53 protein-coding genes (1 of these 53 only partly in view) are annotated in these 57351 nt (G+C 70.4%); 31 read left to right on the plus strand and 22 right to left on the minus strand.

Annotated elements, in window-relative coordinates:
- A partial coding sequence (locus D9599_RS21785) for a LysR family transcriptional regulator (protein ID WP_309228680.1) occupies nt 1–1163 on the minus strand: 1163 nt, incomplete at its 3' end.
- 173 nt (nt 1164–1336) lie between these two features.
- Here D9599_RS21785 and D9599_RS21790 point away from each other — a divergent pair.
- The 15 genes from D9599_RS21790 (at nt 1337) to D9599_RS21860 (ending at nt 15296) form a co-directional block, all read left to right on the plus strand.
- A complete protein-coding gene (locus D9599_RS21790; RefSeq protein WP_198383408.1) occupies nt 1337–2008 on the plus strand; it encodes an isochorismatase family protein in 672 nt (223 codons plus the stop codon).
- 172 nt (nt 2009–2180) lie between these two features.
- Entirely contained in the window at nt 2181–3404 is a 1224-nt protein-coding gene (locus tag D9599_RS21795; RefSeq protein ID WP_198383409.1) for a gallate dioxygenase, read from the plus strand.
- A gap of 45 nt (nt 3405–3449) precedes the next feature.
- Nucleotides 3450–4658, plus strand: a complete 1209-nt coding sequence (locus D9599_RS21800; RefSeq protein WP_198383410.1) for an ABC transporter substrate-binding protein — start codon at nt 3450–3452, stop codon at nt 4656–4658.
- A gap of 15 nt (nt 4659–4673) precedes the next feature.
- Nucleotides 4674–5537, plus strand: a complete 864-nt coding sequence (locus D9599_RS21805; RefSeq protein WP_198383411.1) for a branched-chain amino acid ABC transporter permease — start codon at nt 4674–4676, stop codon at nt 5535–5537.
- Nucleotides 5534–6481 (plus strand): branched-chain amino acid ABC transporter permease, encoded by a 948-nt coding sequence (locus D9599_RS21810; protein ID WP_198383412.1) that lies wholly within the window; start codon nt 5534–5536, stop codon nt 6479–6481. Before D9599_RS21805 ends, D9599_RS21810 begins: the two co-directional genes overlap by 4 nt.
- Nucleotides 6478–7239, plus strand: coding sequence for an ABC transporter ATP-binding protein (locus D9599_RS21815; RefSeq protein ID WP_198383413.1), 762 nt, complete (start codon nt 6478–6480; stop codon nt 7237–7239). Before D9599_RS21810 ends, D9599_RS21815 begins: the two co-directional genes overlap by 4 nt.
- Complete coding sequence (locus D9599_RS21820) at nt 7226–7921, plus strand: ABC transporter ATP-binding protein (RefSeq protein ID WP_198383414.1); 696 nt, start codon at nt 7226–7228, stop codon at nt 7919–7921. Before D9599_RS21815 ends, D9599_RS21820 begins: the two co-directional genes overlap by 14 nt.
- A gap of 11 nt (nt 7922–7932) precedes the next feature.
- Nucleotides 7933–8769, plus strand: coding sequence for a creatininase family protein (locus D9599_RS21825; RefSeq protein ID WP_198383415.1), 837 nt, complete (start codon nt 7933–7935; stop codon nt 8767–8769).
- A 184-nt stretch (nt 8770–8953) separates the two neighbouring features.
- Nucleotides 8954–9829 (plus strand): GAF domain-containing protein, encoded by an 876-nt coding sequence (locus D9599_RS21830; protein ID WP_198383416.1) that lies wholly within the window; start codon nt 8954–8956, stop codon nt 9827–9829.
- The gene (locus D9599_RS21835) at nt 9826–10881 is read left to right on the plus strand and encodes a sensor histidine kinase (protein WP_198383417.1); all 1056 of its coding nucleotides are present in this window, start codon (nt 9826–9828) and stop codon (nt 10879–10881) included. The genes D9599_RS21830 and D9599_RS21835 overlap by 4 nt, the downstream gene beginning before the upstream one ends.
- Complete coding sequence (locus D9599_RS21840; RefSeq protein ID WP_198383418.1) at nt 10871–11230, plus strand: response regulator; 360 nt, start codon at nt 10871–10873, stop codon at nt 11228–11230. The genes D9599_RS21835 and D9599_RS21840 overlap by 11 nt, the downstream gene beginning before the upstream one ends.
- Before the next feature lie 424 nt (nt 11231–11654).
- The gene (locus D9599_RS21845) at nt 11655–12626 is read left to right on the plus strand and encodes a TIGR03885 family FMN-dependent LLM class oxidoreductase (protein WP_198383419.1); all 972 of its coding nucleotides are present in this window, start codon (nt 11655–11657) and stop codon (nt 12624–12626) included.
- Nucleotides 12627–12839: 213 nt separating this feature from the next.
- Nucleotides 12840–13514, plus strand: coding sequence for a PHB depolymerase family esterase (locus D9599_RS32005; RefSeq protein WP_198383420.1), 675 nt, complete (start codon nt 12840–12842; stop codon nt 13512–13514).
- 213 nt (nt 13515–13727) lie between these two features.
- Nucleotides 13728–14291, plus strand: a complete 564-nt coding sequence (locus D9599_RS21855) for an NUDIX domain-containing protein (protein ID WP_232480773.1) — start codon at nt 13728–13730, stop codon at nt 14289–14291.
- 213 nt (nt 14292–14504) lie between these two features.
- Nucleotides 14505–15296 carry a TIGR00730 family Rossman fold protein gene (locus D9599_RS21860; protein WP_198383421.1) on the plus strand — a complete coding sequence of 264 codons (792 nt, stop codon included), beginning with the start codon at nt 14505–14507 and terminating at the stop codon, nt 15294–15296.
- Between the two features lie 28 nt (nt 15297–15324).
- Here the strand turns inward: D9599_RS21860 and D9599_RS21865 are convergent, their stop codons facing one another.
- The 12 genes from D9599_RS21865 to D9599_RS21920 all read right to left on the minus strand — a co-directional run bounded on the left by D9599_RS21865 (nt 15325) and on the right by D9599_RS21920 (nt 28589).
- Nucleotides 15325–16191 (minus strand): type 1 glutamine amidotransferase, encoded by an 867-nt coding sequence (locus D9599_RS21865; protein WP_198383422.1) that lies wholly within the window; start codon nt 16189–16191, stop codon nt 15325–15327.
- A gap of 210 nt (nt 16192–16401) precedes the next feature.
- Nucleotides 16402–17478, minus strand: a complete 1077-nt coding sequence (locus D9599_RS21870) for an ABC transporter ATP-binding protein (protein ID WP_309228681.1) — start codon at nt 17476–17478, stop codon at nt 16402–16404.
- Nucleotides 17475–18263, minus strand: coding sequence for an ABC transporter permease (locus D9599_RS21875; RefSeq protein ID WP_198383423.1), 789 nt, complete (start codon nt 18261–18263; stop codon nt 17475–17477). Before D9599_RS21875 ends, D9599_RS21870 begins: the two co-directional genes overlap by 4 nt.
- 4 nt (nt 18264–18267) lie before the next feature.
- The gene (locus tag D9599_RS21880; RefSeq protein ID WP_198383424.1) at nt 18268–19107 is read right to left on the minus strand and encodes an ABC transporter permease; all 840 of its coding nucleotides are present in this window, start codon (nt 19105–19107) and stop codon (nt 18268–18270) included.
- Nucleotides 19104–20156 (minus strand): ABC transporter substrate-binding protein, encoded by a 1053-nt coding sequence (locus D9599_RS21885; RefSeq protein ID WP_198383425.1) that lies wholly within the window; start codon nt 20154–20156, stop codon nt 19104–19106. Before D9599_RS21885 ends, D9599_RS21880 begins: the two co-directional genes overlap by 4 nt.
- 10 nt (nt 20157–20166) lie before the next feature.
- On the minus strand, nt 20167–21141 hold the full coding sequence (locus D9599_RS21890) for a dipeptidase (protein ID WP_198383426.1): 975 nt from the start codon (nt 21139–21141) through the stop codon (nt 20167–20169).
- On the minus strand, nt 21131–21889 hold the full coding sequence (locus tag D9599_RS21895) for a hypothetical protein (RefSeq protein ID WP_198383427.1): 759 nt from the start codon (nt 21887–21889) through the stop codon (nt 21131–21133). Before D9599_RS21895 ends, D9599_RS21890 begins: the two co-directional genes overlap by 11 nt.
- Nucleotides 21886–23589, minus strand: coding sequence for a hypothetical protein (locus tag D9599_RS21900; RefSeq protein WP_198383428.1), 1704 nt, complete (start codon nt 23587–23589; stop codon nt 21886–21888). The genes D9599_RS21895 and D9599_RS21900 overlap by 4 nt, the downstream gene beginning before the upstream one ends.
- Nucleotides 23586–24338, minus strand: coding sequence for an IclR family transcriptional regulator (locus D9599_RS21905; RefSeq protein WP_198383429.1), 753 nt, complete (start codon nt 24336–24338; stop codon nt 23586–23588). Before D9599_RS21905 ends, D9599_RS21900 begins: the two co-directional genes overlap by 4 nt.
- Before the next feature lie 396 nt (nt 24339–24734).
- Nucleotides 24735–25943 (minus strand): FAD-dependent monooxygenase, encoded by a 1209-nt coding sequence (locus D9599_RS21910; RefSeq protein WP_198383430.1) that lies wholly within the window; start codon nt 25941–25943, stop codon nt 24735–24737.
- 148 nt (nt 25944–26091) lie between these two features.
- Entirely contained in the window at nt 26092–26907 is an 816-nt protein-coding gene (locus tag D9599_RS21915) for a crotonase/enoyl-CoA hydratase family protein (protein ID WP_198383431.1), read from the minus strand.
- The gene (locus D9599_RS21920; protein WP_198383432.1) at nt 26904–28589 is read right to left on the minus strand and encodes a long-chain-fatty-acid--CoA ligase; all 1686 of its coding nucleotides are present in this window, start codon (nt 28587–28589) and stop codon (nt 26904–26906) included. The genes D9599_RS21915 and D9599_RS21920 overlap by 4 nt, the downstream gene beginning before the upstream one ends.
- 208 nt (nt 28590–28797) lie before the next feature.
- Between D9599_RS21920 and D9599_RS21925 the strand changes: the two genes are divergently transcribed.
- The 9 genes from D9599_RS21925 (at nt 28798) to D9599_RS21965 (ending at nt 37585) form a co-directional block, all read left to right on the plus strand.
- The gene (locus D9599_RS21925; protein ID WP_198383433.1) at nt 28798–29823 is read left to right on the plus strand and encodes a tripartite tricarboxylate transporter substrate binding protein; all 1026 of its coding nucleotides are present in this window, start codon (nt 28798–28800) and stop codon (nt 29821–29823) included.
- Nucleotides 29824–29849: 26 nt separating this feature from the next.
- The gene (locus D9599_RS21930) at nt 29850–30824 is read left to right on the plus strand and encodes a tripartite tricarboxylate transporter substrate binding protein (protein WP_198383434.1); all 975 of its coding nucleotides are present in this window, start codon (nt 29850–29852) and stop codon (nt 30822–30824) included.
- A gap of 71 nt (nt 30825–30895) precedes the next feature.
- Entirely contained in the window at nt 30896–32056 is a 1161-nt protein-coding gene (locus D9599_RS21935; protein ID WP_198383435.1) for a thiolase domain-containing protein, read from the plus strand.
- 4 nt (nt 32057–32060) lie between these two features.
- The gene (locus tag D9599_RS21940) at nt 32061–32459 is read left to right on the plus strand and encodes a Zn-ribbon domain-containing OB-fold protein (protein WP_198383436.1); all 399 of its coding nucleotides are present in this window, start codon (nt 32061–32063) and stop codon (nt 32457–32459) included.
- Entirely contained in the window at nt 32456–33742 is a 1287-nt protein-coding gene (locus tag D9599_RS21945; protein WP_198383437.1) for a 3-hydroxyacyl-CoA dehydrogenase, read from the plus strand. Before D9599_RS21940 ends, D9599_RS21945 begins: the two co-directional genes overlap by 4 nt.
- Nucleotides 33743–33908: 166 nt before the next feature.
- Nucleotides 33909–34655: an IclR family transcriptional regulator gene (locus D9599_RS21950; protein ID WP_198383438.1), complete on the plus strand. Its 747-nt coding sequence runs from the start codon at nt 33909–33911 to the stop codon at nt 34653–34655.
- A 95-nt stretch (nt 34656–34750) separates the two neighbouring features.
- A complete protein-coding gene (locus tag D9599_RS21955; protein ID WP_198383439.1) occupies nt 34751–35734 on the plus strand; it encodes a tripartite tricarboxylate transporter substrate binding protein in 984 nt (327 codons plus the stop codon).
- Between the two features lie 136 nt (nt 35735–35870).
- Nucleotides 35871–36551 (plus strand): flavin reductase family protein, encoded by a 681-nt coding sequence (locus D9599_RS21960; protein ID WP_198383440.1) that lies wholly within the window; start codon nt 35871–35873, stop codon nt 36549–36551.
- A 62-nt stretch (nt 36552–36613) separates the two neighbouring features.
- Entirely contained in the window at nt 36614–37585 is a 972-nt protein-coding gene (locus D9599_RS21965) for a tripartite tricarboxylate transporter substrate binding protein (protein WP_198383441.1), read from the plus strand.
- A gap of 25 nt (nt 37586–37610) precedes the next feature.
- Here D9599_RS21965 and D9599_RS21970 read toward each other — a convergent pair whose 3' ends face one another.
- The 9 genes from D9599_RS21970 to D9599_RS22010 form a co-directional block, all read right to left on the minus strand.
- Entirely contained in the window at nt 37611–38591 is a 981-nt protein-coding gene (locus D9599_RS21970) for a tripartite tricarboxylate transporter substrate binding protein (protein WP_198383442.1), read from the minus strand.
- Nucleotides 38588–39541 (minus strand): ketopantoate reductase family protein, encoded by a 954-nt coding sequence (locus D9599_RS21975; protein WP_198383443.1) that lies wholly within the window; start codon nt 39539–39541, stop codon nt 38588–38590. Before D9599_RS21975 ends, D9599_RS21970 begins: the two co-directional genes overlap by 4 nt.
- Before the next feature lie 9 nt (nt 39542–39550).
- Nucleotides 39551–41284 carry a thiamine pyrophosphate-requiring protein gene (locus D9599_RS21980; protein WP_198383444.1) on the minus strand — a complete coding sequence of 578 codons (1734 nt, stop codon included), beginning with the start codon at nt 41282–41284 and terminating at the stop codon, nt 39551–39553.
- A 109-nt stretch (nt 41285–41393) separates the two neighbouring features.
- Nucleotides 41394–42359, minus strand: a complete 966-nt coding sequence (locus tag D9599_RS21985; protein WP_198383445.1) for a tripartite tricarboxylate transporter substrate binding protein — start codon at nt 42357–42359, stop codon at nt 41394–41396.
- A gap of 11 nt (nt 42360–42370) precedes the next feature.
- The gene (locus D9599_RS21990; protein WP_198383446.1) at nt 42371–43102 is read right to left on the minus strand and encodes an enoyl-CoA hydratase/isomerase family protein; all 732 of its coding nucleotides are present in this window, start codon (nt 43100–43102) and stop codon (nt 42371–42373) included.
- A complete protein-coding gene (locus D9599_RS21995; RefSeq protein ID WP_198383447.1) occupies nt 43099–45399 on the minus strand; it encodes a xanthine dehydrogenase family protein molybdopterin-binding subunit in 2301 nt (766 codons plus the stop codon). Before D9599_RS21995 ends, D9599_RS21990 begins: the two co-directional genes overlap by 4 nt.
- Nucleotides 45399–46958 (minus strand): UbiD family decarboxylase, encoded by a 1560-nt coding sequence (locus tag D9599_RS22000; protein ID WP_198383448.1) that lies wholly within the window; start codon nt 46956–46958, stop codon nt 45399–45401. The genes D9599_RS21995 and D9599_RS22000 overlap by 1 nt, the downstream gene beginning before the upstream one ends.
- A 71-nt stretch (nt 46959–47029) precedes the next feature.
- Complete coding sequence (locus tag D9599_RS22005; RefSeq protein ID WP_198383449.1) at nt 47030–48010, minus strand: tripartite tricarboxylate transporter substrate binding protein; 981 nt, start codon at nt 48008–48010, stop codon at nt 47030–47032.
- Between the two features lie 597 nt (nt 48011–48607).
- A complete protein-coding gene (locus D9599_RS22010; RefSeq protein ID WP_309228682.1) occupies nt 48608–49306 on the minus strand; it encodes a GntR family transcriptional regulator in 699 nt (232 codons plus the stop codon).
- Between the two features lie 144 nt (nt 49307–49450).
- Between D9599_RS22010 and D9599_RS22015 the strand changes: the two genes are divergently transcribed.
- The 7 genes from D9599_RS22015 to D9599_RS22045 all read left to right on the plus strand — a co-directional run.
- Nucleotides 49451–50434: a 4-hydroxythreonine-4-phosphate dehydrogenase PdxA gene (locus D9599_RS22015; protein ID WP_198383451.1), complete on the plus strand. Its 984-nt coding sequence runs from the start codon at nt 49451–49453 to the stop codon at nt 50432–50434.
- 64 nt (nt 50435–50498) lie between these two features.
- A complete protein-coding gene (locus D9599_RS22020; protein ID WP_198383452.1) occupies nt 50499–51500 on the plus strand; it encodes a tripartite tricarboxylate transporter substrate binding protein in 1002 nt (333 codons plus the stop codon).
- A gap of 25 nt (nt 51501–51525) precedes the next feature.
- The gene (locus tag D9599_RS22025) at nt 51526–52008 is read left to right on the plus strand and encodes a tripartite tricarboxylate transporter TctB family protein (RefSeq protein WP_198383453.1); all 483 of its coding nucleotides are present in this window, start codon (nt 51526–51528) and stop codon (nt 52006–52008) included.
- A 14-nt stretch (nt 52009–52022) separates the two neighbouring features.
- Complete coding sequence (locus tag D9599_RS22030) at nt 52023–53552, plus strand: tripartite tricarboxylate transporter permease (RefSeq protein WP_408906383.1); 1530 nt, start codon at nt 52023–52025, stop codon at nt 53550–53552.
- A complete protein-coding gene (locus tag D9599_RS22035) occupies nt 53549–54436 on the plus strand; it encodes an NAD(P)-dependent oxidoreductase (RefSeq protein ID WP_198383455.1) in 888 nt (295 codons plus the stop codon). Before D9599_RS22030 ends, D9599_RS22035 begins: the two co-directional genes overlap by 4 nt.
- Nucleotides 54433–56184, plus strand: coding sequence for an IlvD/Edd family dehydratase (locus D9599_RS22040; protein WP_198383456.1), 1752 nt, complete (start codon nt 54433–54435; stop codon nt 56182–56184). The genes D9599_RS22035 and D9599_RS22040 overlap by 4 nt, the downstream gene beginning before the upstream one ends.
- A 10-nt stretch (nt 56185–56194) precedes the next feature.
- Nucleotides 56195–57351 carry the 5' portion of an NAD(P)H-dependent oxidoreductase gene (locus D9599_RS22045; RefSeq protein WP_198383457.1) on the plus strand. Its footprint extends 220 nt past the window's final position, so only the first 1157 of its 1377 coding nucleotides appear in the window; its start codon is at nt 56195–56197; its stop codon lies off the right edge, out of view.

Genomic DNA, 57351 nt, shown 5'->3' on the forward strand with positions numbered 1-57351 from the left:
AGGCAGCCGATCGCGCGGATGCTGTTCATCAGTAGCCGCGCGGCGAGGGAGGGGCTGCCGCCGGCCCGCTGGAGCAGGCCGATGTCGCGGCGCGTCTCCGGTAGGTCGAGGGGGAGGATGGCGAGCCGCCCGGCGTCGATCTCCGGCTGAAACAGGTGCGGCGAGACGGCCGTGAGAAGATCGCTTTCCAGCAAAAGGCCGCGCGTGATCGCGAGGTCCGTCGTCTCGACCGCAACCTGCGGGGTAGGAAGGGCACGACCTTGCAGGGCGGTTTCCAGCAGCTCGCGCGTCGGCGTGCCGCGTTGCGGCAGCACCCAGCGCGCGCTGGCCAGGGCGGTGAAGCCCGGATCGGGGCGCTGGGCCAGGCAATGACCAGCGCGCGTGACGATCGCGAGCTCGTCCTGCGCAATCGTCTCCCGCGTGAGGCCGATCGTGTGCTCGGGCGAGCGCAGGGCGCCGAGGATGAAGTCGATGTCGCCCGCGCGGAGTCGCATGGCGAGGTGCTCGAAGCTTCCCTCCACCGTGCTGACCGTCAGGTTCGGATGGCTCTCCTGCATGCGGATGACTGCCTGCGGCAGGAGGCGTGTGCGGCCAAGGGAGAGCGTGCCGACGGTGACGCGCCCGGCCATGGCGCTCTGTAGAAGGCCGATCTCCACCTCCGCTGCGCGGATCTCGGCGAGGGCACGGCGCACGTGCAAGGCCAGCAGCGCGCCGAGGGGTGTTGGCTGCAGCCCGGCAGGCGAGCGGATGAAGACCTCGATGCCCAGGCCCAGCTCCACCTCCCGCAGGGCCTGGCTGACGGCGGGCTGCGAGATGAGCAGGCTGTCCGCGACGGCCCCCATGTGCCGCTGCTCCACCAGTTCCGCGAAGGCGAGCAGCCGCTGCCGGCCGAGGGAGAGGGAGAGGATCGGCGCATGATCGTTCCAGCCCGAGGGCGGACCCGCGGCGGCAATCCCCTGCCGCGCGTTCTCCATCTCCGCGAAGGCGCGTTCCACCCGGTGCAGCAGCGTGCGGCCGAGACCGGTGAGCAGCATTCCCTGCGGCCGGCGCTCGAACAGAAGCGCGCCGAGTTCCCGCTCCAACTCCTGGATGGAGCGGGTGACGGCGGACTGCACCCGGCGCACCATCCGGCTGGAGCGGACGACGCTGCCCGTCTGCGCCACGGCGAGGAAGGCGCGGAGATGCTTCGGATTGATGGCGTGCGGCGCCGCCGTGATCTCGGCCTCTCCCGCGGATAAGGGTTTTCGATGGGGGAGCGTTCAGTTTCGGCTGGGCGCCGCCCCCTGGCAAATGTTTTCTGCGCACCGCACCGCCCAGCCCTGAGCGAGACGAGACCATGACCGAACCCGCCCCGTTCGAGATGCCCGCCTACGTTATCGAACGCGTGATGAACAAGCGCGGCCGGCTCCGCGTCTTCGAGCGGTTCGAGCCGGCAAGGACCGCCCTCGTGGTCATCGACATGCAGGCCTTCTACGTGACAGACGTGCCGCCGGCGGTTGCCATCATTCCCAACATCAACCGCCTGGCTCGCGCCTTCCGCGCCAAGGGCGCGAGCGTCGCCTGGGTGAAGATGACGGCGGGCCGCAATGGGCAGAGCCTCTGGCCGCTCTACCACGAGCGCTTCTTCAACCCGGCCAATGCCGCGCGGCACCGCGACAACCTCACACCCGGCGCTCCTGGCCACGAGCTGCACCCGGACCTCGAGCCCATGCCCGAGGATATCCAGGCGGAGAAGTCCCGCTTCAGCGCCTTCATCCCCGGCAAGTCCGACCTGCCGGAGAAGCTGGCCGAGCGCGGGATCACCAACGTGGCGATCGTGGGCATGCTGACCAACTTCTGCTGCGAGACCTCGGCGCGCGACGCGATGATGCTGGACTATCACGTGGCCATGGTTTCCGACGCCAACGCAGCACGCTACGACGAGGACCACAATATCGGCTTCACCACCGTGTTCCAGAGCTTCGGCGACGTGGTGACCGTGGACGAGATGATCGGAATGCTCGGCTAGGCAGAGGCCTGTCGGCCCTCTGGCCGATAAGTGTTTTCGATGCCAATCTCGCTCTTTGTGGCTACCGGTCCGGCCGGTATGCCCGAAGAATAGCAGTCCCGGCTGGGATGTCGGGGGCGGTGCCGCCCCTGGCGACGCACCGCCTGGGGGCGCAGGGCAGGGATGGCGTGGCATGGCCAGGATCATTGGCGGGATCGGGACGTCGCACGTACCGACGATCGGGGTGGCCTATGACAAGGGCAAGCAGGAGGCCCCGGCCTGGGCGCCCCTGTTCCAGGGCTACGAGCCGGCGCGGCGCTGGCTTGAGGAGAAGAAGCCTGACGTTCTCGTCTTCTTCTACAACGACCATCTGAACGCCTTCTTCTACGACCTCTATCCCACCTTCGCCGTGGGGGTCGCGCCGAGCTACGACGTGGCGGATGAAGGGGCGGGTCGGCGTCCGCTGCCGCTGCTGCCCGGGCATCCCGGCCTGTCCAAGCACATCGCCGAGTGCCTGGTGAACGAGGAGTTCGACCCGGCGGTGTTCCAGGACCGCCCGCTCGACCACGGCGTCTTCTCTCCCCTGCCGCTGCTCTGGCCACATGAGGGGAACTGGCCGGGGGCGGTGGTGCCGATCGAGGTCAACGTGGTTCAGTACCCGCTGCCGACAGCCATGCGTTGCTACAAGCTCGGACAGGCGTTGCGGCGGGCAGTGGAGTCCTATCCCGAGGACCTGAAGGTGGCCGTGGTGGGCACGGGCGGCCTGTCGCACCAGATCCATGGCGAGCGCACGGGCTACAACGATACCAGCTGGGACATGCGCTTCATCGACCTGATCGAGCACGACCCGATGACGCTCGCGCGCATGCGGCACGTGGACTACATCCGCCTTGGCGGGGCCGAGAGCGTCGAGGTCATCATGTGGCTGGCGATGCGCGGCGCGCTGAGCGACAGCATTGAGAAGGTGCACCAGAACTACTACCTGGCCACGACTACCGCGATGACCGTTCTCGTCTTCGAGGAGAAGGGCGAGGCTCCCGCCGCGCCGAAGGTGGCGTCCAACCCGCAGCTCGAGGGTGTGGAGGGCATCGAGGGAACCTATGCTTTCGATATCTCGACCGCGCGCGAGCGCCTGCGCCTGAACCGCTTCTTCTGGAACATGAAGGAGACCGCCTTCCGCGAGGCCTTCCTTGCGGACGAGCGGGCCGCCTGCGAGCGGGAGGGGCTGACGCCCGAGGAAACCCGCCTCGTGCTCGAGCGGGACTGGCTCGGCCTCATCCGCTACGGCGCCAATTTTTTCGTGCTCGAGAAGTTCGCCCGAACCGCGCAGCGCTCGAACCTTGAGGTCTATGCCGAGATGCGTGGCGAGACCTTCGAGGAGTTCCTCGCCACGCGCCAGGTGCCCGACGCCCGCTGAGTGCGGGCTGACCGTCCAGGATATCTTCGACAAGGAGCAAGTGGCATGGCCCGCAGCAAGCAGCCCTCCGTTCAGGCCGGGCGGCGTTCGGTTCTCCTCGCCGCCTCGGCCGCGGCGGCCCTTCCGCTCGCGCGCCCGGCCATCGCGCAGGAGCGCAAGCTGGTTGTCGGCGTCGTCCTGCCGCTCTCGGGCACCTTCGCTGACCAGGGCCGGAACAACGAGGAGGGCATCAAGACCTTCCAGAAGATCCACGGCACGAAGGTCGGCAACGTCACCGTCGAGACGGTGATGCGCGACGACCAGGGGCCGGGCTCGGGCGACCTCTCCCGCCGTCTGACGCAGGAGCTGATCCAGCGCAGCCGGGCGGAGATCATCCTCGGCTACAGCTTCACGCCCAATGCGCTCTCGGCTGCATCGCTCCTGACGGAGGCGAAGAAGCCGGGCATCATCATCAACGCCGCGACCTCCATCATCACGGAGCGCTCCCCCTATTTCGCGCGCGTGTCGATGACGCTGCCGCAACTCGCCTCCTCACTCGGCCAGTGGGCGGCGCGCAACGGCATCAAGACGGTCTTCACCATCGTCTCCGACTACGGCCCGGGGCTGGATGCCGAAACCTGGTTCACCAAGGCCTTCGAGGCCGGCGGCGGCAAGGTGGTGGGCGGCGCCCGCACGCCGGTGGCGGCGATGGACTACTCGCCCTTCCTCCAGCGCGCCATCGAGGCGAAGCCGGAAGCGGTCTTCGGCTTCAACCCGGGCGGCGACGTCTCCGTCGCCTTCATGAAGCAGACAAAGGAGCGCGGTCTCAGCCAGGCCGGCATCAAGCTGCTGGTGACCGGCGACGTGGTAGACGACAACCTCATCCCTGCCATGGGCGACGCGCTGGACGGCGTGATCTCCGCGCTGCACTACCAGGTGGAGCTGGACAACCCGGCCAACAGGCGCTTCCTGGCGGGCTTCCGCGAGGTCGCCGGCGCGAACGCGACGCCGAGCTACCGCACCGTGCAGGCCTATGACGGGATGGCGCTAATCTACCACGCCTTGCAGGCGACGGGCGGCAAGACCGACGCCGATTCTATCATGAACGCGATCAAGGGGGCGCGGATTGACAGCCCGCGCGGTCCCTTCACCATCGATCCCGCCACCCGCGACATCGTGCAGAACATCTACATCCGCCGCGGGCAGCAGAAGGACGGCCGCTGGGCCAACATCGCCTTCGAGACGATCGAGGGCGTGAAGGATCCCGCCAAGTAGGCGGCTGGGAAGGGCATGTCCGGCCTCATCAGCATCCTCGCGGACGGCATCGCCTACGGGATGCTGCTGTTCCTCTTCTCCATAGGCCTGTCGGTCACGCTCGGGCTGATGCGCTTCATCAACCTCGCCCATGGCGCCTTCGCCATGTGCGGGGGTTATGTGGCGGTGGTGCTGCTGAACGGCTTCGGCGTGCCCTTCCTGCTCACCCTGCCGGCGGCGGCGGTCGTCACGGGGCTGATCGGCGTGGTGCTGGAGCGCTCCGTCATCCGCCACGTCTATCCCATGCCGGAACTGCAGCAGGTCCTCTTCTCCATCGGCCTCGCCTTCGCGGCGGGGGCGGTGGCGAACATCCTGTTCGGGCCGCAGCAGCAGCCAATGCTGCTGCCGGACTGGCTGACGGCGCGGGTCAGCCTCCTCGGCGTCGGAATCACCGGCTACAGGCTGTTCCTGGTGCTGTTCGGGCTGGTCGCGGCGGGGCTGCTGGTGGCGCTGTTCAACTTTACCCTTTTCGGCGCGCGCGTGCGGGCGGCGGTGGACGACCGGCGCGCGGCGGAGGGGATCGGGATCAACGTGGACCGGCTCTTCGCCCTCACCTTCGGGCTGGGGGCCGCCTTCGCGGGGCTGGGCGGTGCGCTGGCCGTGGGCTTCCTCGGCCTCGATCCGACCTTTCCCTTCAAGTACCTCGTGCTCGTGCTGATGGTGGTCGCCATCGGCGGGCCGGGCTCGATCGGCGGATCCTTTGCCGCGGCCATCGCGATCGGCGCGATCGACGCCCTGTTCAAGTACCTGGTGCCGGAGGTCGGCAACTACGTCATCTACGCGCTGCTCGTGCTGATGATGATCTTCTTTCCACGCGGCCTGGCCGGGAGGGCGGCGTGAGGCTGATCCGCATCGGCGCCGGGCTGCCGCTCCTGCTGGCGGCGGTGGCCAGCTTCTTCCTCTTTCCTGAATACCTCAGCCTGCTGAACACGCTGTTCATCCTCGCCATCTTCGCACTCGCCTATGATCTGCTTCAGGGGCACGCGGGCGTGGTGTCGCTGGGGCACGCGGTGTTCTTCGGGATGGGGGCCTATACCGCCGCCGTCCTCGCCGCCCATGGGGTGACGGAGCCGGTGGTCGGGCTACTGGCGGCGCTGCTGCTCAGCGGGCTGCTGGCGCTGCTGCTCACGCGCATCGTCGTGGTGGGGAACGACCTGACGCGGCTCCTGGTCACCCTGGGCATCGGCTTCCTGATGCTCGAAGCCGCGAACCAGGCGCGCTGGTTGACCGGCGGCGCGGACGGCATGTCGGACTTCACCATGGGGCCGGTGCTGGGCCTGTTCCGCTTCGACTTCGCGGGGGAGACAGCCTTCTGGTACAGCCTGGCCGCGCTGGTGCTCGTCTATGCCTTTCTCTGGCGGCTGACGACCTCGCCCTTCGGCCTCGCGCTGCGCGGCATCCGCGAGAACGTGCGGCGAATGCCGGCCATCGGCGCCCCGGTACGCCGTCACCTCGCCACGGCCTACACGATCTCCGGCGGAATCGCGGGGCTCGCCGGCGCACTATTGGCACAGACGAGCAACTTCGCCTCGCTCGACATGCTTGGCTTCGAGCGCTCGGCGGAGGTGATGATGATGGCGACCCTCGGCGGCACGGGCAGCATTCCCGGCGTCGTGCTGGGCGCCGTGGGCTTCAGCTACCTCAAGGACGCGCTCTCCGCGATGAGCCCGAAATACTGGCATCTCGGGATCGGCCTCGTGCTCATGCTCTCGGTCTTCGTCCTGCGTGGGGGCATCGCGGGTGGCGTCTCAGCCCTGCTGCGCCGGCTGCGGGGGCGGGGATGACGCCCGCCATCGAGACAGAGGGCCTCACCCTCCGCTACGGCCACTTCACGGCGGTGGGCGATGTCTCGCTGCGCGTCGAGGCGGGCGCGAGGCACGCGCTGATCGGGCCGAACGGGGCGGGCAAGACCTCGCTCGTCCACGCGCTGACCGGCAACGTGCCGGCCACGGCGGGGCGGATCCGCGTCGCCGGGCAGGACGTCACGGCGCTTTCGCAGGCCGAGCGCGTGCGGCGCGGCCTCGCGCGCACCTTCCAGATCAATCAGCTCTTCCGCGGGCTGACGGTGATGGAGAACGTCTCCCTCGCCATCCTCGAGCGGGAGCGGAAGACGCGCCAGTTCTGGCGCTCCTTCGCCGCCGACCGCGCGGTGGCCGAGGAGGCGCGCGAGCACCTCGCCTTCGCGCATCTGGAGGAACTGGCCGACCGCCCCGTGCGCTCGCTGCCCTACGGCTCCCAGCGCCTGGTCGAGATCGCCATCGCCCTCGCCACCCGGCCGCGGGTGCTGGTGCTGGACGAGCCGGCAGCGGGCGTGCCGGCGGCGCAGAGCGAGTCCATCTTCGAGCGGATCAACGCCCTGCCGCGGGACCTGACGCTGCTCTTCGTGGAGCACGACATGGGCCTCGTCTTCCGCTTCGCCGAGCGGATCACCGTGCTGGTCGGCGGGCGGATCATGACGGAGGGCACGCCGGCCGAGATCCAGGCGGACGAGCGCGTGCGCGAGGTCTATCTCGGCCGCAGGGGGCACCATGGCGCTGCTTGAGGTCGAGGGCCTGACCGCCGGCTATGGCGAGGCCGTGGTCCTCGAGGGGATGAGCCTCGCGGTCGAGGACGGCGAGGGGCTCGCGGTGCTCGGCCGCAACGGCGTCGGCAAGACGACGCTGATGCTCGCCATCATGGGCCATGCGCGGCGCTTCGCGGGAGCGCTGCGCTGGCAGGGGAAGGATCTCGCAGCCGTGCCCGCCTATGCGCGGGTGCGCCTGGGTCTCGGCTGGGTGCCACAGGAGCGCGACATCTTCCCCTCCCTCACCGTGGAGGAGAACCTGCTCGTCGCGCGCCGTCCGGGTCCCTTCGCGCTACGCGATGCCTACGAGATGTTCCCCCGCCTGCAGGAGCGCCGCCGCAACATGGGCGACAAGCTTTCGGGTGGGGAGCAGCAGATGCTCGCCGTGTGCCGCACCCTGATGACCAACCCGCGCCTGCTGCTGCTGGACGAGCCCTTCGAGGGGTTGGCGCCGGTGATCGTGGAGGAGCTGGAGGCGACGCTGCGCCGCCTGCGGGCGGAGAAGGGCTTCGCGACGGTCATCGTGGAGCAGCACGCCGAGGACGCGCTGGGCCTGAGCGACCGCGCCATCGTGCTCGACCGGGGGCGGGTCGTGCTGGAAGGGCGCTCGGCGGAGCTGCTGGCGGATTTCGATCAGGTCCGGCGCTGGATCGCGGTGTAGAGGAGGCGGCCATGCCGACGGATTCGCTGATGGCGGACACGATGGCGGAGATGACGGCCACCGCCATCCAGGAGGCGGCCGGACGCGGCGCGGCCGCGCTGCTGCCCGTCGGCGTCATCGAGTGCCATGGACCGCACCTGCCTGTCGGCACCGACGCCTTCATCGCGCTGGAATTGTGCCGCGCCACGCGTCGCTACATGGCTGCGCTAGGGCGGGAGGCGGTGATCGCGCCGCCCTATTACTGGGGCATCAACGGCATCCTCGGCGAGTTCCCGGGCAGCTTCCGCATCCGTCCCGAGACGGCGGCCGCCCTGCTGCGCGACGTGATCACCTCGCTCTCGGAGAACGGCTTCACTGAGATCCTGCTCGTCAGCCACCACGGCGACCGGCTGCACAACGAGATGATCCGCGACGTGCTGACCGCCCTGCACGCGGAGGGTTTCGGCGGCGCCCGCTGGCTCTACGCGCCCTTCCGCTGGCGCATGTACGAGAGGATCGGGCAGACGGGGTGCGAGCCTATCTGGGTTCCCTGGGAGCCTGTGGCGGCGATGGAGGGCTTCCGCCTCACGGGCGTCCTCGGCGTCCATGCGGACGAGTACGAGACGGCCGCGATCATGCGCTACCGGCCGGAAACGGTGGATCACGACGCCTTGAGGGGCTTGCAGCCGACGAGGCTGACGCTCGCGGACCTGCAGGAATGGCGCAAGGGTGGGGAGGCCGCGCGGCGCCTGACGCCCGATGGCTATTTCGGTGCCCCGAACCCCATCGATCCGGAGTTGTGGCGGCACTACGACGAGACGGCGCGGGTGATGGCCGTGGCCGTGGTGGGGCCTGCCCCGGCGCCCTGAGGCGCCTCTTCTCTCCGCGGCTCACCCGCCAGGCAGGGGCCCCGGTTTCGTGGTGCGGGCCGGCTTGAGACTTTGTCTGGCAGCCAGCCGAGCGTCACGGCGTTGAAATGGACATGAAGGTGCCTCGGAGACCATTGGGACATCGCTCCCCCTCCGAGAGGGGGCGCCCGTGACGGAACCGCCGATGCCCCATCCCGAGACCATGATGAAGCGGCAGCGGGTGCTCGGTGATTTTGGCGAGGCCGCCCTGCGCTCTCAGGATCTCGACGAGGTTCTCGACGAGGCCTGCCGCCTCGTGGGGGAGGCGCTCGGGACCGGGCGGGCCAAGATCCTGGAAATCCTGGAGACCGAACGGCAGCTTCTCGTTCGCGCGGGCGTGGGTTGGGAAACCGGCGTCGTCGGCCGGTTGCGCCTGCCGATGGCGGAGCACTCCTCGGAGACCTTCGCGATCGACGAGGGGCGGCCGGTCATCTCGCAGGATGTTGCCACGGAGGACCGCTTCGACATTCCCTCCTTCATGAAGGAGGCGGGGGTGGTCTCCTTCGTGAACGTGCCGATCTTCCTGCCGGGGGAGCGCCCTTTCGGCCTTCTGCAGGTGGACGCCACCGAGCCCCGCCACTTCGGCGCGGACGACATCGAGTTCCTGCGCACCTACACCGCCATCCTGGGCCCGGTGATAGACCGCCTGCTCATCGCCCGCACCCTCCGCTCCACGGAGGAGCGGTTCCGCCTCACGGTCGAGCAGGCGCTCGACTACGGCATTTTCCTCACCGACCCGCAGGACCGGATCACCGATTGGCTGCCCGGGGCCCGGGCCGTCTATGGCTGGGCGGCGGAGGAGGTGATCGGGCAGCCCTCCGCCATCGTCTTCACGCCTGAGGACCGGCAGGAGAACCGGGACAGGTGGGAGACGGAAACGGCCTGCCGGGAGGGGGTGGCGCCAAATATCCGCTGGCACCTCCGCAAGGACGGGGGCGGGTCTTCATCGAGGGGTCCACGCGGGCGCTGCGCGATCCCGACGGCACCCTCCTCGGCTTCCTCAAGATCGGTCAGGACATGACCGAGCGGCTGATGGCCGAGCAGCGCCTGGAGGAGGAGAAGGAGCGCTTCCGGGTCCTCGTCGAGGGCATGCCCCAACTCGTGTGGCGCTCCGCCGACGAGGGGCACTCGACCTGGGCCAGCCCGCAATGGCTGGCCTATACCGGCCAGCGTCAGGAGGAGACCCATGGCCGGGGCTGGCTGCGGGCCGTGCATCCCGAGGACCGTGCCGCCGTGGTGGAGGCTTGGCACGAGGCGCGCGCGCGTGGCAGGCTGGACGTGGAGTTCCGGCTGCGCCGCGCCGCTGACGGCAGCTACCGCTGGCACCGGACCCGTGCCGTGCCGCTGCGCGACGAAGCGTCTGCCTCCAGGCGGGAGGGCCGTATTCTCGAGTGGCTGGGCACCTCGACCGATATCGACGACCTCAAACGCCTGCAGGGCCAGCAGTCGGTCCTCGTCGCGGAGTTGCAGCACCGCACCCGCAACCTTCTGGGCGTGGTGCGCTCCATCGCCAGGCGCAGCTTCGACCCATCTCCCGGGCGGGAGGAGTACGAGGCGCGCCTGAGCGCGCTCGGGCGGGTGCAGGGCTTCCTCTCGCGTTCCCCGACCTGGGAGGTCGCGCTGGCGGACCTGCTGGATGCCGAGCTGATGGCGGTCGGGGACGGGACCTCGGAGCGGATCGTCGTGAGCGGGCCGCCGCTGCAGCTGCCGGGCGACAAGGTGCAGCCCCTCGCGCTCGCGCTGCACGAGCTGGCCACCAACGCGGTGAAGCACGGCGCGATCGGCCAGCCCGACGGCCGCCTCAAGGTCACTTGGCGCCTGGAGGACGGGCGGGGTCCGCCTCTCCTCCTGCTGGACTGGGAGGAGAGCGGGGTGGCCATGCCGGCCCTCTCGGTCGAGCGGCGGGGTTACGGGCGGGAATTAATCGAGCACGCGCTGCCCTACCAGTTGCAGGCAAGGACACGGCTCGAGTTCATGCCGGACGGCGTGCGCTGCCGGATCACCCTGCCCCTGCGCGACCAGGACGATGAAGAACCCGCGACATGGCCACGAGGATGTGAGCATGCTCCGTAACCGCCGGATCCTCGTGGTCGAGGACGAGTACCACATCGCCGAGGAAGTCGCCGAGGCGCTGGCGGAGGAGGGAGCCGAGGTGCTCGGCCCCGTGGCCACGGTCCCGGCCGCGCTGGCCATGGCCGAAGGCGAGGAGCGGATCGACGCCGCGCTGCTGGACGTGAACCTGGGCGGAGGCATGATCTGGCCGGTCGTGGACCTGCTGGTCGGCCGGCATGTCCCGGTGGTGCTCACGACCGGCTACGACGCCGGCTCCCTCCCCGAACGCTATGCTCACCTGCCCCGCTGCGAGAAGCCGGTGGCGCTGCGCGAGATCACCCGCGCGCTTCGGCGCGCCCTTCCGGCCTAGCCCTCCTCCTGGCTGGGCCGCACGGCCCCTCGACGAGCACGCGAGCGGTGCCAGTAGGGGGGCGCATCGCGATCACGCTTCCATGAAGTCCTGCCGCCGCTCTCTTGCCGTTCTCACAGGTTAAGTCCGGCGCGCACCGCCGCCGATAAGTCCCGCCGCAGCGCCGGACCCCGGCCTGATGCGGGGCGGTGCCCGGCGAAGCCTCCCGGCCGCGGCGAGCTCCTCCCTGGCGGGGGAAGGGGTGGAGGTGGTGCCGGGTGCGGCATGACCGGCGAGGATGCAGCGCCCGCGCGCAGCGGGTATCGGCGGCCCTGGGGGCGGAGAGAGGCCCGGGCCGCGTGGCGCCGGGTTCCCTCCGCGTGGCCGGAATCCCCGTGGCGCCGCCCCCGGCGTGCCGCGGCCATGTCGGACGAGGTCGCCCGCGATGACGCGGTTCAGTTACCACATCTCCCACGAGCAATTCCCGCCCGGCGAGTTGCTGCAACTGGTGCAGGAGGCCGAGGCGGCGGGGTTCGATGGGGCCTTCTCCTCCGACCACCTCCAGCCCTGGGCGCCGGCGCAGGGCCATTCCGGCTTTGCCTGGGCCTGGCTGGGGGCCGCGATGCAGGCGACGAAAAGGCTGCAGTTCGGCGTCATCAGCGTGCCCGGCGGCTGGCGCTACAGCCCCGCCGTCCTCGCCCAGGCCGTCGCCACGCTAGGGGTGATGTTCCCGGGCCGCCTGCCCTGGGTGGCGCTGGGCAGCGGGCAGGCGATGAACGAGGCGGTGAGCGGCCAGCCCTGGCCGGAAAAGGCGGAGCGCAACGCCCGGCTGAAGGAGGGGGCGGAGATCATGCGCGCCCTGCTGGCCGGCGAGACCGTGACGCATCGCGGCCGGGTGAGCGTGGTGGAGGCTCGCCTCTGGTCGCGCCCAGAGCAGGCCACGCGCCTCGTCGGGGCGGCCACGAGCGAGAAGACGGCGGAATGGCTCGGCGGCTGGGCGGACGGGCTGCTGACCGTCGGAACCGAGCCTGAGACGCTGAAGCGGACGATCGAGGCCTTCCGCCGCGGCGGCGGCGAGGGCAAGCCGGTCTACCTGAAGGTGGATCTCTGCCTCGCCGCCACCGAGGAGGAAGCGCTGCGCCAGGCCCATGAGCAATGGCGCTTCAACCTGCTCGGCAGCGATGTGAACTGGGAGTTGCGCTCGCCCGCCCAGTTCGAGACCGCCGCCCGCTTCGTGCAGCCCGAGGACATGCGCCAGGCCGTGCGCATCTCGGCCGATCCCGCCGCTTTCGTGGACTGGCTGGGGGAGTGCGCCGCGCTGGGGTTCGAGAGCATCGACCTGCACAATGTCGGCACCGGCCAGCGCGCCTTCATCGAGGCCTTCGGTGCCAGGGTGCTGCCGGCGCTGCGGGGCTGAGGCCCGGCGCCCGGGTGAGGAGCATCATAGGTTGTGGAGCCGGCGCCCCTGCCGCGCATGCTCGATCGGGTCACGGGACAGTGGAGCCCGGGCGGGCGCAGGAATGTCGGTTCATCCCGGCCATGGAGCGGGCGTGATGAGCAGCGATTCCCCCCCGCCCGGCGCCGCCGTGCGCCCCGGCCGCGAGGGGCCGGCCAGGGCCGGACCTTTCCGGTGAGGGACGCCATCGGCGCCGAGGCGGCGCAGGGGCGGCTGCTGTCGCGCCCCGAGGCGGCAAGGGATCTGGGCGGGCCGGGGCGTCGGGCGCTGGGCCTCGCCACGGGGCGCGACGGCATCCTGCAGGTGCCGGAGGGTGCTTCCGGCCCTCTGCCGCTGGTCGTCATGCTGCACGGGGCAGGGGGCAACGCGGCGGGAACCCTCGGGCTGATCGAGGCCGCCGCGCCGGGCTCGATCCTGCTGCTGCCGGAGAGCCGCGGCCCGACCTGGGACGTCATTATGGGCGGCTACGGCCCGGACGTCGCCTTCCTGGACCGTGCCCTGGAAGGGGTCTTCCGGCAGCACCGCGTCGATCCAGGGCGCATCGCGCTGGCCGGCTTCTCGGACGGCGCCTCCTACGCACTCTCGCTCGCCATCGGGAACGGCGACCTCTTCACCCACGCCATCGCTTTCTCGCCTGGCTTCGCGGCGCCGCCGGAGCCGGTGGGGCGGCCGCTGATCTTTGCCTCGCACGGCATATCGGACGCGGTGCTGCCGATCGACCGCTGCAGCCGCCGGCTCGTGCCCCGCCTGCGGCGCGCGGGTTACGAGGTTCGCTATCGCGAGTTCGCTGGCGGCCACCACGTGCCGCCCGCGATCGCGGAGGAGGCCTTGGGGATGCTTGCGGGATGAGGAGCGCGGCGCCCTGCCGTCGCAAGGCAATCTTCACCGAAAGTCATTAATTCGACCGTCTGCTGCCGCCCGGCGCAATCTTTTTCCTTTCTGAAACGTTCGCTGCGCGGATGCCGGGCGTGGCAACCTCGGCGGGCAGGTTAGAGGTGCCGCGCATCGTGCAGGCCAGGGGGCCTCGCGGGAGATTGCAACGGTGGCGCGAGGGGGAACGAGATGAGCTATCCGCGACCGGCCTGGGCCGACGGGACATGGGACATGGTGCCCGCGGCATCACCCGGGGGCCGAGGCCCCGCCCGGAGCCGGCCGACGGACGCCCTCTGGCGCCTTGCCTACAGGGTTGCCTTCCCGATGGCCCGGGCGTGGTGGCACCTGTCGCGGCCCCATCACGAGGGCGCCCTGGTAGCCATCTGGGTCGGGTCCTCGCTGCTGCTGGTGCGCTCGTCCTACCGTGCCGAGTGGAACTTCCCGGGCGGCGGCCTCCGGCGCGGCGAGCCGCCCGAGGAGGCCGCCCGGCGCGAGCTGGTTGAGGAGGTGGGCCTGGTCGGAGGAACCCTTGCCCCTGCGGGTGAGCTGTCGGGCCTTTGGGACGGGCGGCACGACCGAGTGCACTTCTTTGAGCTGCGGCTGGAGCAACTGCCCGAGCTGAAATTCGATGGCCGGGAGATCGTGGGGGCCAGGCTCGTCTCTGCCGACGACTTGCGGCGCATTCCCCTCACTGGGCCGGTCGCCGCCTATCTCGCCGCCCGGGCGGAGGGGCGGAAGGACGGGGCCGCTTAGGACCGCTTCTCCAGGCTGCCCTTCGGCGGCACGGCGTCCAAGCAGCGCCCCAGCGGGCCACAGGGCGGACCCACGGTCCCCGCCTGGACGGCATCGGCTCGGAGGCAGGATGCTTTTCGCCGTGGCGGGCCCAGGTGGATACGGCGCGCTTCACACGACCATCGTCCCATCTGGACCGATGGGGCGCGGGTCGCCAGCCAGCACGGAGCACTGATGAACGACAGCCTGCCCCCCGCCAAGGCGAACGCGGCCCAACTGGCCTCGCCCTCCTACCGGCTTGCCGCGCTCGATCCGGACTTTCTCTTGAACCCGTCCATGCGCGGGGTCCGCTTCCTCCTCGAATTCGCCAAGGCGGACGAGGCGCTGCGGAGCTGGCAGGTGCGCTCGACCATCGTCGTGTTCGGCAGCGCGCGGGTGCGGGAGGACGGGCCGGGCCGGCACCCTTTCTGGTACAGCGAGGCAAGAGCCTTCGGGCGCATCGCCTCCGAGCGCGGCGGAGCCTTCCTGGGACGCTCGGGCATCCGGGACAACGTGATCGCGACGGGCGGCGGGCCGGGCATCATGGAGGCCGCCAACCGCGGGGCAGGGGATGCGGGCGCGCCCTCGATCGGCTTCAACATCATGCTGCCACACGAGCAGGAGCCGAACGCCTACTCGACGCCGGAGCTGACCTTTCGCTTCCACTACTTCGCGATACGCAAGATGCACCTCGCGATGCGCGCCAATGCCCTGGTGGTCTTTCCCGGTGGCTTCGGCACCTTGGACGAGCTGTTCGAGCTGCTGACCCTGCGGCAGACCGACAAGGTACAGAAGGTGCCCATCGTGCTCGTGGACGAGGGTTACTGGCGATCGGTCGTCAACCTCGATGCCCTGCTGGAGGCCGGGATGATCGCGCCGGCCGATCTCGAGCTGTTCCGCGTTGCCGCGGATGCCGAGTCCGCCTGGACCTGCCTTGTGAAGCAGGGGCTGGAGGAGGTGGCCGCCCCGGGTGGCAAGGCGGTGTGACGAGCGTGCTGGCCCCTGAGCGCGTGAATCAGACCCTGCCGCGCGCCCTCTGCGTCGGCCGCACGAGATGCTCGATGAAGTTGCGAAGCTCCATCCTGCGCCGGTCCGCATCGGTGACCTGCGGATCGAGGCCGAGCTGCCAGGCGAGGTCGCGGCGTTCCGGCTCGTGGTGCAGCGCCTCGATGAGGGAGGCGTAGGCCTCCACGGCAGCCTCGTCTCGCGCCAGCCCCTGCTCGATTAGGTCGGCAGCTTGGCGGCGCAGCGCCGCCGCCGCTTCGCTCAGCGGCAACTCGGGGTGGTACTGCACGCCCCAGAAGATCCCGCCCGCATGCCGGATCTCGGCGGCCTGCACCGCGCTCACGCCATTTCCCGCAAGCAGCGTCGCGCCTTCGGGCAGGCGCTCCACCTCGTCAGAATGAATGGCGAGCGCGTCCCAGGCGGCGGGCCTGCCTGCCAGCAGCGGGTGGTCGCGCCCTTCCGCCGTTGCGGTGATGCGGCGGGCGAAGGCTGCCTCGTGCCCGCGCCGGTTCCGTCGCACCGCGCCGCCGGTTGCGGCCGTGGCCACCTGTAGCCCGGCGCAGGAGCCGAAGGAGGGCGTCCCGGAGCGGAACACGTCGCGCATGAAGGCGAGCTGACGGCGCACCTCCGGCGTGTTGTCGTAGACGTGCAGCGGCGAGCCCGTGAGGAAGACGGCGTCATAGCCGCTCAGAGCCGCGGCATCCGGCGCGGCTGCGCCCTCCTCCGCCGGCCTTGCCAGCTCGCAATCCGCGTCCGGCACGATCGCGCGGAGCGTGCCGAGATAGGTCTCGCCGCTGCTTCGCCCGACACTCGCCCGACGCCGCTCACGGTCCTCCGCAGTCTCGCTTTCGGCAACAAGGAAGCGAAGCGTCGTCATCGCGCGCGAGGGACCTTTGGTGCGGGTGTGGCCGATCGCTGTGCGACGATCAGAAGGGCAGGTCTTCTCATCTCGGGTCGCGGCGCGCGCTCACAAGGGCGGCCGCCATTCCTTGCGCGCAGGCCGAGTGCGATTCGATGCCTGCCGGCCTTGCCGGCGCGTGCCGCGGGTGTCGGCGCTTCACGGCGGCGGGATGCCGGGCCGCGGCGGTCAGGCCTCCTTGGCCACCGGCAGGAGGTGGGCCGAAGCGGGGTTCCAGGAGAGGCTGATCTCCGTTCCTTCGGCGATGCCCTGCGCCGCAAGACCCGGCAGTCGGGCTCTTATTTCCGCCTCACCGGCACGGCCGATCAGGAGGGCGCTGTCACCGAAATGCACGACTGCCCCGACCCGCATGCGGAAGGCATTGGTGGCTTCCCCATCTGGCAGGCCGAAAGCCTCGGGGCGGAGGAGGAGCGTCGCCCGGTCCTCGGTCTGCCGGCCGGGCTGGGCTGGTACGCGAACGGACCCCATCCCCGCGATCTCGCCAAGGCCGGCCGCCGGATCGGTCAGGCGGATAGGCAGCAGGTTGCTGTCCCCCACGAAGCGCGCCACGAATTCGTTGGCCGGCCGGTTATAGACCTCGAGCGGGGCGCCGGCCTGCTGGATGCGGCCGCCCTCGAACACCACGATGCGATCCGACATGGCCATCGCCTCGGACTGGTCATGGGTGACGAAGATGGTCGTGACGCCGAGGCTGCGCTGGATGCGCTTGATCTCGATCTGCAGCCCCTCGCGCAGGTTCTTGTCCAGCGCGCCGAGCGGCTCGTCGAGCAGCAGGAGCGCGGGGTCGAAGACGAGGGCGCGGGCGAGCGCCACGCGCTGCTGCTGGCCGCCCGACATCTCGCGAGGATGGCGGTCTGCGAAGCGCGCGAGACCGACGAGGTCGAGCATGGCGCGTGCCTTCTCGGCCGCCTCCGCCTTCGGCACCTTCCGCATTTGCAACGGGAACATGACGTTGCCCAGCGCCGTACGGTGGGGGAACAGGGCATAGTTTTGGAAGACGATCCCGATATCGCGCCGGTGCGGCGGCACGCGGGTGATGGAGGCGCCGTTCACCCGGATCTCGCCCTCGCTCGCCGCCTCGAAACCCGCGATGAGCATGAGCGTGGTGGTCTTGCCGGAGCCGCTGGGGCCCAGGAAGGTGATGAACTCGCCCTTTGCGACCGAAAGATTCACGCTGCGCAGCGCATGCGTCCGGCCGTCATAGCTTTTGGCGAGGTTCTCGAGCTCCAGATAGGGCTTGGTCACGGGCGGGCTTCCGATCGGCGGCGCGACACCGCGCGCCAGAGGACGGGCGCGATGACCAGCACGGCGACCGCGGCGAAGAGCAGGGTGGAAACGACGGCGATCACCGGGTCGGCGGTGGTGCGGATGCTGTCGAACATCTTGCGCGGCAAGGTCTCGGTGTCGCGGCCGGAGATGAAGAGGGCGACCACCGTCTCGTCGAAGCTCTGCACGAAGGCGAAGAGAGCGGCGGCCGCGAAGCCCGGCCAGAGCACGGGCATGGTAACATGGAGGAAGGTCCTCGCCGGTGTCGCGCCGAGCGAGAGCGCCGCACGCTCCAGCCCGCGGTCGAAGCCCTTGAGATTGGCCGAGAGAACGAGGAAGGCGAGCGGAACCGAAAGCGCGGTATGCGCGAGGACGATGCCCGGGAAGGTCTGGAGCAGGCGGATATCGGCCAGGAAGGCGTAGTAGCCGATGGCCATGACGATGTGCGGCACCGCCAGGGGCAGCATGAGCGCCAAGTTTACCAGACCTTTCCCCACGAAGCGGTGGCGAACCACGGCGAAGGTGGCGGGGGTGACCAGCAGGACCGTCAGCACCGAGACGGCGGCCGCGATGCCCAGGCTGTTGAGGGTGGGCGTCGTCCAGCGCGCATCGCTGAAATAGGCAGCGTAGTAGCCCGTCCACCAGCCCGGCGGCGGGAATTCAAGGGAGACGGCGGTGCTGAATGACATCGGCACGACGATGAGCAGCGGCATGGCGACGAAGGCGAGCACGACCGCGCCGAGCAGGATAAGGGCAAGGTGCATCGAGTCAGCCCCAGAGCCGGTCGAGGCCGAAGCGGCGGTGATAGAGGCCGAGCACCACCAGCGTGCTGGCGAGCAGGACCACCGCCATGGCCGACGCCTCGCCGAAGGCGAGGAATTCCTCCACCTGCTGGCCGATGACGCCCGCCACCATCTGTTCCCGCGGGGAGCCGAGCAGGATGGGGGTGACATAGAAACCGAGGCAGAGGACGAAGACGAGTGTGAGGCCATTGACGATGCCGGGTGCCGCCAGCGGCAGCACGACATGGCGGATGACGGAGGACGGGGGCGCGCCCAGGCTGGCCGCCGAGCGCGGCAGCGAGGGCTCGATCCGCTTCAGCACGCCGTAGAGGCTCAGGACCATATAGGGCAGCAGGATATGCGTCATCGCCACCGTCGAGCTGAAGCGGGTGAAGAGCAGCTCCGGCGCCGTGAGCCCGAACCACGAGAAGAGATGCGCGACGGGCCCGCGTGAGCCGAGCAGCACCATCCAGGCATAGGTGCGGACGAGAAAGCTCGTCCAGAAGCTCATCGTGACCACCACCATCATGGCGGCGGCCAGCGCTGGCGGCGCTGCCGCCATGGCATAGGCAAGCGGGAAGCCGAGAAGGAGGCAGCAGAGGGAGACGATGAGGGCCGTGAGGAAGGTATCGGCCAGGACGCGCAGGTGAAATCCGTCTGTCGCGATCTCCACGTAGTGGCCGAGGCCCCATTCCGGGTCGCTCACGCTCATGATCGCCACCTGCGCGAGCGGCACGAGGAAGAAGGCGATCAGGAAAACGATCAACGGCGCGACGAGCAGCCAGGAGCGAAGGCTGCTCCGTGCTGGGGCGAGCGACGCGCTCAAGTGCCGATCCAGCGCTCGAAGCGCTGCGTCGCGGCGTTCACGTCGCCGCCGAAGTTGAGGATGTCCTGCTCGAAGACCTTGCCGCGATAGGCAGGGGCAGTCGGCATGCGCGCCGCCTCGGCCTCGCTGAGAAAGTTGAAGGCTGCCGGGTTCAATGGGCCGTTCGCGGAGTCACGGCAGAAGCCGGCCACGCGCTCCGGCTTCACCGAGGCTTCTAGGTAGCGCAGCGCGTTATCCCGGTTCGGCGTGCCGCGTGCCACCACCCAATAGGCCCGCTCAATCTCCGCCTGATTCCAGACGATCTCAACCGGCTGGTTCTGGTCAATCAGTTCCAGCGTACGGGCGTGCCAGAGGGCGATGCAATCGATCTCGCCGTCTCGCAACAGCTGCTGGGATTGCTGTCCCTGTGTCCACCAGGTACGGACGGCCGGCTTGATCTTATCCAGGCTGGCGAAGGCGCGGTTGATGTCGAGCGGGTAGAGTTTGTCCATCGGCACGCCGTCGGCCACCAGGGCGATCGGCAGGATGCGGGCGGCGTAGCGCTGCATACAGCGGCTGCCCGGAAACTTCTGCAGGTTCCAGAAATCCGCCCAGTTCTGCGGGCCGCCATTCGGGTATTTCGCCTTCTGATAGGCGATCACCGTAGCGAAGGCGTGGCTGCTCGCCCCGTTCTGGAAGGCCGCACCGAGGAAGGGCGGGTTCTTCACCAGGTCAGTATTGTCCAGCTTCTCCAGCAGGTTCGCCTGGTTGGCACGGATGATCTCGCCGGCGCCAAGCGTGGTCACGTCGAACTCGTAGGCGCCGCTGCGGACCTGCTGGGCCAGCTTGGCGAAGGAGACGGGAGAGACCGGGCGGATCTCGACTCCCGTGTCGCGCGTGAAGGGCTCGAACAGGTTCTTGATCGCGGCCCGTTCCCAGATGCCGCCCCAGGTGTTGACGTGCAGCACCTCGGCCGCGCGCACCCGCCGGAAAGGGGGCGCGGCCAGCCCCGCCGCGACGCCGCCGCCCAGGGTCAGGGCCGCGCGGCGGGAGAACCCATTCGGTGCCATGCCAAGCTCCTCAGTTCGGGCGGAAGGTCGCGGCATAGAGCCGCAGCCAGTTGCCGTGAGTGATTTTATCAATCTCATGCGGCTGGAAGCCGACCTGTCGCAGCCCCTCGGGGATCTGCCCCAGCCCGGAGACGCCCTCGGCCAGCCACTCCGCCTTGGGCGTCCGCACCGGCTTGCCGACGGAGGAGGCGCCATAGTCGATCCCGCGCGTCCAGCGGCCCATCCGCATCCAGGCGTAATCGGCCGGGGTGTTGTCGTGCCCGTAATCCGTACCGATGGCCACCGTGTCGAGGTCGGCGATCTCCACCGTTCGCGCCACCATCTCGCACCAGTTCCGGACGGAGGCGCAGTAGTAGTCGCCGGTGATGTTGCGATAGACGGCGCATCCCATCACGCCGCCGGTGTCGCGCAGGGCGTGCAGGATGGCGTCGCCCTTGTTGCGGCTGTGCGGCACAAGGCTGGTGGCGTTGGCGTGGGTCACCGCGATCGGCCGCTCGGAATGCGCGATGGTCTCGAGTGTCGTTCGCTCCCCGACATGGGAGCAGTCGATGAGCATCCCCGCCCGGTTCATCTCGCGCACCACCTCGCGCCCGTAGCGGGCAAGCCCGCTGTCATTCGGCTCGTAGCAGCTTCCACCCACGGCGTTCTGGTTATTGTAGGTGAGCTGGACGACGCGCACGCCGAGCTCGGCGAACATCTCCACCAGCCGGATGCGCCCGCCGAACAGGTCGGTGTTCTGGAAGCCGAGGACGATGGCAGTGCGGCCGGAGGCGGCCACCGCCTCGATCTCCGCGGGCGTGCGCGCGACGGCGCAGGTCGCCTCGTTCTCCGCCATCAGGTCGCGCCAGCGGCCGAGCGCGTCGAAGGACTCCATCGGGTCTTCCCAGAAGCCGCAGGTGACGGTGACGGCGCCAATACTTCCCCGGCGGAGCGCGGCGAAGACCTCCGGCGTGAAGTGGCCGCATTGCAGACCGTCAATGAGCATCTTGGGTATCCGGCCTGGGGGCGGTGAGAAGGGAGATGTCCGTGTCGTCGTCGTGGTCGCTGCGGCCGATGATGCGGCCGTCCGCCTCCACGATCACCGGGCCAGCGTGGCGTCGGGACTCCGGCGTGTCGGTGGCCAAGGCGCTGTTGGACAGGTGGTGCAGCGCCCACCAGAGAGCCGGCTCCACGGGCGTGCCCCCGCGCAGCGCGCGTTCCAACACCATGTCTGGCCGGCCGGGCGCCGGCACGGCGAGGAGTGCAGCGGGGCCTTCCGTCCTTAGCAGGGCGGCGTCCGAGCCCGTCGCAGGACCGGTGCATCCGCCATCGGTGACGAAGACTGCCAGGCCGGTGCGAGGGCCGAGCGCGCAGGCCACGCGAAGCTCTTCCGGATCGGTCAAGCCCGTCACGGTGGCCATCGCGGCTCCCTCGCGCGCGGCGGCCTCGGCCAGCGCGTCGAGGATCATCGGCAGCACCATCCAGGCATGCTGGCCGCGCGCATCGATCAGCAGGTGGCCTGGCGCGGTCTCGATGATCCGTGGCGGCGCGGGTTCCCTGGCGCGCAGGCTCTCGAAGCGGAAGTGCAGGAGGGCGAGGCCGCCCAGCCCGGCCGCGGCCGAGTAGAGCACCACGTCCCGCACGGCGGGGATGGCGCCGGGCGGCAGCCTGGTGAGGAGGAGGATGCGTTCCACCACCAGCCGCACCTCGCGCGGCAACAGCGTCACGGCCTCTTTGTCGCAGGCAGCGCTCATGGCTGCGGCTCCGGCGGGTAGAACCAGTCAGGGGAGGCGCCCGCGGCGAGGTCCGTGGCGGTCGGGGCGCCGTGGAACAGCACGCCGCGCAGGTTGCGGGCGAGATAGTCGCGCGTCTTGTCCACGCCGTGCAGGGCGACGTTCATCAGCCGGACGAGATGCGCGGGCACGAAGTCACCGGCCATGATGTTAACCCGTGGCTGGTGGTATCGCAGTCCAGCGAGGCTCTGCACGCGCGCCGTGATCTGACGCAGGTCGGGGCGAGCCAGCAGCAGCCGCGCCACCGGCTCGGTGGGGTCGCGGCCCTCCAGCGCCGCGTTCAACGCCTGCACCAGGCCGGGCACGTCGAGTCCAAGATTGAAGGTGCCGGGCGGCGCCTCCGCGATCGGCCCGCGGCGGGGCTCCTCGGCAGTGGCGGACTTGTACCAGACCTGCTCGTAGGCACCGGGGGCCGTCATGTCCCAGGCCAGGGCCCATGCGTATTCGCGGTGCAGGATGGCGCGCAGCGCGCCGATGGTCATGCTCGGCGTGACCTCCATCTCCTCGCTGACGATCATCGAGCGGGCGAGGTGGTCTGCCAGTTCCGGCACCAGTTCGATCAGGAGGGAGAGAAGTGTCTCCTCCGTTTCCGGATGGAAGCGTGCGGCAACCTGCCGTCCCAGCTCGTCCAGCGGATAGGCAGCGTCGCTGCCGCGCTCGCGCAGGGACGCGACAAGGCCGGCCACGGCGTCCAGCTCCTCGGCGATGAGGGCGCTGGGGGCGAAGGCGTCGTAGACCATGCGGTCCTCGCGCCGGAAGACGGCGGCGCGGCGGACCAATGCCTCCAGATGCACGAGCCGCGTGTCACCCGGCACCACCGGCAGGGCGCGCGCGGCGGCGATCGCTTCCTCCCGCGCGCCGATCCAGGCATCGATCAGGCGCGGGTGGTTGTTGATGAAGAGGATGAGGCCGAGCGCGGAGCCGTTGCCGATGCCGAGGAAGCGGCGGATTTCCGGCGAGAGCGCGACCGCATCGGGCGAGCGCAGCGCGGCGAGGTGGTTCGCCAGGTCGGCCGCGAACTCCCGCATCATGTAGGCCGCGAGCATCTGCGCGGCGAGCGGGTGGCGCAGCGCGTGACCCCTCTCCAGCGCGAGGAAGGAGCGCGTGCCGAAGGTGCCGTTGCCGTCGAGGCCCGTGTTGCGCATGAGGTAGCAGGATTGCGCGACCAGCGCCGCTTCCGGCTGCCGCCCCGAGGCGAGGGCCTCCACCGTCGCGTCGAAAACGCGCATGCTCCGGTTGGAGCGGCACCAGATGAGCGTGCCGGGCGTGGCGCGGCCGGCATAGAGCTTCGGCAGCTCGCGGCGCGTCGTCTCGATCACCTGCTCGTCCGCCACACCCTCGATCAGCGCGCCCGTCATGTCCCAGGTGCGGGCGATGATGCGCCCGGTGCGGCCGGCCCGCTGCGGCGTGTTGGAGAAGGCGAGGAAGCTGAAGGTACCGCCGGGGGTCTCAATCTCATAAACTGCGGTGCCGGCGGAGTCCGCGCCGATCTCGAAGCGGCGCGTGGCGATCCGCCAGCGCTCGGCGATCGCCTGCGCCATCAGCGCGCGGGAGCAGCTGATCCGGCTGGGCTGGAAGGCCGCGAGGCGCGCCGGCCGCATGAGGAAGTCCGGATCGCGCGGTGCTGGCGGCGATGCGGCGAGGGGAAGCGCGGCGCTCACCTGGGGCGGCCCTCCATAATGGCGCGCAGGCTTTCGGCGGCGGCGCGCAAGGGTTGGATCCAGCCGTCGGCCGCGAAGCGCTGCACCGGGGCGACGAGGGAGAGGGCCGCCGCGCAGCTGCCGTCATGGCCGAAGACCGGCACGGCCGCGGCCCGGATGCCCTCCATCGTCTGGCCGGAGGAGATGGAGTGGCCCGCCTCGCGCACGGCATCCAGGATCGCCGGGTCGAGGTCGGGTGCCAAGCGTTGGGCGTGCCCGCGATCGAGATAGGCGAGGAGGACGCGGCCGGAGGCGCTGCCATCGAGCGACATGGTGGCGCCTACGCGCATCTCGACGCGCAGCACGCCGCGTGGCTCCACCCGCTGCACAATGCATGGCGCATCGTCCTCCAGAACCGTCAGTGACGCGGCCTCTCCAGTCTCCGCCGAGAGGGCCTCCAAGACCGGCAGGGTGCGGGCGCCGAGCCCCGCCTGCTCGGTTGCGGCATGGGCAAGGCGTGCGGCGCGGAGCGTGAGGCGGAAGTCCCCTGCGGCCGTCTGCTCGACCCAGCCGGCCGCGATCAGTGTCACCAGTCTTTGGTAGATCGTGGCGCGCCCGACGCCGAGTTCCCGCGAGAGGGTGGCGAGGCGGACCGCCTGCCGCTTTCGGCCAAGGTGGTCGAGCAGGGCGAAGGCCTTGAGGGCGGAGGCGAGCGGGCGGACGCCGGTTTCGGGCGCGTCCTCCTCTCTCGCGATGATCGCGTCAGCCATCATGTATTCGCCAAGAAGACAATGTCTTTCACGCGGAGAAGTCTCTGCTCTGTCATTGATCTCCGTCAAATGTTTTTTGCCGGATGGTCCAGCCTGCCGAACGCTCATCCAGTTCCCGCCCGCCGCGTGGCTCCTAAGGAGGGATGGCTCATTTTTGCCGATGGATTGGCGGGCGCTTCCGGCTGCGCCAGCCGGAAGCTGTTGCCGCTGTCGCCTTGACGCGTGTTGGGCTCGTCGCCTCGCGATCAGGAGAAGCGACGGGGGTGCGAGCCGGACGGCGCCTCGCGGTCAGGAAGCCGGACCGGTATGTCGCCTATCGCCAGGACCGAGGTGGCGGCCCTGGGCAGCCCGACAATGCTGTTGCGACCGCTTGTGGGCGGACCGGCCGTGTCCGGCCTAGACGGCGATCTCGTCCACTCGGTAGCTGAAGAGCCAGTCGTAGCGCTCGCGCACGCGCTCCTCCGCCCATTCGCGGTCCACATAGGCCTGGGCGCCGGCGGCCTCGGCCAGGGCAGGGTTATGGAAGCGGGCGGCGTTCTCGGCGGAGGCGACGACCATGCGGTTGGTCCTTTCGCGCCGGGCCTCCTCGTAGCGCAGCAACGCGGCAGGGATGTCCGCTGGACTCATCTGCAGCGCGCGGCCGAGCACGAAGCCGTCCTCGATGGCCTGTACAGCACCCTGGGCCATCATGGGCAGGGTGGGATGGCATGCATCGCCCAGCAGAGTGACGCGCCCATCGGTCCAGCGCTCCAGCGGTGGGCGCAGCATCAGCGCCCATTTGTAGGGCACCTCGATCGTGCGGATCATGGCCTGCACGTCTTCGTGCCAGCCGGCGAAGTCGGCGGCCAGCTCCTCCGTTGTGCCGCGCTCCGTCCAGGATTCCACCTGCCAGTCGCTCCGTTCGACGATGCCGACGAAATTCATGAGCTCGCCGTGGTGCAGGGGATAATGCACGACGTGCCGCCCGGGCCCGATCCAGTTTGTCGCGACCATGCGGCGCATATGCGAGGGCAGCGCGGCCATGGGGATCACGCCGCGCCAGGCCAGCATGCCGGAGAAGCGGGCGCGGTCCTCGCCGAACAGGCCGAAGCGGATGCGGGAGTGGATGCCGTCCGCCCCGATCAGCGCATCGCCTTTCGCCTCGCTGCCATCGGCCAGATGCAGCGTCACGCATGTCGCGTCCTGGGAGAAGCTGGTGACGCGGGCGTCGAGGCGGATGGCGTCAGGGCTCGCCCGCCGCACGGCCTCCGCCAATGCGCCGTGCAGGTCCGGCCGGTAGACGGTGTAGTAGGGGTGCCCGTACCGCGCGACGGACTCCGCCCCGAGATCGAAGAGCTTCCAGGTCTGGCCGGAGCTCCAGAGACGAATCTCCTTGCCGCTGGCCTCGCATGCCTCCCGCTCCACCGCCTCGCCGACGCCGAGCGCGTGCAGCACGCGGGAGCCATTGGCGCTGATCTGAACCCCTGCCCCGACTTCCCGCAGCTCGGTGGCCTGTTCGAGGACCTGCACGTCGAAGCCGCGCTGGAGGAGCGCCAGGGCCGCGGTCAGGCCACCAAGGCCGCCACCTGCAATGAGGATACGCAGCCGCCGCTCATTTCCTGCCATCGAAGCCTCCCGAATGTCCGCTTCGTTACTCGACCACGTTCATAAAATACGAATCTTATTCGTCAAGCGTGAACGAAGCCATCGGCAGATCCGTGTGACGGGGCAGGCCGATGAACGCCAGGTTGGCGAGGGGTGGGCGTGCGAGGCCCTAATCCGACGTGGCCGGGCCAGCCGGGATGTCGAGCCGGTCGGCACGCTTCTCGTCGAAGGCACGAAGGCGCTCGGCCGCCTCGCGGTTGGCGGAGGTGGTCTGCGCGAGCAGGGATTCGAAGAAGAGCCCGTCGTCGTGCGACAGGTCGCGCATGCGCGGCAACCCGTTCGTGATCGCATAGTTGGAGAGCGGCGCGTTCTGGCAAATGCGCTCCGCCAGGGCGCGCGCTTTCGGCAGCGCCTCGCCGGCCGGAACGATGTACTGGGCGAGGTTCAGCCGCTCCCCTTCCACTGCCGTCAGCACGCGCCCCGTCAGCATCAGGTCGGCCATGCGGGCGTAGCCGAGCAGGCGCTCGATGCGGACGGAGCCGCCGCCACCGACGAAGATGCCGCGCTGTCCCTCCGGCAGGGCGAAGTAGGCGGTCTCGTCGGCCACGCGGATATGCGCCGCCGCCGCCAGCTCCAGCCCCCCGCCGATCACGGCGCCGGCGAGGGCGGCGACGAAGGGAATCGGTCCTCGGGCGATAAGATCGAAACCGGCATGCCAGTTGCGGGAGCGCGGGCGGCGCGGGTCGCCCGTGCCGCGGGTCCGCAAGGCCTCGGAGAGGTCCAGGCCGGCGGAGAAGTTATCGCCGTGGCCGAAGAGGACGCCCGCGTTCGCCTCGTCGCCCGCGCGGCGCACCGCCTCGACCAGCGCGGCCAGCGTTGCATCGTTGATGGCGTTGCGCTTGGCCGCCCGGTCGATGCCGATCAGCGCGACCTCGCCGGCCAGTTCGTAGGTAACGGTGGGCGCGTCGGCCGCGGCGTCGCTCATGGGGAGGTCCGTTCAGCAGGCTCCCCCGCGCGTTCCTTCTCGCGATCCTGCAACTCGCGCCACAGGATCTTGCCCACGGGCGACTTGGGCAGGCTTTCCACGAACTCCACCACTCGCGGAACCTTGTAGGCGGCCATCTTGTCGCGGGCCCAGCCCGTGATGTCCTCCGCGCTCACCTGCCCCGCGCGGCCGGCCTTGAGGCTGATCACGGCCTTGACCGTCTCGCCCCGGTACGGGTGCGGCTGGGACACCACGCAGGCCTCAAGCACGTCCGGGTGTTCGTAGAGCTTCGTCTCAACCTCTGCCGGCCAGACCTTGAAGCCCGAGGCGTTGATCATGCGCTTCAGGCGGTCTGTCATGAAGTAGTAGCCCTCCTCGTCGGCGTATCCCATGTCGCCGCTGCGGTACCAGCGCACCCCGTCGCGCTCGACGAAAGCTTTCGCCGTTTCCTCCGGCTTGCCCCAGTAGCCGCGGAACATCTGCGGGCCGCGCACGAGGATCTCGCCGGGCTCGCCGGGCGGTAGGTCCTCAAGCGTTTCGGGGTGGACGACGGCGACCTCGGTGTCGAAGAAGGCGATGCCGAGGCATTGCGGCTTCGGCCGCTCGATCGGGTTGATGTGGGTCGTCGCGGCCGCCTCGGTCATACCGTAGGCCTCGATAAAGGGAAGGCCGGTCGCCTCCCTCAGGCGGCGCCACACCTCCTGCGGCATCGGCGCGCCGCCCGCGGTCACGCGCCGCAGCGAGGAAAGGTCCCGCCGTTCCAGGTCCGGGCTTGCCAGCATGTCGATGCAGGCGGTGGGCGCGATCGCGAGGTGGGAGACGCGGTAGCGCTCGATGAGCCCGAGCGCGAGCCCGCGTTCCCAGCGGGGCAAAGGGATCATCATGCCCCCGCTGGTCACTGGGCAGTGCAGCCCGTTCGCGATGCCGGAGACCTGGTACATCGGCGGCAGGCCAAGAAAGACGGTGGCCGCGGTCTGGCCGTGCCACAGCGTCAGGCCGACCGCCGTGTGCATGAAGGTGGCGTGCGGGTGCTCGCAGCCCTTGGAGATGCCGGTGGAGCCGGAGGTGTAGGGCAGCAGCGCCAAGTCCTCGGGCGTTGCCTCCGGCGCGGGGGCCGTGAAGCCCGCGCCGATCGCCTCGGACCAGGGCACGCAGCCATCGTGCCGCCGCGCGGGCGTCAGAAGCCACTCCTGCAGCGCGAAATCCGGTGCATTCGGCAGATAGTCGGCATAGGTGATGGCGACGATGTGCCGAAGGTCGTCCAGCTTCCCTGCCGCGTCGCGAAGGGTCGGCAGCAGATCTTGCGCCACCACCGCGGCACGCGCTCCGCTATCCCCGATAATCTGCGCCAGCTCCCCCGTCCGCACCATGGGATTGACCGGCACGGCGACGCAGTCCGCCCGCAGGACGCCGTAATAGGCGATGAGCCATTGCGGGGAGTTCTGCATGTACAGCGCCACGCGGTCGCCGCGCACCAGCCCGGCCCGGCGCCGCAGCCAGCCGGCAAAGGCCTCCACCTCGCGCTCCACGTCGCGCCAGGTCATGTCGCGGCCGAAGAAGCCGATTGCCAAGCGGCTGCCGTAACGCGCGGCCGTTACGCGCAGGGAGAAGGGAAGGGTGGTCTCGACCCGCGGAAGGCTGCGCGGGAGGTGGGCCGGCCAGTAGCCTGTCTTGCTTTCCATGATCCCTGCCGATGTGGATGCCGGGCGCTCATCGTGTCCGCGCCCTCCATGATGAACAACAAAACGGATTCGTCAAATGCGAAGCGATCGGGCCGGCGTGGGCACGGCTGAAGATTTGATATTGACGAAAGAGGTTTGTTGCGGTGCTACTGCGCCCGAAGCAGCGTCCCGACAGAGGGCGTGGAGAGAACCAGGGGGAGGACAGGCGTTGTTCAGCCGGACACCATCATGCCGCCCGCAGCCCGCGGATCTCCGCCCGGCTTCCTGGGGGCGGCGGCGCGTTCTGGCGGGCTGCGCGGCCGCGGCGCTGATCGCCGGACCAGCGGCCGCGCAGGACTACCCCTCGCAACCCATCCGCGTGATCGTGACCTTCCCGCCGGGCGGCAGCACCGACATCATCGCGCGCGTGCTGAGCGGGGGCATCGAGCGCCGGCTGGGAAGGCCGCTCGTCATCGAGAACCGCTCCGGTGCCGGCGGCAATATCGGGATGGACGTCGTCGCGAAGGCGCCGCCGGACGGCTACACGCTCGGCATCGGTGCCGCCGGCGCGCTCGCCGTGAATCCCAGCCTCTATCCTGCCATGCCCTATGATCCCGTGCGGGATCTGAGCGCCGTCGCGATGATCGCGGAGATCCCCTTCGTGCTCGTGGCCAATCCTGGCCAGCCCGCCCGGACGCTTCCCGAGCTTCTTGCCGCCGCCCGCGCGCGGCCGGACGGCCTCACCGTCGCGCATGGCGGCAACGGCACGGCGATGCACCTCTCGGCCGAGCTGCTGAACCAGATGGCGGAGCTGCGGATCGTCAACGTGCCCTTCCGCGGCACGGGGCCGTCCGTGACCGCGGTCCTCTCCGGCTCGACCGACCTCGGCATGCTCGACCTTCCCTCCTCCCTGACCCTGATCCGTGAGGGAAAGGTACGGGCCCTCGGCGTGACATCGGCCCGCCGGCTGGCTGCGCTGCCCGATGTCCCTACCTTCGGCGAGGCCGGCGTGGCCGGCTACGAGTCCGTCGGCTGGTTCGGCCTCGTGGCGCCGGCCCGAACGCCGGACACGATCATCGCGCGGCTGAACGGGGCCTTCAACGAGGCGCTGCGCGAGCCGCAGGTGGTGGAGCGGCTCGGCACCCTCGGTGTCGAGCCGCGCACCGGTTCGCCGGCCGAGTTCGCGGCCTTTGTCCGCAGCGAGGGGGCGAAATGGGCCGAAGTGGTCCGCGTCTCCGGCGCGAAGCCCGAATAGACCGCGCGGGGCAGGAGGAGATCGCCATGCTTCCGAGAAGAACGCTGCTGGGGGCGACAGCCGGCATCGCCGCCTGGGCCGGCGCGACGCGCGCGCAGGGCGCGGAGTGGCCGAACCGCCCCGTGCGGATCGTGGTGCCCTACGCGCCCGGTGGCGCGAACGACATCCTCGCGCGGCTCTACGGCCAGAAGCTGAGCGAGCGGCTGGGCCAGCCCTTCGTCATCGAGAACCGCGCCGGTGGGCAGGCGATCATCGGCAGCGAGTACGTCGCCCGTGCCCCGGCGGATGGCTACACGCTGCTGCTGGGCGCGACGGGAACGATGATCTTCAATCCCGTCACCTACGAGCGCCTTCCCTACGACCCCGTGCAGGACTTCGTGCCGGTGTCGATCGCGGCCTCCTTTCCCCTCGTCCTCGCCGTCTCGGGCGAGGCGCCCTTCCGCACCGTGCAGGAGCTGGTCGCGCACGCGAAGGCCAATCCGGACCGGATGACTTACGGCACCAGCAGCGCCGGCTTCCAGATGGCGACCGAGCTGTTCAACCTGCGCGCGGGAACGAAGTTCATCTATGTCGCCTACCGCGGCAGCGCCGAGAGCGTGAACGCGGCCGCCACGGGCGAGGTCACGATGACGCTCGTCGATGTCGGCCCGGCGGCCGGCGCGCTGCAGGCCGGTCGGCTGCGCGGCCTCGCCACCACGGCGTCCGAACGGCTCCCGGCCTTCCCCGATATCCCGACGATGAAGGAGCTGGGCTATCCCGACCTCACCCTCGTGCTCTGGAGCGGGCTGATGGCGCCATCCGGCACCCCGGAACCGATCCTGCGCCGCCTGAACGCGGAGATCCTGCGCGCCAACCAGGCGCCCGACTTGCGGGAGAGGCTGCGGGCGCTCTCGATGGATCCGGTCGGCAGCTCGACGGAGGAGGCGCGCCGCGCGGTGAGAGAGGGCATCACCTTCTGGCGCGGCATCGCGCAGGAGGCGCAGCTCCGCTTCGAGCGGTAGCGCGGCCAGGGTGAACGACCGGGATCGGCGCTCCGGAACGGACGGCGCCCCAGTGAGGTGACAGAGCATCCATGCCACAGCCGAAGGCCTGCATCGCCGGGATTTTCGAGCATCCGACCCGCCGGGCGGACGACAAGCCGCTCGCGCAGCTCCACGCGGAGGTCGCGGCGGGCGCGCTGCGCGACGCGGGGCTGAGCAAGTCGGACGTGGACGGCTACTTCTGCGCGGGCGATGCGCCAGGCCTCGGGCCGCTCTCGATGGTGGACTATCTCGGTTTGCGGGTGCGGCACGTCGACACCACCGATACCGGGGGCTCCGCCTATCTCGTCCACGTCGCCCACGCGGCGGAGGCGATCGCGGCGGGCAAGTGTAACGTCGCCCTCATCACGCTTGCCGGCCGACCGCTGGCCGAAGGAATGGGTTCCGGCCTCGGGCTGCGCCTCGACAACATGCCCGACGTGGCCTTCGAGGCGCCCTATGGCACGGCCGTGCTGAACCTCTACGCCATGGTGGCGCAGCGGCACATGTACGAATTCGGCACCACCGCGGAGCAGCTCGCCTGGATCAAGGTGGCGGCGAGCCATCATGCGCAGCACAACCCGCAGGCCGTGCTCCGCAAGGTGCTGACGGTCGAGGATGTGCTGGCCTCGCCCATGGTCGCCGATCCCCTCCGCAAGCACGACTGCTGCGTGATCAACGACGGGGGCGGCGCGCTGGTCGTCACGCGGCCGGAGATCGCGCGAGGCCTCGGGCGGCCGGTGGTCTCGCTCCGGGGCAGCGGCACGGCGGTGAAGGCCCAGATGGGCGGCAAGGTTGACCTCACCTATTCCGCCGGCCGCTTCTCGGGCGCCGCCGCCTTCGAGGAGGCCGGCGTGACCCCCGCCGACATCCGCTACGCCTCCATCTACGACAGCTTCACCATCACGGTGCTCTGCACCCTGGAGGACCTGGGCTTCTGCGAGAAGGGCAGGGGGGGCGCCTTCGTGGCGGACGGCAACCTTATCTCCGGCGTCGGGCGGCTTGCCTTCAACACGGATGGCGGCGGCCTGTGCAGCAACCATCCCGGCAACCGCGGCGGCATCACCAAGGTGATCGAGGCGGTCAGGCAGCTTCGCGGGGAGGCCCATCCGGCAGTGCAGGTGCCCGACCTGCACCTGGCCCTCGCGCACGGGACCGGCGGCTCGCTTGGCACGCGGCACGGCAGCGCCACGCTGATCCTCGAGAGGAACTGAGGCGATGAGCACGCCGCGCGACATCACCCCGCCCCAGCCGACCCCGGAGACCGCCCCCTACTGGGCGGCGGCGCGGGAGGGGCGCCTGCTCGTGAAGCGCTGCAACGCCTGCGGCGAGCACCACGCCTATCCCCGCGCCCTGTGCCCTTTCTGCTTCAGCGAGGACACGGTGTGGGAGGAGGCCTCGGGCCAGGGCACGATCTACTCGTTCAGCATCATGCGTCGCGCGAAGGTTCCCTACGCCGTCGCCTATGTCACCCTCGCCGAGGGGCCGACGATCATCAGCAACATCGTGGACGCGGAGTTCGACGCGCTGCGGGTCGGCCAGCCCGTCCGGCTCGCCTTCCGCGCGGCGACGGACGGTCAGCCCGTGCCGATGTTCGCGCCGGCCAGCGAGCCATGAGCGGGGAAGCGGCGCGCGCCTATCTCGCCGCCGCGGAGGCCGCGGCGCGGCGCAGTGCCGGCGATGCCCCGCCCGCACCAGTCGGGCACGTCGCGGTGATCGGCGCGGGCACGATGGGCGGCGGGCTGGCGATGGCGCTCGCCAATGCGGGCCTGCGCGTCACCCTGGTGGATAGCGCCCGGGCCGGGCTGGAGCGCGGCCTGGGCACGATCCGCCGGACCTACGAGGGGCAGGCGTCGCGCGGGCGCATCACGGTCGAGGAGGCGGGCGAGCGGAGTGCCCTGATTCGGAGCACGACTGCCCTGGAGGATGCGGCGGAGGCCGATGCCGTCATCGAGGCCGTGTTCGAGAACCTGGCACTCAAGCGCGACCTCTTCGCCGCGCTGGACCGGGTGATGCGCGCCGGTGCGCTCCTCGCTACCAACACCTCGGGCCTGGACATCGACGCCATTGCCGCCGCGACCGCACGTCCTGAGGACGTAATCGGCATGCACTTCTTTTCCCCGGCGCACATCATGCGGCTCGTCGAGGTCGTTCGCGGGCGGGAGACCTCGGCTGGAACCATTGCCACGACCTTCGCCCTAGCGGGCCGGCTGGGGAAGGTGCCCGTGCTCGTCGGCAACGCGCCGGGCTTCGTCGGTAACCGCATGATGCGCCGCCGGGGCGAGCAGGCGGAGCGGCTGCTGCTGGAAGGCGCCTCGCCGGAAAGGGTGGATGCGGTCATGCGCCGCTTCGGCTTCGCCATGGGCCCCTTCGCGGTGCTGGACATGGCTGGGCTCGACGTCGGGTTGCGGGCGCGCCGCGAAAGGGGCGCCACCGCGGTGGTGGACGACGCGCTGAACGCGCTCGGCCGCCTCGGGCAGAAGACAGGCGCCGGCTACTACCGCTACGAGGACGGCGACCGCACGCCGCTGCCCGATCTCGCCGTGCTCGAGATCGTGCGCGACGCGGCGGCCCGGCTCGGCATCCCGCAGCGGGATCCGGACGACGAGGAGATCCTCGATCGCCTGCTGCTGCCGCTGGTGAACGAGGGTGCGCGCATCCTGGATGAGGGAATGGCGGAGCGGGCGGGCGACATCGACGTGGTCTGGGCCAACGGCTACGGCTTTCCGCTCGATCGCGGCGGCCCGATGTACCACGCCGACGCGATCGGGCTTCCGGAGGTGGTGCGCCGGCTGCAGGGTCACGCGGCGCGGACCGGCCATGTCGCGCTGCGCCCCGCGCCGCTGCTGGCGCGAATGGCGGCTGAGGGGCGCCGCTTCACAGGGGGCCACGATGAATGAGGCCGGCTCCCAGCGGCGGCGCATGCTCCGCCCGTCCAAGAGCGGGGCGCGGGAATTGACCCGGCCTGCCCTCTCGCCCCTTGATGCGCGCATGTCAGCACGAGATGCCACGCAAATCACGACAGATGCAGGAACGGGTCCGGAGCAGCGATCGATCCAATCGGTCGTGATTGGCTTCCGGTTGATCGAGGCGTTGGAGGCGGCGGGCGGGCCCGTGACGCTGAAGGACTTGGCCGCGGCGGCAGGCATGCCGCCGAGCCGGGCGCATGCCTACCTCGCCAGCCTGCGCGCGGTCGGCCTGGTGACGCAGGAGGAGGAGGGCGGGCGCTACGATCTCGGCCCCCGCGCACTCTCCCTCGGCCTCGCGGCCCTCGGCCGGCTCGAGGTGCGGGAGGCGGCGCTGGGCGCCATGCGCGCCTTCCGCGACGATACGGGCGAGGCAGTGCATCTCTCGGTTTGGTCCGGCCAGTCCCCAGTAATCGTGTCGCGGCTCGACGGGCGGCGCGGCGGGTCGCTCTCCATCCGCCTCGGCTTCGCGCTGCCGCTCGACCGCTCCGCCTCCGGGCACATCTTTCTTGCCTTCCTTCCGGAAGCCGTGGCGACCGGGCGGGCCCTCGCGCGCGAGGTCGAGCTGGTACGCCGCCGCGGGATCGCGGTCACGGGCGGGCTGCTGAACACGGGCTTTGCCGCGCTCTCCGTGCCGGTCTTCAACCACGCGGGCGACCTGGCAGCGGCCATGACCACGCTCGGTGCGGCGGGCCACATCGACATCTCGCCGGACGGCCCGACGGCCCGGCGCCTGCGTGCCGCCGGGGAGGCCGCCTCGGCCGCGCTGGGCTACGGGGTCCGCGAACCATCCAAGCCGAAGCCGAAGGCAAAGCCGGAGCGGGAGAAAAAGCCGCCGCGCCGGTAGCAACGTGCCTGCCGCGGGGCGGCTCCCGGGCAGAGGAAACATCACGAGCGTCCCGGCCGGCCAGGCTGGCACGGGATGCCGATGGGAGGAGCGCGATGGAGGCCCGGACAACCCGGCGTGCCGTACTGGCCGCTGCCTGCCTGCTGGGCACCGGCAGGATATCCCATGCCGCCTGGCCGGACCGTCCGGTGCGGCTGATCGCGCCCTACGCGCCCGGCGGCGTGACGGATATCCTGGCCCGTTCGCTGGCCCAGGTTCTTTCGCCGCAACTGGGCCAGCCGGTGGTAATCGAGAACCGTCCGGGCGCCAACACCATCGTCGGCACCCAGGCCGCTGCCCAGGCCCTGCCGGACGGGAACTCGCTGCTTCTGACGAGCGGTGCCGGCTTCGTCGTGAATCCGCTGCTCTACCGGCAGCTTCCCTATGATCCCGCACGCGACTTCAGCCTGCTCTCCGTGATCGCGGAGTCCCCGCTGATCATGGTGGTCGATGCCCGCTCCCCCATTCGGACCGTGCAGGACTTCATCGCCTTCGCGCGCTCGCGCCCGGGCGGTGCGAACTACGCCTCGGTGGGCCAGGGAAGCCCCGTCCAGCTCGCCTCCGAGATGTTCGCGATGATGGCGGGGCTGTCACTCGTCCATATTCCCTATTCCGGAAGCGCGCCCGCCCAGCTCGCCCTCAACGCCGGAGACGTGCACGTCATGTTCGACGCGCTCGGCAGCGCCTCGGGACTGATCAGGGACGGCCGGCTGCGGGCGCTGGCGGTGACGGGCGCCGAGCGCTCGGACGCCTTTCCCGATGTGCCGACGATGATGCAGGCCGGGCTCGCGGAGTACCGCGTGGCGGCTTGGTTCGGCATCGCCGCGCCGCGCCAGACGCCAGCTTCCGTCCAGGAAAGGCTGCGCGAAGCGCTCGCGGCCGCGCAAGGGGACGAGACGCTGCGCCGGCGGCTGCGCGACTTCGGGATGGTGCCGCAGGCGCCGCGCGACGCCGCGGCCCTGGCGTCCTACGTGGCCGAGGACCACGCGCGCTGGGCGAAGGTCATCAGCGAACGCGGCCTCTCGCTTTCGCCGGGCTGACGGCCCGTGGGGCCAAGGCCCTCGGGAAATGACTGATGGCCTGCCCGAACAGTGTGAAATGCTTCGTCTCTATCGAACTGATTCTGTGGCTGATGCCCCGCCACGCCTCCGCCGACGCCAGAAGGAAGATTGAGGGATGTTCTACGAGCCGCGCCTGGACGATCACGGGCTTCCCTACAACCCGTTCAAGTCGATCTGCGTGCCGCGGCCGATCGGCTGGATCACCACGGTCGACACCGAGGGCCGCATAAACCTCGCGCCCTACAGCCAGTTCCAGAACATCGGCTACGATCCGCCCTTCGTCATGTTCTCGGCCAGCGGCGGAGACCAGCATTCGCCCCGCAATGCTCGCCACACCGGCGAGTTCGTCTGCAACATGGCTACCTACGACCTGCGCGAAGCCGTGAACATCACGGCGCAGGCCGTCCCCGCCGAGGAGAGCGAGCCGGAACTCGCCGGGCTGGAGATGCTGCCCTCCAGGCTCGTGAAGCCACCGCGCGTGGCGCGCTCGCCGGTCCACATGGAGTGCCGCTACCACAGCTCTGTCATGCTGCCGACGCGAACGCCGGGTGTGTCCGTGGAGGTCGTCATCGGCGAGGTGGTCGGGGTGCATATCCGGGACGACGTGCTGACGCCCGAGGGGCGGCTGGATGTCACGCGCATCCGTCCGCTCGCCCGCATGGGGTACCTCGACTACACGGCCGTGGACACGGTCTTCACCATGCCGCCGCTCGGCGGGGCCAGGCGGCGCCTGAGCCGCGGCCTGGAGGGGCGCCCCCTCCGCTCCGCCACCTTACCCGACGAAGCGGCCGGCTGACGCGCGACGGCGCCAGGAAGAGGACGAGAACCGTGCTGGAACACGATGGAAGCAAACCTCCCGTGCTCGGGCGACGCGGGCTGGCCCCGCTGGCGCTCTCCCTGGCAGGCGCCCTGTCGAGGCCTGCCCTTGCGGCATCCTTTCCGGACCGCCCCATCCGCCTGATCGTTCCCTATCCGCCCGGCGATGGGCCGGACCTTCTGGGGCGCGTCGTCGGGAACCTGCTGCGCCAGCGGCTCGGCCAGCCCGTGGTGATCGAGAACCAGCCCGGGGCGGGCACGACGGTGGCCGCGCTGAACCTCCGGCGCCAGCCAGCGGATGGCTACACCCTGATGGTCGGCGGCAACACGACGGTCTGCGTCATGCCAGCGCTCCAGCCGGAGCTCGGCATCGACGGGGAGCGCGACTTTACGCTTGTCTGCCGCATGGTCGACATCCCCTTCCTGCTGGTCGCCCACCCCTCCGGCCCGGACAGCACCGCCGCCCTTCTCGAGCGAGCCCGCCGCAGTCCCGGCAGCTGGACCTACGGCTCGGCGGGGATCGGCACGCCGCACCACCTCCTCTCCTCGCTGCTGGCGGGCGACGCGGGCGTGCAGGCGACCCATGTGCCCTATCGCGGCGCCGGTCCCGCCCTGACGGACCTGCTGGCGAACCGCATCGACTCGCTCTTCTGCTCCGTGCCTCCCGCGATCGGCTTCGTTCGCAGCGGGGCGCTGCGATGCCTCGGTGTCACGGGCACCGCACGGCTCGCATCCTTGCCTGATGCTCCCACTATGGCCGAGCAGGGCCATGTGGGATTCGAGGAAGCCTCCTGGATCGGTCTGCTGGCGCCCGCAAACCTCGACCCCGGCATCGCCGCCATCCTCTCCGACGCGACCGTCGCGTCGTTGGAGAGCGCGGAGGGACAGCAGAGGATCGCGGAGCTCTCCTTCCGCCCGGCGCCCGCGCCGTATGGCGCACTGCGCGGCTACGTCGCCGCCGAGTCAGTGCGTTGGCGGGCGATCGTCCGCCGCTCGGGGGTCGTTCCGAACTGACCCGCCGCGGCGGCGCTGGCGCGCGTCAGCGCTCCAGGCGAATGTTCGCCGCGCGCGCCACCGCGCTCCAGCTCTCGATCTCCCGCGCGATAGTGGTGCGGAAGGTGTCGGGATCGGCGCCGATCGGGTCCATGACCAGGGCGCCCAGGCGTTCCCGGATGTCCGGCATCGCTGTGATGGCGGCACATTCCGCAAAGAGCGCGTCCAGCACCGCGCGAGGCGTGGCGGCGGGGGCGAGAAGGCCGCTCCACAGCGTCGCCTGCACCGCGGGGAAGCCCAGCTCCGCCATGGTGGGCACGTCCGGATAGGCGGGAACGCGCGCGGCGGATGTAACGGCCAGCGCTCGCGCCCGCCCCGCGGAAACGGCAACGGTGGCGGGGCCGGTGTCCACGAGGGCCATCGTCACCTCCTCATTCGCGGCGGCGTTCACGGATTCAGCGCTGCCGCGATAGGCGACGTACTGGAAGTGCGTGCCGGCCCGCTGGTTGAACAACTCGGTCGGCAGCTGGAAGCCGGCGCCGGAAGCGCCGTAATTCGCCTTGTCGGGATTGGCCTTCGCCCATGCCACCAGTTCCGCCACCGAGCGATGGGGGGAGGCGGCCGAGACGAGCAGGACGAGCGGGAAGGATGCCAGGAGGCAGACGGGCGCGAGATCCCTCAGAGAGTCGTAGGGGAGCTGCACGTAGGTGGCCGGGTTGAACACGATCGGGCCGCTGGCGCCGAGCAGCAGCGTGTAGCCATCTGGCCGGGCACGGGCCACCGCCTCGGTGCCGAGGATGGCCTGGGCACCCGCCCGGTTCTCCACCACGAAGGGTTGGCCGAGCCGTTCGGACAGCTTCTGGCCGTAGAGCCTGGCGAGGATATCGTTCGCGCCGCCCGGTGCGTAGGGCACGACGATCCGCACCGGCCGGTCCGGATAGCCGCGCGCCGCCTCCTGCGCGAAGGCGCCCTTTGCAAGGGCCGGCGCCGCCAGCGCCAAGCCCAGCAATTCTCTCCTGCCCGTCATGACGCGCCTCCTGCCGCTTCGGTGGCGCGGACCCGCGCCGCCAGTTCCAGACCCTTCACAAGCCGGTAGACAGTGCGGCAGGCCGGCACGGGCACGCCCAGCCGCTCGCCCTCCCGCACGACGTAGCCGGTCAGTTCCTCGATCTCGGTAGGGGCGCCGCGCGCGATGTCGAGCGCCATGGAGCCCGCATGGCGCGACAGCGGCACCTCGCCCGCGCGAACCTTGCGGACAAAGCCCATCGGGTCGAAGGCGAAGGTCCCGCCGAGGGCGTGCACGACGGCGGTGCATTCCGCCGCCATCTCGTCGATGAGGTCGCGCACGGCCGCGACCTCGTAGCGGGCGGCGTTCACGCCCAGCACGAGGGCGCCCACAGGGTTCATCACCGCGTTGAAGACGAACTTCGCCCAGACCGCGCCCATGGGATCATCGATCACCTCCGTGGGCAGGCCCGCGGCGCGGAAGCTGTCGCCGAGCGGGCGCAGCGCCTCTGCCGGCCCGCGCACGGGGCCGATCCATGTCGGCTGGCCATGGATCAGCCGCTCCACCCGTCCCGGGCCGAGATAGCGGCCGGCATCCATCGTCACGCCGCGGGCGATCACTGCGTTAGGCAGCCGCTCGAGCGCCTCGGCGTTGCCCATGCCGTTCTGCAGGGTCAGCAGGGCCGCGCCTTCCAGCGCAGGACCGAGCGCTGCGGCGGCCGCGCCCGTCGCACCGGACTTCACGAGGAAGATGGCCGCTTCGAAGCGCGCCTTGGCGAGGGAGGCGGGATCGTCCGCAACGGCGAAGCGTGCGGTCACCGGTGCGCCCGCGCCGGTGACGGAGAGGCCGTTCTCGCGGATCGCCGCGACATGGGCCGAGTTCGTGTCGAAGCCCGTTACCTCGGCGACGGAGGACAGGGCGGCGACGACGACGCCGCCGATCGCGCCGCAGCCGATGACCAGGATACGCATCGGCCGGGCCTAGAGCGGGGAGACGCGAATGGTGAGGACGGCGGCCTGTCCGCCCTCCACCGCCTCCAGGCAGCGGCGGATGGCGGGCTCCAGCTCCTCCGGCGTCACGGCGCGCTCGCCATGCGCGCCGAAGGCGCGGGCCACGTCCTCGAAGCGGCGCTGCGCGCCGTTGCGGCGGCCGTCCAGGCGGGACTGGAAGTTGTCGTCCCGCCGCGCGGCGCCCTCCGGGTAGACGCGCAGGGTGGATTCCTTGACGGCCTGCCAGCCGCGGTTGTCGAGCACCACCGTGAAGATCGGCAGCCCGTACTGCTGGGCCGTGGCGTAGACGCTGTCCGGCGTGGAGAAGTGGAAGGTGCCGTCGCCGACCACCTGCACCACGCGCCGGTCCGGGCAGGCCAGCCGCACGCCGAGCGCCATCCCGCCGGAGAAGCCGAGGCCGCCGCCCGCGAGGCCGATATAGGAGCCCGGAACGGTGCGCGGCATCTGGTTCTGCACCACGGGCCCGTTCCGGATCGCCTCGTTCAGCAGTATGTCCCCGGGGGAGATCAGGCGGTTCAGCGTAGCCAGGGCCCAGGCCGGGTTCAGCGCATCCGGCTCGCCGGGCTTCGCGGCGGCGGCGGCCACCGCCGCCTCCCTTGCGTGTCGGGCTGGGCCCCAGGACTCGATCCGGGCGGCGGCGCGGGCGTGGAAGGCCTCGTCGGCGCGCTCCTGCACGATCTCCAGCACCTGGGCGAGCACGGCCGCGCAGTCCCCGGCCACGCGCAGTTCGGCGGGGAAGCTCCACATCGGCAGGTCGCGCTTGAGGGGGTCGACGTCCACCTGCATCCAGGATGCGTCCGGGTTCGGCCGCACGGTGAGTGGGATCCAGGGCACGTCCACGTCCAGCAGCAGGCCGCAATCTGTCTCTGCCGCCAGCGCCTTCGGATCGAAGCCGGCGAAGCAAGGGCTGTCATGCGGGATGCAGAGATGGATCGGCGCGTGCTCCACCACGCGCATTCCGACCGCCCTGGCCAGCGCGTCCAGCACGGGCACCGCGGCGGGGTTGCGGCCGAGATAGGCGGTGAAGGCCACCGGGTTCTCCGCGGCCATCAGCGCTTCCGCGATGCGCTGGGCGGTGGCGGGATCGGTGCCGCGGGCGGGCAGGCCGGCGAAGCGGTCGGCCGGATAGGCGTGGACCTTGCCGTCCTCGATCTCCTCCGCCAGCACCTCGCGCGGCAGCGTCATGTAGACCGGCGCGCGCGGCTCGGCCTGCATCATGGCCTGGCCGCGCGCGAAGGCCTCCTTCGCCACGACACCGGATGGCAGGGTGTATTCCCAGTGCACGTAGGGGCGCACGAGGCTGCCGATGTCGTAGGGGTCCTGCACGAAGTGGACATAGCTGTCCCGCCCGCCCGGAAGTTCCCCGCGCGAGGAGAAGGGTGCGCGCCCCGCCATGAGGAAGACCGGCAGCCGCGCGCGGAAGAGGTTGTGCAGCGCCATGGCCGCGTTCGCCGTGCCGGCGTCCACGTGCACGAGCACGGGCTGGCCGCGCCCCGTCATCGCCGCGTAGCCGCCGGCCATGTGGACCGCGACGTTCTCATGCGGGCACAGCACCGTGTTCGGCCGGGCGCGCCCCTCCGCGTCCCAGCGTGCCAGCTCCTCGATGACCGAAACATGGTCTGTGCCGAGATTGCAGAAGACGTGGTCAATCCCCGCCTCGCACATGGCCTCAATCAGGTGATGCGCCGCGGTGTGTCGTGCCATTCGTTCCTCGTCCCTCTCATGTCGGCCCCTATTCGCGGGGTTCCGGTTGCTGTCCTCGTTCCGCGCGGCCAGCCAGCGTCAGGATTGTTTCGGCACTGCGGTGCCGGCGTCACAGGTGCAGGCCCAGGCGCCGGATGAAGGCGCGCTCCTCCTCCACCTCGCGGAGATGCGCGGCCTCGTAATCGGCGGTGTTCATGTAGAGGATCGGCATGTCGAGGCGAGCCATGGTCCGGACATGCAGGGGGTCGCGCATCGCCGCCTGGAAGCCGTCGTGCAGCGCTCGCACCAGTGCCGGATCCATGCCCGGCGGGCCGATGATCCCGTAGGGCGAGGTGGCGGTGAAGTCCGTGCCGGTCTCCCGCAGGGTCGGCACCTCGGGGAAGGAGGGCGAGCGCTCCGGGCCCCAGGTGACGAGGAGGCGCAGCCTGTCCTGCCGCACCATCTCCGCCCAGCTGCTGGAATCCGCCGCCGCGTCGATCTGCCCGGCAAGCAGCGCCTGGGTGCTCTCCGCCCCGCCGCGGAAGGGCACGTGCGTCCACTCGATGCCCAGCAGGTCCGCGATGCGCGTCATCGCCGCGTTGCCGGTGCTCGTCACGCCGCTGGTGCCGTAGGTGATCCTGCCGGGATTGGCGCGGGCATGGCCGATAAACTCCTGCCAGCTCCGCCACGGGCTGTCCGGCCGCACCACGACGCCGAGCAGGTAACCGCCGACATGGATGATCCGCGTGCTGTCGGTGATAGGGTCGAAGCTCGGGCGCGCCATCATCAGCACCTGCCGGATCGCGGGTACGGCGAGCATCGTCAGCGTGCTGCCGTCCGGCCGCGCATCCTTCATCATCGCGGGGCCGAGCGAGCCGCTCGCGCCAGGCCGGTTGTCCACCACCACGGGCTGGCCGAAGCTGCGGGAGGCGCCCTCGCAGAGCGCGCGCATCGCGAGGTCGCTGGTGCCGCCGGGGGCGAAGGGCACGACCATTCGGATCGGGCGGCTCGGGAAGCCGGTCTGCGCGACTGTCGATGTCGGCAGCAGGGCGGCTGCACCGAGCAGGTCGCGGCGGCCGATGATGACCCTGCTCATCGGCATCCCCTTCAGCGATCGGCCAGGACGCCGGCGATCAGGTTCGCCGCGAGCGCCGGGGCGCCCGCGGGCACCGGCCGGGTCGCGGCGAGATAGGCTTTCACGGCGCGGAGCGCCGGCACGGGCGAGGCGAGCACCGTGCGGGTCAGCCGCTCCGCCGCCGCGTCCAGCTCCGCCTCCGGCACCACCTCCCCGAGTAGCCCGATCGCCAGCGCCTCCCTGGCGCCGATCTCGGAGCGCCCGAGCGCGAGATGTGCGGCGGCCTTCTCTCCCACTCGGCCTGTGAAGGCCGTCAGGACGAGGAGCGGCGGGATGCCGCGTTCCATCTCCGGCACGGCGAAGCGGGCGGTCTCCGCGGCGACGGCAAGGTCGCTCGCCGCCACCAGGGCGGCGCCGTAGCCGTGGGCGGCGCCGCGCACGACCGCGAGGACCGGAACGGGCGCGGCGCGCAGCGCGCCATAAACGCGCAGCGGCGCCTCCGCCACCACGCGCCGCAGCACCTCCAAGGGTGGCTTCGGCGCTCCCGGGGGCGGCGTGGGGGAGACCCGGCCCCGGCAGAAGTCGCGACCCTCGGCGCGCAACCGGACGAGGCGGATTCCGTCGTCGATCCCCTCCACCGCCGCTGCGATGGCGGCACCGGCCGCGTTGGAGACGAAGTTGCCGCCGTCGCCCGCCGTCAGGACAACGTCGAGCAGGCCATCGGCGGCCTCGATGCGGACTCCGTCCGTCGTGGAAGCGGTCAAGGAAGGGCCTCCAGGGCCGCGCGGACGCGGGCGGGGGTGGCTGGCATGGAGATCGAATCGCAGCCTGTGGCATCGGCCAGGGCATTCAGGATTGCGGCGGCGGCGGGGGTGATGCCGCCCTCTCCCCCGCCCTTGACCCGCAGCGGATTGCCGGCGGTGGGGTCCTCCGCGAGGCTGACGGCGAAAGCGGGCAGGTCGGCGGCGCGGGGGAGCGCGTAGTCCATGAAGCTGCCGCCGACCGCCTGGCCGCTCCCGGCGTCGAAAAGGCCGCCTTCCAGCAGCGCCTGGCCGGCGCCCTGGGCGATGCCGCCATGCACCTGGCCGTCCACGATCATCGGGTTGATCGGCTGGCCCACATCGTCCACCGAGGTATAGCGCACGATGGCGACCGCCCCGGTCTCGGGCTCCACCTCCAGCTCGCAGACGGCGCAGCCCGTCGGATAGGCCGGCATGCGGCCGTTGAACTCCGCCGCGCGCTCGATCACGCCGCCGGGCAGGCCGGCCGCGATCTCGAAAAGGTCGAGCCCGCGGTTGCTGGCGGGCGTGCGGGCGATGCCGTCCTCCAGCGTCACTGCCGCCGCCTCGCCGCCGAGGCGGGCGGCGGCGGCGATGCGTGCCTCCTCCAGAACCCTCGCGCTCGCCTCCACCAGAAGCGTGCCGGCAAGACGCATGGAGCGGTCGGAATGCGTTCCGCCGCCGACCGCGATGCGCCGCGTGTCGCCGGTGACGAGGGAGACCGCTTCCATCGGCACGCCGAGCCGCCCCGCGACGACCTGGGCGAAGGTGGTCTCATGTCCCTGGCCGGTAGATTGCGTGCCGGCGAGCACCTCCACACGTCCCTCGGCGAGGACGCGGACGACCACGCGCTCGCGCGGTGCGCCGACGGGTGATTCCACGTAGTTGGCGACGCCGATGCCGCGCCGCCGGCCGCGCGCCGCGCTGCCCTCGCGCCGCGCGGCGAAGCCCCCCCAATCGGCCGCCCGCAGCGCGGCCTCCATGTTCCCGGCGAAGTCGCCGCTGTCGTAGGTGAGGCCGAACGGGTTACGCCAGGGAAGGGCGGCCCGCGGCACGAGGTTGCGCCGGCGGATCTCCACCCGGTCGAGGCCGAGCCGGCGCGCCGCCATGTCCAGCAGCCGCTCCATGGCGAACATCGCTTCCGGCCGCCCGGCGCCGCGGAACGGGGCGGTGGGCACGGTGTTGGTCAGCGCCCCGCGCGTGCGGGCATGGGCCACCGGCACCCGGTAGACGGTGGTGGAAACCCTGAAGCCGTTGGAGAGGGGCACGTAGGAGACGGTGAAGGCGCCTACCGCCATGACCATGTCCGTCCGGAAGCCGAGGATGCGTCCCTCCGCGTCCAGCGCCAGCTCCGCCAGGGCGGCGAGGTCGCGCGCGCCGTAGTCGGTCACGAAGCCCTCGCTGCGCGTCGCCGTCCAGCGCACGGCACGGCCGAGCCGCCGCGCCGCCCAGGCGACGAGGAGGGTTTCCGGATGAAGGTTCGTGCGCGAGCCGAAGCCGCCGCCCGTGTCGGGCGAGACGAAGTCGATCGCTTCGATTGGGACGCCGAGCGCCCGAGCCAAGTCCGCGCGCTGCCGCACCGCGCCCTGGCTGCCCGCCGTCACCACCGTCACGCCGCGCGCCGCATCATGCGCGGCGAAAGCCGAGCGGGGCTCCATATGGCAGGAGGCGATGCGCTGGTTCACGAAGCGGTCGCCGACCACGAGCGCGGCGCGGGCGAAGGCCGCCTCGGTCGCGTCGCGGTCGCCGAACTCGGCCTCGAGGCAGAGATTGCTCGGAATACCCGGCCAGATCTCGGGCGCGCCGGGCGCCAGCGCGTCCGCCGCCTCGGCGACGGCGGGCAACGGCTCGTAGGCGACCTCGATCGCTTCCGCCGCGTCGCGGGCTCCTTGCAGCGTCTCCGCCACCACGAAGGCCACGGCCTCCCCCACGTGGCGCACGCGCTCCCCGGCGAGGACGGGATGGCCGGTGTCGTGGATGGTCGCGCCCTCAGCGGCGTTGAAGGCTGGCATTTTCGCGTCCAGCGCATCGGCCGGCACGGGGGTGTGGCGCATCGGCCGCAGCGCGTCCGCGGCCGCTTCCGCCGCCGTCAGCACGGCGATCACGCCTGGCATGGCACGGGCCGCCGCGGCGTCGATCCCCAGGATGCGGGCATGCGCGTGGGGGGAACGCAGCACGACGCCGTGCAGCGCGTCCTTCGGGGCGAGGTCGTCGGTGAAGCGCCCGCGGCCGGTGAGCAGGCGGAGATCCTCGACGCGGCGGATCGGGTGGCCGATGGGCATCAGGCACCGAGTACCCAGCGGCCCTCGGCGTCGCGCGAGAGGCCACCGCCCGTGCGCATCGCCTCCAGCGCGCGCACGATCTCGCGCCCGTCGCGGCTTCCGGTCGCGGCCATCAACTCCTCGAAGAACTTTGGCCCGTCCGCCAGGGCTCCGGCGATGTCGCCGAAGCGGGGGCCGGGATAGGTCGGGGGCGCCGGCACGCCCCGCTCGAAGGCCTGGCCGGTACCGAAGCTCCAGGTGAGGTCGAAACCGGCCTTCGAGCCGATCCTCGCACCCTCGAGCGAGGGATCGAGCGGCAGGCAGCGCAGGCCGTCCACCGTGATCAGGTCGCGCCCGGCCTGAAAGCGGGTGGCCATCGCCCAGTCCATCTGCCCGTCGTCGAAGATGTCGATGTCAGGATCGACGACGAAGACGTTCTTCACGTTCGCCAGGCTGCCGAAGGCCGCCATGATCGCGTTGCGCGCCTCGCCAGGCACGCGCTGGCGGATGGCGATGCGCAGGTTGAACATGCCGCCGGATGAGCCGGTCGCGTGGACCCCGACGGGCTCGCGCACCGCGCCCTCCAGCGCGCGCCAGACCATCACCTCCGTCCGAAGCGCGCAGAGCTGCGCCGTGTCCGTACGGCCCATGCTGCGGCCGCCGATCGTGCAGGTCTGGAACACCGCGTCGCGCCGGTGCGTGATCGCGGTGAGGTGGAATACCGGGTTCCGCTTCACGCCGCCGTAGTAACCGAGGAACTCGCCATAGGGGCCCTCGGCCTCCACATGGCCGCGCTCGTCGAGATAGCCTTCCAGCACGTACTCGGCGTCGGCGGGAACGAGGAGGTCGTTGGTGACGCATTTCACCACCGGCAGCGGCGCGTCGCGCAACGAGGCCACGATGCCCAGCTCGTCCACCGGCAGGCGCATCGTGGCGCCCACATGGTCGATCGGGTGGCAGCCGACCACGAAGGCAATCGGCAGCGGGCATCCTTTTCCGGCCTCCGTCTCGTAGATGCTCCGCAGGTCCGACGGCGAGACGAGGTCAATCCCCGCTTCCCGACGGCCACGCAGCATCAGGCGGCGGATGCCGACATTCATCCAGCCGCGGCTCTCATCCGCCGCGTAGTCAATCGAGGCCGAGATGTAGGGCGCGCCGTCGCGTCCGTGCTGCAGGTGGACGGGCAGGGTGGTGAGGTCCGCCTCCTCGCCGGTCAGAACCACCTGCTGCACCGGCGCGCTCTCCCGCGAAAGGCGCAGCGTGCCGGGGGAGGTACGCAGGCGGCGCATCACCTCCTTCAGCAGATCCCTCGGTGCCACCTCAAAGGCGTGCGCGAGGCGAGTGCGGGAGGCGCAGACATTGCCCGCCAGCACCGCGCTTTCAGGCCCCACGCGGCGGGCCAGCAGCGCGCGCGGATTGCCTTCCAGCAGCTCCGGCAGATCGGCGAGGTCGAGCGGCCTCTCCTCCACCTGCAGCTCGCCCGCCGCCTCCAGCCGTTCCAGGAAGCGGCGGAGACGGTAGCGGTCGAGATCGAGGGAGGCCGCAGCCGGCTCGCCGATGACCTGCTGGTTTCCGTCCATTTGTTCGTTATTCCTGAACGTCGTTCGCTGAATACTGCCGGTCGCCGCCCGATGTCAAAACCCTCGCGGTGTCAATCCGCCACGATCCCGGCCGTGCGGATGAGCGCGGCGATCCGTGCCAGATCGCCGGCAATCTCCTCGCCGAAAGCGTCCGGCCCGGCGGGGCTGGGGAAGAGGCCCATGCCCAGCAGCGCCTCGCGCGTGGCCGGTGCCGCGAGCCATTCGGCGACGGCCTCGTGCATCGCCGAGACGAGCGGTGCTGGCATCCCCGCCGGGCCGAGCAGCCCGTACCAGAGGTTACTCCGCAGCCCGGCCAGCCCCGCCTCGGCCATGGTGGGCACGTCCGGTGCCGTGGCGGCGCGCTCCTCGCTGAACACCGCGAGCAGGCGCAGGGTACCCTGGCGCGCCATCGGCACAGCGAGATGCACCGGCAGCACCATGGCCGGCACGCGCCCTCCAAGCAGGTCCTGTATGGCGGGCGGGGAGGTGCGGTAGGGCACGTGCGCCAGCCGGATGCCGGCGGCGTGCGCGAAGAGTTCCATGGCCAGGTGCTGCGGCGTGCCGATTCCGGGGGACGCATAGTCGATCCCTCCCGGCCGGGCCTTCGCGCGATTCACGAAGGTCGCGACATCGGGCGTTCCGAAGTCCTCCCGCACCACCAGTGCCAGCACGCCGGTCGCAACCTTCGCCACGGGTTGGAAGTTCCGCACGGGATCGTAAGGCACCTCGCGCAGCAGGGCGGGGTTGATGACGAAGGGCGTGGTCTGCATCAGCAGGGTGCGTCCATCGGGCAGGGCGCGCGCCACGGCCTGGGAGCCGATGTTGCCGCTGGCTCCGGTGCGGTTGTCCACCGCGACGGTGGCGCCGAGCCGCCGCCCGAGCACGGGAGCGACGAGGCGTGCGAGAAGGTCCGGGCCGGTGCCTGCGCCGTAGGGCACAATGAGCGTGACTGGGCCGCCGACGAGCGGCTCCTGCGCGGCCGTGCGGCCGGCGACGCCTAACACGGCAGCCGTTGCGAGCGCGCGTCGGCCGATGGACCAGCCCTCACGCATGGGCGCTTTCTCCCTCGTTTCCCGAATTTGACGAATGATGTTCGCGGATGTCAAATTCAGGCTAGGGATCGAGTGCTGGGATTGCCCGATTTCGCTGCCGACCTCCGGCAGGATTGGCACCACTTTCACCATGCTCTGCGAACAGCGGGAGGATCCCTGGAGGGGGGCATCCGCATGATCGCGGGCGAGCACCGCGCGAGATCCGGTCGACGACACAATCATGCAGATCGAAACGAAGGCGGATTTTCTTATCTTTTGCTTGCCTCACGGATGCGTGATCTGTAAAGGTTGGGCACCGGGATCGCAGCCCGGGGGCGGCAAAGAGGGGATGCTTCGCCGACACTAGAGGAACTTAGTGGAAGTTCTCAGCGGAGTGGGGGGCTACTCCGGTGAGTTTCTGAACGAGCGTGCTGATTAAGACCGGAGAGGGGGTTTCTCCGGAACTCGCGTGCACTCCGACTTCCTGACGTAATTACCCATAAAGCCACTGCTCGCCGCCCGGTGAGCGGTGGCTTTTTATGTTCTGCGATTAACGCGCTTCTTCGTGTCCGCAAGCGCCTGGCGTCGCTGGCCGCGTCTCCAGGAACTCGTGCCGGATCAGAGCAGGGCCTCCACGCGGGTAAAGGTCCGGTCGAGGTGAAGACCGAGCGCCGCCGCCAACCGGTCCCCGTCGCGTGCCTGGAGGGCGCGGATCATCTCCTCATGCTCTTCCACGGCGCCCGCCCACTTCTCCGGTCCCGCATTGCCGATGAAGCGGATGTGCTTCATCCGGGCCTGGATGACCTCATGTGTCCAGGCAAGCGTCGCGTTATCGGACAGCGCGACGATCGCCGAATGGATCGCTTGGTTGAGCTTGAAATAGGCCAGCCGTTCGCGCCGGACATAATGCTCAAGCATCGCGCGATGCAGGCCGGCTACCTCCTCGATGCCCTGTGCGGAGGCTTTGGCGCAGGCGAGGCGGCCGGCCAGCTCCTCCATCGACTTCAGTACGACGAGACTGTCGAACATATCCTTGGCGCTCAGCTTCCGGACCACCGCCCCGCGCGCCGGGACGAGCTCCACGAGGCCCTCGCCCGCCAGCATGCGCACGGCTTCCCGCAGCGGGGTGCGCGAGACGCCAAGCTGCGCGCCCAGCACCACCTCGTTGATGCGCGCGCCCGCGGGAATGCTTCCCTGTGTGATCAGGTCGCGCAGCCTGGCCGCGACCTCCTCCTGCAGGGGGCGACGGACGATGCGCCCGCCGTTCTCCGCGATTCCTGTCTCGGCCAGATCTGACTGAAATGCCCCAAGCTCCACTTCAATGCCCCTCGATGGCCGCTTGACGAGCCGAGTGACGCCCGATAACGCTTGCATACTGCATACAGTGTCACGAATAAAGTGGAGGAAACGGGCGTGGTCGATGGATTGCCTGCGGCGGATCGCCCCCGGATCGCTCTTGCCATGGGTGACGCAGCCGGGATCTCGCCCGAGCTCGCGGCCAAGGTCCTGGCCGATGAGACGGTGCGGGCGGCGGCGGAGATCACAGTGATCGGCGATGCGCGCGTGCTCGCGGAGGGCGCCCGCGTGGCCGGCGTTTCGCTCGACATCGACGTGGTGGCGGATGGCGAGCCCTTTCGGCGGCAGCCCGGCCAGCCCGTGCTGATCGACCTTGGGCACCTCGATCCCGCCGCGATACCGTTCGGCCGGATCTCCGAGGAGAGCGGGCGCTTCGCGACGGCGAATTTCCGCCGCGCCCTCGCCATGGCGGCCGAGGGGCAGGCCGATGCGGTCTGCTTTACGCCCTTCAACAAGGCGGCGATGCGCCTCGTCACCCCCGGCTACGACGACGAGATCGGTTTCACCGCGGAGGCGATCGGGTTCAACGGCGTGGCCAAGGAGTTCAACGTCCTCGACGGCCTCTGGAACGCCCGCGTGACGTCCCACGTGCCCCTGAAGGACGTGGCGGCCCTGCTGAGCCGCGAGAGCATCCTCGACAACCTGCGCCTGACGGACGACGCCCTGCGCGCGGCGGGAATCGCGCGGCCGCGCATCGCTGTCGCGGCCCTCAACCCGCATGCCGGCGACAACGGCAATTTCGGGCGGGAGGAGATCGACGTGATCGGCCCGGCCGTGGAGGAGGGAAAGCGCGCCCAGATCGGCTGCGACGGTCCCTTCCCGGCGGACACCGTCTTCCTGCGCGCCAAGCGAGGGGACTTCGATGCGGTGCTGACCATGTATCATGATCAGGGCCAGATCGCGATGAAGCTGATCGGCTTCGACGCGGGCGTCACGCTGATGGGGGGCTTTCCCTTCCCGATCTGCACGGCGGCGCACGGCACCGCCTATGACATTGCCGGGAAAGGCATCGCCCATCCCGGCGCGATGAGGAATGCCGTGCTGCTGGCCGCCCGCATGGCAGGCAGGGAGGCCGCCGCGGCCGCGTAAATCACTGCACAGCCCGCGCAGACCCGGAACGGGCGCGCGGCTTCCCGTCCAAGGAGAGATCAACATGACCATGTTTCCCAAGGCGGCCGCGCTGCTGGGCGCCGCGCTGAGCTTCACGCTTCCCGCGGCGGCGCAGCCCGCCTGGCAGCCCACGCGACCCGTCGAATTTGTCGTCACCTCGGGCGCGGGCGGGGGCACGGACCTCTTCGCCCGCACGGTGCAGGCGGCCATCACGCGCCACAACCTCGTGCCCACCTCCATCGTCGTCACCAACAAGGGCGCGGGCTCGGGCGCAGAAGGCTTTGTCTATGGCCGCGGCGCGCAGGGCGACCCGCACAAGGTGATTTTCGGCACGAACAACGAGTGGCTGCTGCCGCTCGTCGCCCGCGTGGCCTGGAAGCCGCTGGACCTGACGCCTGTGACGGCCATGGCCTTCGATGAGTTCATGCTCTGGGTGAAGGGGGATTCCCCCTACCGCACGGGCGCGGATCTGATCGCCGCCGCGAAGGAACGGCCGGGTGCCATCCGCATGGGCGGCAGCCAGACCCGCGACACCGACCAGACGCTGACGCTGCTGATCCAGCGCGCGACGGGCGTTCGCTTCAACTACATCCCCTTCCGCGGCGGCGGAGAGGTGGGCGTGCAGCTCGCTGGCGGGCATATCGACGCCGACGTCAACAATCCCTCCGAGAGCGTCGGCGGATGGCGCGGTGGGCAGGTGCGCCCCGTCTGCGTCTTCCGGCGGGAAGCGCTGCCGGCCGGCCCGCGCGTGACCGAGGCCCAGTCCTGGTCCGACATCCCGACCTGCGCCAGCCAGGGCATCCCGATCGAGGAGTTCCGGATGCCGCGCACGATCTTCCTGCCGCCCGCCGTGCCCCCTGGCGCCCAGGCCTTCTGGGCGGAGGTGATGCGCAAGGTGAGCGAGACGCCGGAATGGGCGGACTACATCCAGCGTACGAGCCAGAGCCCCGCCCTGCTCTCGCCCGACGAGATGCGCGCCCTGATGGTGACGGAGGAGCGCTCGGCCCGCGAGCTCTACGGCCCCGAAGGCTGGTTGGTGAACTGACGACGCGCACGGGAGGGGCGGACCGATGCTGCGCCGATTGCATCTCGAGCTGGGCTTCGCCGGCCTCGTCTTCCTCGTCGGGCTTGTCGGGCTTCGCGGCACGGCCGAGCTGGACACGGGTTGGGCCTCGGACGGGCCGCAGGCGGGGTTCTTCCCCTTCCGCGTGTCGCTCATCCTGATGGCCGCGGCCGCCCTCGTGGCCATCAACGCCTGGCGGGCGCGCGAGACGCTGTCGCGCACCGTCGTGATCGAGCGCGAGGGCGGGGCGCGGGTGCTGCGCTTCGGCCTGCCCATCCTGGCGATGGTGGCGGTGGCGCAGTGGCTCGGCCTTTATCTCGCGATGGCGCTCTACCTGCTGTTCACGATCCGCTTCGCGGGGCGGCGCCGCTGGGCCACGGCGCTCGGCGTCGCGGTCGGCGTTACCGTGGTCACCTTCGTCGTCTTCGAGAAGTGGTTCACCGTCCCGCTCCTGAAGGGGCCGCTCGAAGTCATGCTGGGCCTGGGCTGAGGGGCGCGCCGATGCTGTCCAACCTCGACGCGCTGATGCACGGCTTCTCCGTCGCGCTCACCCTCCACCACATCGTGCTGATGATCGCGGGCGTCCTGCTCGGCATCCTCGTGGGCGTGCTGCCCGGCCTGGGCGCACCCAACGGCGTGACGCTGCTGCTGCCGCTCACCTTCTCGATGGATCCTGTCTCGGCCATCATCCTGCTCACCAGCCTCTACTGGGGCGCGCTCTTCGGGGGCTCCACCACCTCCATCCTCTTCAACATCCCCGGCGAACCCTCCTCGGTGGCGACCACCTTCGACGGCTACCCGATGGCGCGGCAGGGCAGGGCGAGCGAGGCCCTGACCTACGCCTTCATCTCCGCCGGCATCGGCGCGCTGGTGGGCATCGTCGTCATCACGCTTCTCTCCAGCGCCGTCGCCTCCTTCGCGCTGCGCTTCGGGCCGCCGGAATACTTTGCGGTCTATTTCCTCGCCTTCGCCTCCTTCATCGCCTTCGGGGGCGGCGCGCCGCTCAAGACAATCGTCTCGCTCTGTCTTGGCTTCGGCTTCGGCATGATGGGAATGGACACGGTTTCCGGCTCCATGCGCCTGACCTTCGACATCCCCGAGCTGATCCGCGGCATCTCCTTTCTTGTCGTCGTCATCGGCCTCTTCGGCCTCGGCGAGTTGCTGCTCACCATCGAGGAAGGGCCCGAGTTCAAAGGTGCCAGCGGACGGCTGGACCCGCGCGGCATGCTGCGGGCCCTGGCCAGCCTACCGCGTTACTGGGTGGCGGTGCTGCGCGGCAGCGCGGTAGGAGTCTGGATGGGCATCACCCCCGGCGGGCCCACGGCGGCCTCCTTCATGTCCTATGGCCTGGCCCGCAGGATGTCGCGCAACGGCGCCCGCTTCGGCCGCGGCGAGCCCGAGGGCGTGATCGCGCCGGAGACGGCGGACCACTCCGCCGGCACCTCGGCCATGCTGCCCATGCTCTCCCTCGGCATCCCCGGCTCGGCCACCTCGGCGGTGATGCTGGGCGGGCTGATGATCTGGGGCCTCAATCCCGGCCCGATGCTTTTCATCGAGCAGCGCGACTTCGTCTGGGGCATGATCGCCTCGATGTATCTCGGCAACGTCATCGGCGTGATCCTGGCACTGGCAACCGTGCCGCTCTTCGCCGCGATGCTCTCCGTCTCCTTCTCCATCATCGGGCCGGTCATCGTCACGGTCTGCCTCGTCGGCGCCTATACCGTGGCGGGCGCGCCTTTCGATCTCTGGCTCGCGGTGGTGTTCGGCGCGGCGGGGTACCTGATGAAGAAGCTCGACTACCCGCTCGCGCCGCTCGTCCTCGCCATGGTGATCGGCGACAAGGCGGAGGACGCCTTCCGCCAGTCCATGCTCATGTCGAACGGCTCGCTCGGGGTGCTCTGGTCGAACCCGCTGGTCGGCGCCCTCTCCACCCTGGCCGCGCTCTTCCTGCTCTGGCCCGTGGCCTCGGCGGTGCTGGGCTGGCACCGGACGAGCAAGGCCATGAGGATGGCGCGCGCGGAGCCCGGCTCGTGAGGATTGCCTTTCTCGGCCTCGGGCTGATGGGCGCGCCGATGGTGGGCAACCTCCTCGCCGCCGGCCATGCGCTGACGGTCTGGAACCGCAGCCCCGATAAGGCCGCCGCGCTGGTCCAGGCCGGCGCGGCCGCTGCTGCCAGCCCCGCCGAGGCGGTGACGGGTGCGGAGCTGGTGATCACCATGCTGGAGAACGGCCAAGTCGTGGAGGCCGTGCTCTTCGGCAGTGGCGCGGATGCCACCATCCCGCCCGGCGCCGTCGTTGCGGACATGTCCTCCATCCGCCCGGCCGAGGCGCAGGACCACGCCCTCCGCCTGACAGCGCGTGGCGTGCATCACCTGGACGCGCCGGTCTCCGGCGGTACCACAGGCGCGGCGGCCGGCACGCTGGCCATCATGGTGGGCGGAGAGGCCGAGGCCTTCGCGCGTGCCGAGCCCGCGCTGCGCGCCCTCGGTCGCCCCGTGCTGGTCGGGCCCAGCGGGGCCGGCCAACTCGCCAAGCTGGCAAACCAGGTGATCGTCGGCGCCACCATCGGCGCGGTGGCGGAAGCCTTCCTGATCGCTCAGCGCGGCGGCGCCGATCCTGCCCGGCTGCGCGAGGCCCTGCGCGGTGGCTTCGCCGAGAGCCGCATCCTCGAGCTGCACGCCAGCCGCATGATCGAGCGCGATTTCACCACGCGCGGCCGCTGCGTGACGCATCTGAAGGATCTGGACAATACCCTCGACGCCGCGGAACGCCTGGGGCTGGGGGCCACGCCCTACACCGCCGTCACGGCCGAGCTATACCGGAACCTGATCGCCACCGCCGGCGATCCCGACCATTCCGCCCTGTTGCTGGAGCTGGAGCGGCGCAACCCCGCCCCGCAGAGAGGACCGACGACTTGACCGACGACGCGAACGACTACCGCAAGCCCGGGGAGCTACGGTCCCGCGCCTGGTTCGCGCGGCAGGACAAGATGGGCTTCTACTATCGCTCCTGGCTCCGCAACCGGGGCCTGCCGAACGACCAGTTCGACGGGCGGCCCGTCATCGGCATCTGCAACACCTGGTCCGAGCTGACGCCCTGCAACGGGCATTTCCGCACCATTGCCGAGCACGTCCGCTACGGCATCCTGGAGGCCGGCGGCTACCCGCTGGAATTCCCGGTGCTGAGCCTCGGCGAGACGCAGATGCGCCCGACGGCCATGCTTTACCGCAACCTCGCCTCGATGGACGTGGAGGAGGCGCTGCGCGCCAATCCACTCGACGGCGTGGTGCTGCTGATGGGCTGCGACAAGACCACGCCCGCCCTGCTGATGGGCGCCGCCAGCGTGGACCTGCCAACCATAGGCGTCTCTGGCGGGCCGATGCTCAGCGGCCATTACCGGGGCCAGAAGATCGGCTCCGGTACGAACACCATCTCCATGAGCGAGCAGCTCCGCGCCGGCGAGATCACGCTGCGCGAGTTCCACGAGGCCGAGGGCGCGATGTCGCGCTCCGCCGGCTCCTGCATGACCATGGGTACAGCCTCCACCATGGCCTCGATGGTGGAGGCGCTGGGTGTGGGCCTGCCTGGCAACGCCGCCATTCCCGCGCCCGATGCGCGCCGCAACGAACTGGCGCGGCTCGCGGGGCGGCGGATCGTGGAGATGGTGCGCGAGGATCTGCGCCTGTCGAAGCTGCTGACCCGCCAAGCCCTGGAGAACGCGATCCGGACGCTGGCCGCGATCGGCGGCTCCACCAACGCGGTCGTGCACCTGCTCGCCATCGCCGGCCGCCTGGGCGTGCCGCTGGAACTGGAGGATTTCGACCGGCTGGCGAGCGAGGTGAACTGCCTCGTCAACCTCCGTCCCTCCGGCGAGCACCTGATGGAGGATTTCTACTACGCCGGCGGCCTGCCCGTGGTGCTGCGTGACCTCGTGGAGCGCAACCTCCTCCACGGCGACGTCATCACGGCCAATGGCCGCACTCTTGCCGAAAACGTGGCGGACGCGCAGTGCTGGAACCGCGACGTCATCCACAGCTACGACGCGCCCTTCAAGCCGCAGGCGGGCATTGCCATCCTGCGCGGCAATCTCTGCCCGGACGGCGCCGTCATCAAGCCCTCCGCCGCCTCGCCGCACCTTCTCCGGCACACCGGCCGCGCCGTGGTCTTCGAGAGCATCGAGGATCTGCACGCCCGCATCAACGACGAGAACCTCGACATCGACGAGACCTGCGTCATGGTCCTGAAGTATTGCGGCCCGAAGGGCTATCCCGGCATGGCGGAGGTGGGGAACATGCCCCTGCCGCCCAAGCTGCTGCGCCAGGGCGTGCGCGACATGATCCGCATCTCCGACGCCCGCATGTCCGGCACCGCCTATGGCACCGTGGTGCTGCACGTGGCGCCGGAAGCCATGGCGGGCGGCAACCTGGCCCTGGTCAGGAACGGCGACACCATCACGCTGGACGTGGCGGCCCGCAGCCTGCACCTGCACGTCGAGGAAGCGGAACTGGAAGCCCGCCGCGCCGCCTGGGTGCCGCCGCCCACCCCGCTTTCGGAGCGCGGCTATACCCGGATGTATGTCCAGCACGTACTGCAGGCCGACAAGGGCGTGGATCTCGACTTCCTCGTCGGCAACAGCGGCTCGCCCGTCGCGCGCGACAACCACTGAGCACCGCGCCGTGAACCACGAGATCCTCTTCCGCGACCTTGGCGACCGCCGCATCCGTTTCGCGCTCACCGGGGCCGGTGGAGGCTTCTCCCGCACCCTGCTGGGGCAGGTGCCGTCGATCCCCTGGCTGGATGCCGCCATCCTCTGCGACCTGGAGCCCGAGCGCGTCGTCGCCCTGCTGCGGGAGCTGCGCTATCCCGAAGGGGCCGCCGTCGTCTGCGAGGACTCCGCGGCGGCGCGGGCGGCGGCGGGGGAGGGGCGCGTCGTCGTGGTGCGCGACCACGCCCTGCTGGGGGAAGTGTCGCATGACATCGTGGTGGAGGCCACCGGCCATCCCGAGATCGGGGCCCGCATCGCGCTGAACGCCATCGAGCGGGGCGCGCATGTCGCCATGGTCAGCAAGGAGGTGGATTCGGTCGTCGGCCCGCATCTGAACCGTCGCGCGGCGGAGCGGGGCCTGGTCTACACCACGGCGGACGGCGACCAGCCAGCCAACCTCATCGGCCTCGTCACCTGGGCACGGCTTTTGGGGCTGGAGGTGGTCGCGGCGGGCAAGTCCAGCGAGTACGACTTTGTCTTCGACCCCGCGACGGGCCGCGTCGCCTGGACCGACCGGGAATGCGACGCCCCCGCCCTCGCCGGCCTCTGGCACCTTGGCGAGGATGTGGCCGCCACCCTCGCCCGGCGTTCGGAAGTTCTGGCGGCTCTTCCCCAGAGAGCGACGCCCGATTATTGCGAGATGAACGTCGTCGCGAACTCCACCGGGCTGCTTCCCTCGCGCGACGCGCTGAACTACCCGCTCTGCCGCATCACGGAATTGGCGGACATCTTCGTCCCGCGCGCGAACGGCGGCGTGCTGGACCGCACGGGCGTGGTGGACGTGTTCAACCTCATCCGCCGGCCCGATGAGGTGAGCTTCGGCGGCGGCGTCTTCGTCGTCGTGCGCTGCGCCGATCCGGCCACCTGGGAACTGCTGCGCGGCAAGGGCCACGTCGTCTCGCGTGACGGAAGCCACGCCTGCATCTTCCTTCCCTACCACATCATGGGGGTGGAGACGCCGCTCTCCCTTCTCTCGGCCGTTCTCCACGGCCGTGCGTCGGGGGGAGACCGCCAGCGGGTGCACGCGGTGATGGTGGCCCGCGCTGACCGTGACTTCCGCGCGGGCGA

The sequence above is a fragment of the Roseomonas sp. KE2513 genome (genome assembly GCF_016107305.1).
Taxonomy (GTDB): Bacteria; Pseudomonadota; Alphaproteobacteria; order Acetobacterales; family Acetobacteraceae; genus Roseomonas.

Bases quoted from the DNA above. Each gene is read 5' to 3' on its own strand.
- D9599_RS21790 (WP_198383408.1), top strand. From the start codon at position 1,337: ATGACCGAACCCGCCCCGTTCGAGATGCCCGCCTACGTTATCGAACGC.
- D9599_RS21795 (WP_198383409.1), top strand. From the start codon at position 2,181: ATGGCCAGGATCATTGGCGGGATCGGGACGTCGCACGTACCGACGATC.
- D9599_RS21800 (WP_198383410.1), top strand. From the start codon at position 3,450: ATGGCCCGCAGCAAGCAGCCCTCCGTTCAGGCCGGGCGGCGTTCGGTT.
- D9599_RS21805 (WP_198383411.1), top strand. From the start codon at position 4,674: ATGTCCGGCCTCATCAGCATCCTCGCGGACGGCATCGCCTACGGGATG.
- D9599_RS21815 (WP_198383413.1), top strand. From the start codon at position 6,478: ATGACGCCCGCCATCGAGACAGAGGGCCTCACCCTCCGCTACGGCCAC.
- D9599_RS21820 (WP_198383414.1), top strand. From the start codon at position 7,226: ATGGCGCTGCTTGAGGTCGAGGGCCTGACCGCCGGCTATGGCGAGGCC.
- D9599_RS21825 (WP_198383415.1), top strand. From the start codon at position 7,933: ATGCCGACGGATTCGCTGATGGCGGACACGATGGCGGAGATGACGGCC.
- D9599_RS21830 (WP_198383416.1), top strand. From the start codon at position 8,954: ATGCCCCATCCCGAGACCATGATGAAGCGGCAGCGGGTGCTCGGTGAT.
- D9599_RS21835 (WP_198383417.1), top strand. From the start codon at position 9,826: ATGACCGAGCGGCTGATGGCCGAGCAGCGCCTGGAGGAGGAGAAGGAG.
- D9599_RS21840 (WP_198383418.1), top strand. From the start codon at position 10,871: ATGCTCCGTAACCGCCGGATCCTCGTGGTCGAGGACGAGTACCACATC.
- D9599_RS21845 (WP_198383419.1), top strand. From the start codon at position 11,655: ATGACGCGGTTCAGTTACCACATCTCCCACGAGCAATTCCCGCCCGGC.
- D9599_RS21855 (WP_232480773.1), top strand. From the start codon at position 13,728: ATGAGCTATCCGCGACCGGCCTGGGCCGACGGGACATGGGACATGGTG.
- D9599_RS21860 (WP_198383421.1), top strand. From the start codon at position 14,505: ATGAACGACAGCCTGCCCCCCGCCAAGGCGAACGCGGCCCAACTGGCC.
- D9599_RS21865 (WP_198383422.1), bottom strand. From the start codon at position 16,191: ATGACGACGCTTCGCTTCCTTGTTGCCGAAAGCGAGACTGCGGAGGAC.
- D9599_RS21875 (WP_198383423.1), bottom strand. From the start codon at position 18,263: ATGCACCTTGCCCTTATCCTGCTCGGCGCGGTCGTGCTCGCCTTCGTC.
- D9599_RS21885 (WP_198383425.1), bottom strand. From the start codon at position 20,156: ATGGCACCGAATGGGTTCTCCCGCCGCGCGGCCCTGACCCTGGGCGGC.
- D9599_RS21890 (WP_198383426.1), bottom strand. From the start codon at position 21,141: ATGCTCATTGACGGTCTGCAATGCGGCCACTTCACGCCGGAGGTCTTC.
- D9599_RS21895 (WP_198383427.1), bottom strand. From the start codon at position 21,889: ATGAGCGCTGCCTGCGACAAAGAGGCCGTGACGCTGTTGCCGCGCGAG.
- D9599_RS21905 (WP_198383429.1), bottom strand. From the start codon at position 24,338: ATGGCTGACGCGATCATCGCGAGAGAGGAGGACGCGCCCGAAACCGGC.
- D9599_RS21910 (WP_198383430.1), bottom strand. From the start codon at position 25,943: ATGGCAGGAAATGAGCGGCGGCTGCGTATCCTCATTGCAGGTGGCGGC.
- D9599_RS21915 (WP_198383431.1), bottom strand. From the start codon at position 26,907: ATGAGCGACGCCGCGGCCGACGCGCCCACCGTTACCTACGAACTGGCC.
- D9599_RS21920 (WP_198383432.1), bottom strand. From the start codon at position 28,589: ATGGAAAGCAAGACAGGCTACTGGCCGGCCCACCTCCCGCGCAGCCTT.
- D9599_RS21930 (WP_198383434.1), top strand. From the start codon at position 29,850: ATGCTTCCGAGAAGAACGCTGCTGGGGGCGACAGCCGGCATCGCCGCC.
- D9599_RS21935 (WP_198383435.1), top strand. From the start codon at position 30,896: ATGCCACAGCCGAAGGCCTGCATCGCCGGGATTTTCGAGCATCCGACC.
- D9599_RS21940 (WP_198383436.1), top strand. From the start codon at position 32,061: ATGAGCACGCCGCGCGACATCACCCCGCCCCAGCCGACCCCGGAGACC.
- D9599_RS21945 (WP_198383437.1), top strand. From the start codon at position 32,456: ATGAGCGGGGAAGCGGCGCGCGCCTATCTCGCCGCCGCGGAGGCCGCG.
- D9599_RS21955 (WP_198383439.1), top strand. From the start codon at position 34,751: ATGGAGGCCCGGACAACCCGGCGTGCCGTACTGGCCGCTGCCTGCCTG.
- D9599_RS21960 (WP_198383440.1), top strand. From the start codon at position 35,871: ATGTTCTACGAGCCGCGCCTGGACGATCACGGGCTTCCCTACAACCCG.
- D9599_RS21970 (WP_198383442.1), bottom strand. From the start codon at position 38,591: ATGACGGGCAGGAGAGAATTGCTGGGCTTGGCGCTGGCGGCGCCGGCC.
- D9599_RS21975 (WP_198383443.1), bottom strand. From the start codon at position 39,541: ATGCGTATCCTGGTCATCGGCTGCGGCGCGATCGGCGGCGTCGTCGTC.
- D9599_RS21980 (WP_198383444.1), bottom strand. From the start codon at position 41,284: ATGGCACGACACACCGCGGCGCATCACCTGATTGAGGCCATGTGCGAG.
- D9599_RS21985 (WP_198383445.1), bottom strand. From the start codon at position 42,359: ATGAGCAGGGTCATCATCGGCCGCCGCGACCTGCTCGGTGCAGCCGCC.
- D9599_RS21995 (WP_198383447.1), bottom strand. From the start codon at position 45,399: ATGCCCATCGGCCACCCGATCCGCCGCGTCGAGGATCTCCGCCTGCTC.
- D9599_RS22000 (WP_198383448.1), bottom strand. From the start codon at position 46,958: ATGGACGGAAACCAGCAGGTCATCGGCGAGCCGGCTGCGGCCTCCCTC.
- D9599_RS22005 (WP_198383449.1), bottom strand. From the start codon at position 48,010: ATGCGTGAGGGCTGGTCCATCGGCCGACGCGCGCTCGCAACGGCTGCC.
- D9599_RS22015 (WP_198383451.1), top strand. From the start codon at position 49,451: ATGGGTGACGCAGCCGGGATCTCGCCCGAGCTCGCGGCCAAGGTCCTG.
- D9599_RS22020 (WP_198383452.1), top strand. From the start codon at position 50,499: ATGACCATGTTTCCCAAGGCGGCCGCGCTGCTGGGCGCCGCGCTGAGC.
- D9599_RS22025 (WP_198383453.1), top strand. From the start codon at position 51,526: ATGCTGCGCCGATTGCATCTCGAGCTGGGCTTCGCCGGCCTCGTCTTC.